Annotated in this window: 58 protein-coding genes (1 of these 58 cut by a window edge); 46 read left to right on the top strand and 12 right to left on the bottom strand. The window is 70.3% G+C overall.

What is annotated here, in order from left to right:
• The 16 genes from rplF to truA form a co-directional block, all read left to right on the top strand.
• Positions 1–497, top strand: the 3' portion of a protein-coding gene (gene rplF / locus AB0D04_RS10065; protein WP_362701423.1) for a 50S ribosomal protein L6. 43 nt of this gene lie to the left of the window's left edge; 497 of the gene's 540 nt are visible here — the last part of the coding sequence; the start codon falls outside the window, past its left edge; it ends in the stop codon at positions 495–497.
• A gap of 3 nt (positions 498–500) precedes the next feature.
• Positions 501–884: a 50S ribosomal protein L18 gene (gene rplR / locus AB0D04_RS10060; RefSeq protein WP_046927450.1), complete on the top strand. Its 384-nt coding sequence runs from the start codon at positions 501–503 to the stop codon at positions 882–884.
• A gap of 46 nt (positions 885–930) precedes the next feature.
• Positions 931–1,533, top strand: coding sequence for a 30S ribosomal protein S5 (rpsE, locus tag AB0D04_RS10055; protein WP_006604888.1), 603 nt, complete (start codon positions 931–933; stop codon positions 1,531–1,533).
• Entirely contained in the window at positions 1,533–1,715 is a 183-nt protein-coding gene (gene rpmD / locus AB0D04_RS10050; protein WP_362701420.1) for a 50S ribosomal protein L30, read from the top strand. The genes rpsE and rpmD overlap by 1 nt, the downstream gene beginning before the upstream one ends.
• A 1-nt stretch (position 1,716) precedes the next feature.
• Positions 1,717–2,172, top strand: a complete 456-nt coding sequence (gene rplO, locus AB0D04_RS10045) for a 50S ribosomal protein L15 (RefSeq protein ID WP_362701418.1) — start codon at positions 1,717–1,719, stop codon at positions 2,170–2,172.
• A 226-nt stretch (positions 2,173–2,398) separates the two neighbouring features.
• On the top strand, positions 2,399–3,712 hold the full coding sequence (gene secY / locus AB0D04_RS10040; RefSeq protein ID WP_362701416.1) for a preprotein translocase subunit SecY: 1,314 nt from the start codon (positions 2,399–2,401) through the stop codon (positions 3,710–3,712).
• Positions 3,712–4,368 (top strand): adenylate kinase, encoded by a 657-nt coding sequence (locus AB0D04_RS10035; protein ID WP_362701414.1) that lies wholly within the window; start codon positions 3,712–3,714, stop codon positions 4,366–4,368. Before secY ends, AB0D04_RS10035 begins: the two co-directional genes overlap by 1 nt.
• A gap of 170 nt (positions 4,369–4,538) precedes the next feature.
• The gene (gene map, locus AB0D04_RS10030) at positions 4,539–5,375 is read left to right on the top strand and encodes a type I methionyl aminopeptidase (protein WP_362701412.1); all 837 of its coding nucleotides are present in this window, start codon (positions 4,539–4,541) and stop codon (positions 5,373–5,375) included.
• 364 nt (positions 5,376–5,739) lie between these two features.
• Positions 5,740–5,961 carry a translation initiation factor IF-1 gene (infA, locus tag AB0D04_RS10025; protein WP_014047798.1) on the top strand — a complete coding sequence of 74 codons (222 nt, stop codon included), beginning with the start codon at positions 5,740–5,742 and terminating at the stop codon, positions 5,959–5,961.
• Positions 5,962–6,021: 60 nt separating this feature from the next.
• Positions 6,022–6,135: a 50S ribosomal protein L36 gene (rpmJ, locus tag AB0D04_RS10020; protein ID WP_003956441.1), complete on the top strand. Its 114-nt coding sequence runs from the start codon at positions 6,022–6,024 to the stop codon at positions 6,133–6,135.
• A gap of 197 nt (positions 6,136–6,332) precedes the next feature.
• Positions 6,333–6,713, top strand: a complete 381-nt coding sequence (rpsM, locus tag AB0D04_RS10015) for a 30S ribosomal protein S13 (protein WP_362701410.1) — start codon at positions 6,333–6,335, stop codon at positions 6,711–6,713.
• A 97-nt stretch (positions 6,714–6,810) separates the two neighbouring features.
• A complete protein-coding gene (gene rpsK, locus AB0D04_RS10010) occupies positions 6,811–7,215 on the top strand; it encodes a 30S ribosomal protein S11 (RefSeq protein WP_004571845.1) in 405 nt (134 codons plus the stop codon).
• A 26-nt stretch (positions 7,216–7,241) separates the two neighbouring features.
• Positions 7,242–7,868 (top strand): 30S ribosomal protein S4, encoded by a 627-nt coding sequence (gene rpsD, locus AB0D04_RS10005; RefSeq protein ID WP_362701409.1) that lies wholly within the window; start codon positions 7,242–7,244, stop codon positions 7,866–7,868.
• A gap of 114 nt (positions 7,869–7,982) precedes the next feature.
• A complete protein-coding gene (locus AB0D04_RS10000; protein ID WP_003956430.1) occupies positions 7,983–9,005 on the top strand; it encodes a DNA-directed RNA polymerase subunit alpha in 1,023 nt (340 codons plus the stop codon).
• A gap of 163 nt (positions 9,006–9,168) precedes the next feature.
• The gene (rplQ, locus tag AB0D04_RS09995) at positions 9,169–9,633 is read left to right on the top strand and encodes a 50S ribosomal protein L17 (RefSeq protein ID WP_362701406.1); all 465 of its coding nucleotides are present in this window, start codon (positions 9,169–9,171) and stop codon (positions 9,631–9,633) included.
• 85 nt (positions 9,634–9,718) lie between these two features.
• Positions 9,719–10,576, top strand: coding sequence for a tRNA pseudouridine(38-40) synthase TruA (truA, locus tag AB0D04_RS09990; protein ID WP_362701404.1), 858 nt, complete (start codon positions 9,719–9,721; stop codon positions 10,574–10,576).
• Between the two features lie 45 nt (positions 10,577–10,621).
• Here the strand turns inward: truA and AB0D04_RS09985 are convergent, their stop codons facing one another.
• Complete coding sequence (locus AB0D04_RS09985) at positions 10,622–11,494, bottom strand: hypothetical protein (RefSeq protein WP_362701402.1); 873 nt, start codon at positions 11,492–11,494, stop codon at positions 10,622–10,624.
• Between the two features lie 127 nt (positions 11,495–11,621).
• Between AB0D04_RS09985 and AB0D04_RS09980 the strand changes: the two genes are divergently transcribed.
• From AB0D04_RS09980 to glmM, 4 genes are all read left to right on the top strand, one after another.
• Positions 11,622–13,256: an ATP-binding cassette domain-containing protein gene (locus AB0D04_RS09980; protein ID WP_362701399.1), complete on the top strand. Its 1,635-nt coding sequence runs from the start codon at positions 11,622–11,624 to the stop codon at positions 13,254–13,256.
• A 256-nt stretch (positions 13,257–13,512) separates the two neighbouring features.
• Positions 13,513–13,956, top strand: coding sequence for a 50S ribosomal protein L13 (rplM, locus tag AB0D04_RS09975; RefSeq protein WP_362701397.1), 444 nt, complete (start codon positions 13,513–13,515; stop codon positions 13,954–13,956).
• 41 nt (positions 13,957–13,997) lie between these two features.
• A complete protein-coding gene (rpsI, locus tag AB0D04_RS09970; RefSeq protein ID WP_362701394.1) occupies positions 13,998–14,513 on the top strand; it encodes a 30S ribosomal protein S9 in 516 nt (171 codons plus the stop codon).
• 214 nt (positions 14,514–14,727) lie between these two features.
• Positions 14,728–16,086, top strand: coding sequence for a phosphoglucosamine mutase (gene glmM, locus AB0D04_RS09965; protein WP_362701392.1), 1,359 nt, complete (start codon positions 14,728–14,730; stop codon positions 16,084–16,086).
• 42 nt (positions 16,087–16,128) lie between these two features.
• Here glmM and AB0D04_RS09960 read toward each other — a convergent pair whose 3' ends face one another.
• Entirely contained in the window at positions 16,129–17,070 is a 942-nt protein-coding gene (locus AB0D04_RS09960) for a DUF389 domain-containing protein (RefSeq protein ID WP_362701390.1), read from the bottom strand.
• Between the two features lie 53 nt (positions 17,071–17,123).
• Positions 17,124–18,113 carry a type I pantothenate kinase gene (gene coaA / locus AB0D04_RS09955; RefSeq protein ID WP_362701387.1) on the bottom strand — a complete coding sequence of 330 codons (990 nt, stop codon included), beginning with the start codon at positions 18,111–18,113 and terminating at the stop codon, positions 17,124–17,126.
• Between the two features lie 185 nt (positions 18,114–18,298).
• On the opposite strand from coaA, the gene AB0D04_RS09950 reads away from it, so the two are divergent.
• The 9 genes from AB0D04_RS09950 (at position 18,299) to AB0D04_RS09910 (ending at position 27,431) form a co-directional block, all read left to right on the top strand.
• On the top strand, positions 18,299–18,568 hold the full coding sequence (locus AB0D04_RS09950; RefSeq protein ID WP_362701385.1) for a hypothetical protein: 270 nt from the start codon (positions 18,299–18,301) through the stop codon (positions 18,566–18,568).
• A gap of 111 nt (positions 18,569–18,679) precedes the next feature.
• The gene (glmS, locus tag AB0D04_RS09945) at positions 18,680–20,527 is read left to right on the top strand and encodes a glutamine--fructose-6-phosphate transaminase (isomerizing) (protein WP_362701382.1); all 1,848 of its coding nucleotides are present in this window, start codon (positions 18,680–18,682) and stop codon (positions 20,525–20,527) included.
• 31 nt (positions 20,528–20,558) lie between these two features.
• On the top strand, positions 20,559–20,927 hold the full coding sequence (locus AB0D04_RS09940; RefSeq protein ID WP_362701379.1) for a holo-ACP synthase: 369 nt from the start codon (positions 20,559–20,561) through the stop codon (positions 20,925–20,927).
• A 77-nt stretch (positions 20,928–21,004) separates the two neighbouring features.
• Complete coding sequence (locus AB0D04_RS09935; protein ID WP_362701378.1) at positions 21,005–22,432, top strand: NAD(P)H-hydrate dehydratase; 1,428 nt, start codon at positions 21,005–21,007, stop codon at positions 22,430–22,432.
• A gap of 171 nt (positions 22,433–22,603) precedes the next feature.
• Complete coding sequence (locus tag AB0D04_RS09930; RefSeq protein ID WP_362701376.1) at positions 22,604–23,680, top strand: L,D-transpeptidase; 1,077 nt, start codon at positions 22,604–22,606, stop codon at positions 23,678–23,680.
• Between the two features lie 70 nt (positions 23,681–23,750).
• Positions 23,751–24,941, top strand: coding sequence for an alanine racemase (gene alr, locus AB0D04_RS09925; protein WP_362701374.1), 1,191 nt, complete (start codon positions 23,751–23,753; stop codon positions 24,939–24,941).
• The gene (locus AB0D04_RS09920; RefSeq protein ID WP_362701371.1) at positions 24,938–26,323 is read left to right on the top strand and encodes an alpha/beta hydrolase; all 1,386 of its coding nucleotides are present in this window, start codon (positions 24,938–24,940) and stop codon (positions 26,321–26,323) included. The genes alr and AB0D04_RS09920 overlap by 4 nt, the downstream gene beginning before the upstream one ends.
• Before the next feature lie 125 nt (positions 26,324–26,448).
• On the top strand, positions 26,449–26,997 hold the full coding sequence (tsaE, locus tag AB0D04_RS09915) for a tRNA (adenosine(37)-N6)-threonylcarbamoyltransferase complex ATPase subunit type 1 TsaE (RefSeq protein ID WP_362701368.1): 549 nt from the start codon (positions 26,449–26,451) through the stop codon (positions 26,995–26,997).
• 197 nt (positions 26,998–27,194) lie between these two features.
• Positions 27,195–27,431, top strand: coding sequence for a hypothetical protein (locus tag AB0D04_RS09910; RefSeq protein WP_362701365.1), 237 nt, complete (start codon positions 27,195–27,197; stop codon positions 27,429–27,431).
• Positions 27,432–27,503: 72 nt separating this feature from the next.
• On the opposite strand, the gene AB0D04_RS09905 is transcribed toward AB0D04_RS09910, so the two are convergent.
• Positions 27,504–28,073 (bottom strand): L,D-transpeptidase, encoded by a 570-nt coding sequence (locus AB0D04_RS09905; protein WP_362701362.1) that lies wholly within the window; start codon positions 28,071–28,073, stop codon positions 27,504–27,506.
• A gap of 111 nt (positions 28,074–28,184) precedes the next feature.
• Between AB0D04_RS09905 and tsaB the strand changes: the two genes are divergently transcribed.
• From tsaB to tsaD, 3 genes are read left to right on the top strand one after another with little or no spacing between them, the layout of a single operon-like run.
• Positions 28,185–28,844, top strand: a complete 660-nt coding sequence (tsaB, locus tag AB0D04_RS09900) for a tRNA (adenosine(37)-N6)-threonylcarbamoyltransferase complex dimerization subunit type 1 TsaB (protein WP_362701360.1) — start codon at positions 28,185–28,187, stop codon at positions 28,842–28,844.
• Between the two features lie 14 nt (positions 28,845–28,858).
• Positions 28,859–29,362, top strand: coding sequence for a ribosomal protein S18-alanine N-acetyltransferase (gene rimI / locus AB0D04_RS09895; protein ID WP_362701453.1), 504 nt, complete (start codon positions 28,859–28,861; stop codon positions 29,360–29,362).
• Entirely contained in the window at positions 29,355–30,464 is a 1,110-nt protein-coding gene (tsaD, locus tag AB0D04_RS09890; protein ID WP_362701358.1) for a tRNA (adenosine(37)-N6)-threonylcarbamoyltransferase complex transferase subunit TsaD, read from the top strand. Before rimI ends, tsaD begins: the two co-directional genes overlap by 8 nt.
• Positions 30,465–30,493: 29 nt before the next feature.
• Here the strand turns inward: tsaD and AB0D04_RS09885 are convergent, their stop codons facing one another.
• Positions 30,494–31,738 carry a class I SAM-dependent methyltransferase gene (locus AB0D04_RS09885; protein ID WP_362701355.1) on the bottom strand — a complete coding sequence of 415 codons (1,245 nt, stop codon included), beginning with the start codon at positions 31,736–31,738 and terminating at the stop codon, positions 30,494–30,496.
• 82 nt (positions 31,739–31,820) lie between these two features.
• Between AB0D04_RS09885 and AB0D04_RS09880 the strand changes: the two genes are divergently transcribed.
• Positions 31,821–32,699, top strand: a complete 879-nt coding sequence (locus AB0D04_RS09880; RefSeq protein WP_362701353.1) for a polysaccharide deacetylase family protein — start codon at positions 31,821–31,823, stop codon at positions 32,697–32,699.
• 59 nt (positions 32,700–32,758) lie between these two features.
• On the opposite strand, the gene AB0D04_RS09875 is transcribed toward AB0D04_RS09880, so the two are convergent.
• Complete coding sequence (locus tag AB0D04_RS09875; RefSeq protein ID WP_362701452.1) at positions 32,759–34,129, bottom strand: FtsW/RodA/SpoVE family cell cycle protein; 1,371 nt, start codon at positions 34,127–34,129, stop codon at positions 32,759–32,761.
• Between the two features lie 421 nt (positions 34,130–34,550).
• Here AB0D04_RS09875 and groES point away from each other — a divergent pair, with 421 nt between their 5' ends.
• The 3 genes from groES (at position 34,551) to AB0D04_RS09860 (ending at position 37,278) form a co-directional block, all read left to right on the top strand.
• Positions 34,551–34,859 carry a co-chaperone GroES gene (gene groES, locus AB0D04_RS09870; RefSeq protein WP_053135717.1) on the top strand — a complete coding sequence of 103 codons (309 nt, stop codon included), beginning with the start codon at positions 34,551–34,553 and terminating at the stop codon, positions 34,857–34,859.
• A 136-nt stretch (positions 34,860–34,995) separates the two neighbouring features.
• On the top strand, positions 34,996–36,618 hold the full coding sequence (gene groL / locus AB0D04_RS09865) for a chaperonin GroEL (protein WP_362701450.1): 1,623 nt from the start codon (positions 34,996–34,998) through the stop codon (positions 36,616–36,618).
• A gap of 174 nt (positions 36,619–36,792) precedes the next feature.
• Positions 36,793–37,278, top strand: coding sequence for a DUF6234 family protein (locus AB0D04_RS09860; RefSeq protein ID WP_362701350.1), 486 nt, complete (start codon positions 36,793–36,795; stop codon positions 37,276–37,278).
• Between the two features lie 67 nt (positions 37,279–37,345).
• On the opposite strand, the gene AB0D04_RS09855 is transcribed toward AB0D04_RS09860, so the two are convergent.
• Entirely contained in the window at positions 37,346–38,332 is a 987-nt protein-coding gene (locus AB0D04_RS09855; protein ID WP_362701448.1) for a hydroxyacid dehydrogenase, read from the bottom strand.
• Positions 38,333–38,651: 319 nt separating this feature from the next.
• On the opposite strand from AB0D04_RS09855, the gene AB0D04_RS09850 reads away from it, so the two are divergent.
• A complete protein-coding gene (locus AB0D04_RS09850) occupies positions 38,652–40,646 on the top strand; it encodes a DUF2264 domain-containing protein (protein WP_362701347.1) in 1,995 nt (664 codons plus the stop codon).
• Here AB0D04_RS09850 and AB0D04_RS09845 read toward each other — a convergent pair.
• A complete protein-coding gene (locus tag AB0D04_RS09845; RefSeq protein WP_362701345.1) occupies positions 40,643–41,416 on the bottom strand; it encodes an SDR family NAD(P)-dependent oxidoreductase in 774 nt (257 codons plus the stop codon). The two genes, AB0D04_RS09850 and AB0D04_RS09845, sit on opposite strands and share 4 nt — an antisense overlap.
• A gap of 49 nt (positions 41,417–41,465) precedes the next feature.
• Positions 41,466–42,125, bottom strand: a complete 660-nt coding sequence (locus AB0D04_RS09840) for an MOSC domain-containing protein (protein ID WP_362701343.1) — start codon at positions 42,123–42,125, stop codon at positions 41,466–41,468.
• A gap of 369 nt (positions 42,126–42,494) precedes the next feature.
• Here AB0D04_RS09840 and AB0D04_RS09835 point away from each other — a divergent pair, with 369 nt between their 5' ends.
• A complete protein-coding gene (locus AB0D04_RS09835; RefSeq protein WP_362701341.1) occupies positions 42,495–43,412 on the top strand; it encodes a LysR family transcriptional regulator in 918 nt (305 codons plus the stop codon).
• Positions 43,413–43,569: 157 nt separating this feature from the next.
• Here the strand turns inward: AB0D04_RS09835 and AB0D04_RS09830 are convergent, their stop codons facing one another.
• Positions 43,570–43,902 (bottom strand): WhiB family transcriptional regulator, encoded by a 333-nt coding sequence (locus AB0D04_RS09830; RefSeq protein ID WP_362701339.1) that lies wholly within the window; start codon positions 43,900–43,902, stop codon positions 43,570–43,572.
• Between the two features lie 379 nt (positions 43,903–44,281).
• Between AB0D04_RS09830 and AB0D04_RS09825 the strand changes: the two genes are divergently transcribed.
• The 5 genes from AB0D04_RS09825 to AB0D04_RS09805 all read left to right on the top strand — a co-directional run bounded on the left by AB0D04_RS09825 (position 44,282) and on the right by AB0D04_RS09805 (position 50,847).
• The gene (locus tag AB0D04_RS09825) at positions 44,282–44,893 is read left to right on the top strand and encodes a response regulator transcription factor (RefSeq protein ID WP_003948568.1); all 612 of its coding nucleotides are present in this window, start codon (positions 44,282–44,284) and stop codon (positions 44,891–44,893) included.
• Positions 44,894–45,252: 359 nt separating this feature from the next.
• Positions 45,253–45,828: a sigma-70 family RNA polymerase sigma factor gene (locus AB0D04_RS09820; protein WP_362701336.1), complete on the top strand. Its 576-nt coding sequence runs from the start codon at positions 45,253–45,255 to the stop codon at positions 45,826–45,828.
• Positions 45,829–45,981: 153 nt separating this feature from the next.
• Positions 45,982–47,484 carry an IMP dehydrogenase gene (gene guaB, locus AB0D04_RS09815; protein ID WP_362701333.1) on the top strand — a complete coding sequence of 501 codons (1,503 nt, stop codon included), beginning with the start codon at positions 45,982–45,984 and terminating at the stop codon, positions 47,482–47,484.
• Positions 47,485–47,585: 101 nt separating this feature from the next.
• Positions 47,586–48,713: a GuaB3 family IMP dehydrogenase-related protein gene (locus AB0D04_RS09810; protein ID WP_362701331.1), complete on the top strand. Its 1,128-nt coding sequence runs from the start codon at positions 47,586–47,588 to the stop codon at positions 48,711–48,713.
• Between the two features lie 139 nt (positions 48,714–48,852).
• A complete protein-coding gene (locus AB0D04_RS09805; RefSeq protein WP_362701328.1) occupies positions 48,853–50,847 on the top strand; it encodes a nitrate- and nitrite sensing domain-containing protein in 1,995 nt (664 codons plus the stop codon).
• A gap of 167 nt (positions 50,848–51,014) precedes the next feature.
• Here the strand turns inward: AB0D04_RS09805 and AB0D04_RS09800 are convergent, their stop codons facing one another.
• On the bottom strand, positions 51,015–51,485 hold the full coding sequence (locus AB0D04_RS09800; RefSeq protein ID WP_362701326.1) for an NUDIX domain-containing protein: 471 nt from the start codon (positions 51,483–51,485) through the stop codon (positions 51,015–51,017).
• A 3-nt stretch (positions 51,486–51,488) separates the two neighbouring features.
• The gene (locus AB0D04_RS09795; protein WP_362701323.1) at positions 51,489–52,232 is read right to left on the bottom strand and encodes a helix-turn-helix transcriptional regulator; all 744 of its coding nucleotides are present in this window, start codon (positions 52,230–52,232) and stop codon (positions 51,489–51,491) included.
• A gap of 686 nt (positions 52,233–52,918) precedes the next feature.
• On the opposite strand from AB0D04_RS09795, the gene AB0D04_RS09790 reads away from it, so the two are divergent.
• The 3 genes from AB0D04_RS09790 (at position 52,919) to AB0D04_RS09780 (ending at position 54,164) form a co-directional block, all read left to right on the top strand.
• On the top strand, positions 52,919–53,122 hold the full coding sequence (locus AB0D04_RS09790) for a hypothetical protein (RefSeq protein ID WP_362701320.1): 204 nt from the start codon (positions 52,919–52,921) through the stop codon (positions 53,120–53,122).
• Positions 53,119–53,367, top strand: coding sequence for a hypothetical protein (locus tag AB0D04_RS09785; protein ID WP_362701317.1), 249 nt, complete (start codon positions 53,119–53,121; stop codon positions 53,365–53,367). Before AB0D04_RS09790 ends, AB0D04_RS09785 begins: the two co-directional genes overlap by 4 nt.
• Positions 53,368–53,681: 314 nt before the next feature.
• A complete protein-coding gene (locus tag AB0D04_RS09780; protein WP_362701314.1) occupies positions 53,682–54,164 on the top strand; it encodes a hypothetical protein in 483 nt (160 codons plus the stop codon).
• The last annotated feature ends 42 nt before the right edge of the window (positions 54,165–54,206 follow it).

The following is a 54,206-nucleotide window of genomic DNA, read 5'->3' as shown; positions in this document are numbered from 1 at the left end:
TGGACGTCACCATCGAGGGCCGCACGGTCAACGTGAAGGGTCCCAAGGGCTCCCTTTCGCACACCGTTGCCGCGCCCATCGAGGTCGCCAAGGGTGAGGACGGCGTCGTCGCCGTCACCCGCCCGAACGACGAGCGTCAGAACAAGGCCCTGCACGGCCTGTCCCGCACGCTGGTGGCGAACATGATCACCGGCGTGACCCAGGGCTACAGCAAGGCGCTCGAGATCAGCGGTGTCGGCTACCGCGTCCAGGCGAAGGGCTCCAACCTGGAGTTCGCGCTTGGCTACAGCCACCCCATCGTCGTCGAGGCTCCTGAGGGCATCTCCTTCAAGGTCGAGTCCCCGACCAAGCTCAGCGTCGAGGGCATCGACAAGCAGAAGGTCGGCGAGGTTGCGGCGAACATCCGCAAGCTGCGCAAGCCTGACCCGTACAAGGCCAAGGGCGTCAAGTACGCCGGCGAGGTCATCCGCCGCAAGGTCGGAAAGGCTGGTAAGTAAGCCATGGCATACGGTGTGAAGATCGCTAAGGGTAACGCCTACAAGCGCGCTGCCGCTAAGCGTCGCCACATCCGCATCCGTAAGCGGATTTCGGGTACGCCGGCGCGTCCGCGTCTGGTGGTGACGCGGTCCAACCGTGGCATCACCGCGCAGGTCATCGACGACATCGCGGGCCACACGCTGGCCTCGGCGTCGACGCTTGACGCGTCCATCCGAGGCGGCGAGGGCGACAAGAGCGCTCAGGCCAAGAAGGTTGGCGCCCTGGTTGCCGAGCGTGCCAAGGCCGCCGGTGTCGAGGCCGTCGTGTTCGACCGTGGTGGCAAGCAGTACGCCGGGCGGATTGCCGCTCTGGCCGACGCCGCCCGCGAAGCCGGGCTGAAGTTCTAAGCCCCGGTTCCGGAGCTAGCGGACGTAACAGAGAGAGGTAAATCCAATGGCTGGACCCCAGCGCCGCGGAAGCGGTGCCGGTGGCGGCGAGCGGCGGGACCGGAAGGGTCGCGACGGTGGCGCTGCCGCCGAGAAGACCGCGTACGTTGAGCGCGTTGTCGCGATCAACCGCGTCGCCAAGGTTGTCAAGGGTGGTCGCCGTTTCAGCTTCACCGCGCTGGTCGTGGTGGGCGACGGTGACGGCACCGTAGGTGTCGGTTACGGCAAGGCCAAGGAAGTTCCGGCTGCCATCGCCAAGGGCGTGGAAGAGGCCAAGAAGAACTTCTTCAAGGTCCCCCGTATCCAGGGCACCATCCCGCACCCCATCCAGGGCGAGAAGGCTGCGGGCGTTGTCCTGCTCAAGCCGGCTTCCCCCGGTACCGGTGTGATCGCCGGTGGTCCCGTGCGCGCCGTCCTGGAGTGCGCGGGCATCCACGACGTCCTGAGCAAGTCGCTCGGCTCGTCGAACCCGATCAACATCGTGCACGCCACGGTGACCGCGCTTCAGGGCCTTCAGCGCCCCGAGGAGATCGCGGCCCGTCGTGGCCTGCCGCTGGAGGACGTTGCTCCCGCCGCTCTGCTGCGGGCGCGTGCTGGGGTGACCGCGTAATGGCGCACCTCAAGATCACGCAGACGAAGTCGTTCATCGGTAGCAAGCAGAACCACCGTGACACCCTGCGTTCGCTCGGGCTCAAGCGCCTGAACGACTCGGTTGTCAAGGAGGACCGCCCCGAGTTCCGCGGCATGGTGCACACCGTCCGCCACCTCGTGACGGTTGAGGAGGTCGACTGACATGGCGGAGAACAACCCGCTGAAGGTCCACAACCTCCGGCCCGCCCCGGGCGCCAAGACCGCCAAGACCCGTGTCGGTCGTGGTGAGGCGTCCAAGGGTAAGACCGCTGGTCGTGGTACCAAGGGCACGAAGGCCCGTTACCAGGTTCCGGAGCGCTTCGAGGGTGGGCAGATGCCCCTCCACATGCGCCTCCCGAAGCTGAAGGGCTTCAAGAACCCCGCGCACAAGCAGTTCCAGGTCGTGAACCTGGACAAGCTGGCCGAGCTCTACCCGCAGGGTGGCGAGGTCACGGTGGCCGATCTGGTCGCCAAGGGCGCGGTGCGCAAGAACGAGCTCGTCAAGGTCCTGGGCCAGGGCGAGGTCTCCGTGGCGCTGCAGGTTTCGGTTGACGCCGTTTCCGGCTCCGCCAAGGAGAAGATTGCCGCTGCCGGCGGCAGCGTCACCGAGCTCATCTGAGTTCGTTGGTTCAACTGACCGGGGATGCCCACTGTTTGGGGCATCCCCGGTTGGTCGTTCCACGGGGGTAAGGTCGCCGGTAAGGTGGCAGGCACTGTTGTTTTCCGGGGCTTTGCCCCGGACCCCCGCCGCGCGGGCTCTGCCTGTGCGGCTTTGGCCGCCAAGTAACCGTCGATCCTCAAGACCGTCACCTCTCGCTTACGAGGCGGGAGGCGCAGGAGGCACCGTGCTCACCGCGTTCGCCCGAGCGTTCAAGACGCCCGACCTGCGCAAGAAGCTGCTGTTCACATTGGGCATCATCGTGCTCTACCGGATCGGCGCACACGTCCCGGTCCCCGGGGTGAACTACAAGAACGTCCAAACCTGCATGGAGGTTGCCGGCGGCAACAGCGGGTTGTTCGCCCTGGTGAACATGTTCAGCGGTGGTGCGCTACTGCAGATCACGATCTTCGCGCTGGGAATCATGCCGTACATCACGGCGAGCATCATTCTCCAGCTGCTGACCGTGGTCATCCCCCGGCTGGAGGCCCTCAAGAAAGAGGGCCAGACCGGCCAGGCGAAGATCACTCAGTACACCCGCTATCTGACCGTGGCGCTCGCCATCATGCAGGGCACCGGCCTGGTGGCCACCGCCCGCACTGGTGCGATCTTCCAGAACTGCCCGGTCGCCAGCGAGATCGTGCCGAGCGACTCCATCTTCACGACCATCACGATGGTCGTCACGATGACCGCCGGCACGGGCCTGATCATGTGGCTCGGCGAGCTGGTCACCGACCGCGGTATCGGCAACGGCATGTCGATCCTGATGTTCATCTCGATCGCGGCCGGCTTCCCGGGCGCCCTGTGGCAGATCAAGCTCACCGGCAAGCTCGCCGACGGCTGGATCGAGTTCTTCTCGGTGATCGTGGTGGGCCTGGCGATGGTCGCGCTGGTGGTCTTCGTCGAGCAGGCGCAGCGGCGCATTCCGGTGCAGTACGCGAAGCGGATGATCGGCCGCCGGTCCTATGGCGGTACGTCCACCTACATCCCGCTCAAGGTGAATCAGGCGGGTGTGATTCCCGTCATCTTCGCGTCGTCGCTGCTCTACATTCCGGCCCTGATTGCACAGTTCAGCGGGTCGAAGGCGGCATGGGCGACCTGGATCGCCACCAACTTCACCAAGCAGAATCACCCGGTTTACATCGTTACGTACTTCTTGCTCATCGTGTTCTTCGCCTTCTTCTACGTGGCCATCAGCTTCAACCCCGAAGAAGTTGCCGACAACATGAAGAAGTATGGTGGCTTCATCCCGGGTATCCGGGCTGGTCGCCCGACGGCCGAGTACCTCAGCTACGTGCTCAACCGGATCACGTGGCCGGGCTCGCTGTATCTGGGGCTGATCGCACTCGTACCAACCGTGGCGTTGGTGCTGTTCAACACGCAACAGAACTTCCCGTTCGGCGGGACGAGCATCCTGATCATCGTGGGTGTGGGTCTGGAGACCGTGAAGCAGATCGAGAGTCAGCTTCAGCAGCGCAATTACGAAGGGTTCCTCCGCTGATGCGAATCGTCCTCGTCGGACCTCCGGGGGCCGGTAAGGGTACGCAGGCCGCGTACCTCGCCAAGAACCTCGCGATCCCGCACATTTCCACGGGGGACCTGTTCCGCGCGAACATCAGTCAGGGCACGCCGCTCGGTCTCGAGGCGAAGTCCTACATGGACGCGGGGAACCTCGTACCGGACTCGGTGACCATCCGTATGGCCGAGGACCGGATGGGGCACGAGGACGCGGCGAACGGCTTCCTGCTCGACGGCTTCCCGCGGAACGTGGGCCAGGCCGAGGCGCTGGACGACTACCTCAAGGACAACGACCTTCAGCTGGACGCCGTCCTGGACCTGGAGGTCCCGGAGGACGAGGTCGTCAAGCGGATCGCCGGCCGGCGGATCTGCCGCAAGGACAGCAGCCACGTCTTCCACGCGGAGTACAACAAGCCGAAGACCGAGGGCGTCTGTGACGCCTGCGGCGGCGAGCTGTACCAGCGCGACGACGACAGCGAGGAGACCGTCCGCAACCGGCTGGACGTCTACCACACACAGACCGAGCCGATCATCGACTACTACAAGGCCCAGGATCTGGTCGTCACGATCCCGGCGCTCGGCAAGGTCGCGGAGGTCACGGAGCGCGCGATGGCCGCGCTGCAGGCCCTGAGCAGGTAAACGGTTCTGTACGGCCGCGGTGTCCCGGGTGGGGCACCGCGGTCTTTGCGTTGCGGCGTCGGCGGACGGCCGCGGTGCCCGGGTGGGCCGCAGCGGCCGTATTGTGTATGGGGCGGTCGCGAGGGCCGCCGGACAAGCGTTGCAGTCGGACCGGAAAGGCATCAGCCGCAATGGTGGAGATCAAGACCCCCGAGCAGATCGCGAAGATGCGCGAGGCGGGGCTGGTGGTCGCCGCCATCCATGCCGCGACCCGGAAGGTTGCGGTGCCGGGGGCCACGACCAAAGACCTGGACGACGCGGCGCGCAAGGTGCTGGCCGAGCACGGTGCAAAGTCGAACTTCCTCGGGTACGGCGGGTTCCCCGCGACGATCTGCACCTCGGTGAACGACGTGGTGGTGCACGGCATCCCCGACACCGAGACGGTCCTGGCGGACGGGGACATCATCTCGATCGACTGCGGCGCGATCATCGACGGCTGGCACGGCGACGCGGCGTACACCGCCTTCGTCGGGTCCGGTCACTCCGCGGAGCTGGTCGAGCTCAGCCGGGTCACCGAGGAGTCCATGTGGGCCGGCATCGCGGCCGTCGCCAAGGGCAACCGTCTGGTCGACATCTCCAAGGCGATCGAGGGCTACATCCGCCGGCAGCCGCGCCCGTCGAGCGGCAAGTACGGCATCGTGGAGGACTACGGCGGCCACGGCATCGGCTCGCAGATGCACATGGACCCGCATCTGCTGAACTACGTCGACCGCAAGCGCGGCCGCGGCCCCAAGCTGGTGCCCGGCTTCTGCATCGCGATCGAGCCGATGGTCAATCTCGGCACCGCCAAGACGCACGTCCTGGACGATGACTGGACGGTCAAGACCAACGACGGCAGCTGGTCCTCGCACTGGGAGCACTCGGTCGCGCTGACCGAGCAGGGCCCGCTGGTGCTGACCGCGGTCGACGGCGGCAAGGCGAAGCTCGCCGAGTACGGCATCGAGGCCGCGCCGGATCCGCTGGCATAGCGGAGCCCGGACGGTCGTGCCGTTTTCGGCATTCCTCCGTTGTAAGGAAAAACGGAGGGGAATTCACCTGCGATTCCGCCGTATTGATATGGCAGCCGCTTCGGTTGCTGCACCGCCGGCTGATGCCGGTGCCGGCTCGGATGACTGACCATCATCCGGGCCGCTGTGCGTTCGGTGACGAGGTGCCGGTGAGGCCGCGTCGCACGGTGCGGGGCATGGGGCCAAGGGGCCCGGGGTCTCAATTTCACCTTTCTGGGGGCGTGACGTAGACTGACGCGTCGGCTCTGGTGCATTCGTGTGCCTGCGTACTCTACGTAACACACCGTACGGAGTCGATCAAGGTAGCCGATTCGAAAGGCGAAGCGTGGCCAAGAAGCAAGGTGCCATCGAGATCGAGGGCACCGTGATCGAGTCTCTGCCGAACGCTATGTTCCGCGTAGAGCTCCAGAACGGTCACAAGGTCCTCGCGCACATCAGCGGCAAGATGCGGATGCACTACATCCGCATTCTCCCGGATGACCGGGTCGTGGTGGAGCTTTCTCCGTACGACCTGACGCGTGGCCGGATCGTCTACCGCTACAAGTAGATCTTGTCGGCGCCCCGCTCCCGTGGGGTGACGGCACTGACCCGGAGAACCTCACATCCCATGAAGGTCAAGCCGAGCGTCAAGAAGATCTGCGACAAGTGCAAGGTGATCCGCCGCCACGGCCGGGTCATGGTCATCTGCGACAACCTGCGCCACAAGCAGCGCCAGGGCTGACGCACGCCGACCACCTGCATTTCGCAGTTTTCGCGCGACGCAAGCACACAACGTACATACGCAGTCACCCGACCCCCCGCACTCGCGTGGGGACGACACCCCCGGCTCGGAGGCCGGGGACCCGGCTCGTAATGCTCAAGAGTCTTACGGGAACGGTGCTGTGGAAGACCTCCGAATAGCCATCAGGAGCCACATCAATGGCACGCCTCGCAGGCGTTGATCTCCCGCGCGAAAAGCGCGTCGAGGTCGCCCTCACCTACGTCTTCGGTATCGGGCGCACGCTGTCGCAGCAGACCCTCGCCGCCACCGGCGTGAACCCGGACACCCGTGTTCGCGACCTGGCCGAGGAAGACCTGGTCAAGATCCGCGAGTACGTGGACAGCAACCTCAAGACCGAGGGTGACCTCCGTCGCGAGATCCAGGCCGACATCCGCCGCAAGGTCGAGATCGGCTGCTACCAGGGTCTGCGCCACCGCCGCGGTCTGCCGGTGCACGGTCAGCGCACCAGCACGAACGCCCGTACCCGCAAGGGTCCGCGTCGCGCGATCGCCGGCAAGAAGAAGCCGGGCAAGAAGTAGTCCTCAGCAGGACGCACTGTGTGTTCTGGGGGGATACCCCTCAGAGCCCCCCAAGCGGTCTTCGCTGTAGGACCGACCACCTCCACGGGAGTAATGAATGCCTCCGAAGGGCCGTACGGCCGGCGCCAAGAAGGTGCGCCGCAAGGAGAAGAAGAACGTTGCCCACGGGCACGCTCACATCAAGAGCACGTTCAACAACACGATCGTTTCGATCACGGACCCCACGGGCAACGTGATCTCTTGGGCCTCTGCCGGCCATGTCGGCTTCAAGGGCTCGCGCAAGTCCACCCCCTTCGCCGCGCAGATGGCCGCTGAGTCGGCCGCCCGTCGCGCGCAGGAGCACGGCATGCGCAAGGTTGACGTCTTCGTCAAGGGTCCCGGCTCCGGCCGTGAGACCGCGATCCGCTCCCTCCAGGCCACCGGCCTCGAGGTCGGCTCGATCCAGGACGTCACCCCCACCCCGCACAACGGATGCCGCCCGCCCAAGCGCCGCCGCGTCTGACCAGCTGAAGTAGGAGACAAGACAATATGGCGCGTTACACCGGGGCCGACTGCAAGCGTTGCCGTCGGGAGAAGCAGAAGCTGTTCCTCAAGGGCAGCAAGTGTGAAAGCGCAAAGTGCCCGATCGAGATTCGTCCTTACCCCCCGGGTGAGCACGGACGCGGGCGCACCAAGGACAGCGAGTACCTGCTCCAGCTTCGTGAGAAGCAGAAGTGCAGCCGTATCTACGGTGTCCTTGAGAAGCAGTTCGTGAACTACTACAAGGAAGCGAACCAGAAGTCCGGCAAGACCGGTGAGAACCTTCTGCGCATCCTTGAGACCCGCCTCGACAACGTGGTGTACCGGGCTGGCTTTGCCAAGTCCCGCGACCACGCCCGTCAGCTGGTCCGTCACGGACACATCAATGTGAACGGCCGCAAGAACGACATTCCGTCGGCTCGTGTGTCCGCGAACGACATCATCGAGGTCCGCGAGGGCTCTCGGAACCTGACCCCCTTCCAGGTGGCGCAGGCCGAGGCCGGCGAGAAGACCGTTCCGGCCTGGCTGGAATCGATCCCCTCGCAGCTGCGCGTCCTCGTGCACAGCATGCCCGAGCGCCAGGTGATCGACACCCAGGTGCAGGAGCAGCTGATCGTTGAGCTCTACTCCAAGTAAGAGCTGAGCGGAATGGTCTGGGCGGTACGGAGCCATTGGCGTCGTACCGCCCGTACCCTTTGAAGTACAGCGGGCGTCAAATAGCGGGCGTCCACGACTGAAGGATCGAACACCATGCTGATTGCTCAGCGTCCCTCTCTGACCGAAGAGGTCGTCGACGAGTACCGCTCCCGGTTCGTGATCGAGCCGCTGGAGCCGGGCTTCGGCTACACCCTCGGCAACTCCCTGCGTCGGACCCTTCTGTCCTCGATCCCCGGTGCGGCGGTCACGTCCATCCGGATCGACGGTGTCCTGCACGAGTTCACCACCGTGCCGGGCGTCAAGGAAGACGTCACCGACCTGATCCTCAACATCAAGCAGCTGGTCGTGTCCAGCGAGCACGACGAGCCCGTCGTGATGTACCTGCGCAAGCAGGGCCCGGGCCTCGTGACCGCCGCCGACATCGCCCCGCCGGCCGGTGTCGAGGTGCACAACCCGGACCTCGTCCTCGCCACGCTCAACGGCAAGGGCAAGCTGGAGATGGAGCTGACCGTCGAGCGCGGTCGCGGCTACGTCTCCGCCGTTCAGAACAAGCAGGTGGGCCAGGAGATCGGCCGTATTCCGGTCGACTCCATCTACTCGCCGGTGCTCAAGGTCACGTACAAGGTCGAGGCGACCCGTGTCGAGCAGCGCACCGACTTCGACAAGCTGATCGTCGACGTCGAGACCAAGCAGGCCATGCGTCCGCGTGACGCCATGGCGTCGGCCGGTAAGACCCTGGTCGAGCTGTTCGGTCTGGCGCGCGAGCTCAACATCGACGCCGAGGGCATCGACATGGGCCCGTCCCCGACGGACGCCGCCCTGGCCGCCGACCTGGCGCTGCCGATCGAGGAGCTCGAGCTCACCGTTCGCTCGTACAACTGCCTCAAGCGCGAGGGCATCCACTCCGTGGGTGAGCTCGTTGCCCGCTCCGAGGCCGACCTGCTCGACATCCGCAACTTCGGTGCGAAGTCGATCGACGAGGTCAAGGCGAAGCTGGCCGGTATGGGCCTGGCGCTGAAGGACTCGCCTCCCGGCTTCGACCCGACCGCCGCCGCCGACGCCTTTGGCGCAGACGATGACGCGGATGCCGGTTTCGTCGAGACCGAGCAGTACTAAGAGCTCGGGCCTGATGGCCTGATTGTGACTGCGGGCCGGCTTCGGTCGGCCGCGCGGTTCCCCGCGCCCCTTACGGGGCGCTGGTTGTTGCCGGTGAGCATCCGCTCACCGGGTCCTGCCCCCGGTACCTGGTACGGCCGGGGCAGATACCAAGGAGAAAGAAATGCCGAAGCCCGCCAAGGGTGCCCGTCTGGGCGGCAGCGCTGCACACGAGCGTCTGATGCTGCGCAACCTGGCCACCGCTCTCTTCGAGCACGGTCGCATCACGACGACCGAGGCCAAGGCCCGTCGTCTGCGTCCGTACGCGGAGCGTCTGGTGACCAAGGCGAAGAAGGGTGACCTTCACAACCGCCGTCAGGTCATGGAGCTGATCTCGGACAAGAGCGTCGTCCACACGCTCTTCACGGAGATCGCCCCGCGGTTCGAGAACCGCCCGGGTGGTTACACCCGTATCACCAAGATCGGTAACCGTCGTGGCGACAACGCGCCCATGGCCGTTATCGAGCTGGTGGAGGCGCTGACCGTGGCCCAGCAGGCCACCGGTGAGGCCGAGGCCGCCACCAAGCGTGCGGTGAAGGAGTCCGAGGCTGCTGCCGAGGCTCCGGCCGAGGAGTCGAAGGACGCCTGAGGCTCTGCCTGACTGTGAGCGGGTCCGTTCCCTTCGGGGGGCGGGCCCGCTTCGCGTTCCCCGTGGGGTTGAGAGGATGGCTGGTGTGAGCGATGAGGTAGAGCCCGGTTACGTCCGGGTGCGGTTGGATCTGTCGTACGACGGCGCGGAGTTCTCCGGGTGGGCCAAGCAGGCCCGGGGGCAGCGGACCGTCCAGGCGGAGATCGAGGATGCGCTGCGGACGGTGACGCGGTCGGGGGAGACGACGTACGAGCTCACCGTCGCGGGCCGGACCGACGCCGGGGTGCATGCGCGGGGGCAGGTGGCGCATGTGGACCTGCCGGCGGAGCTGTGGGCCGAGCACCAGGAGAAGCTGCTGCGGCGGCTGGCCGGGCGGCTGCCGAAGGATGTGCGGGTGTGGCGGCTCACGGAGGCGCCGTACGGGTTCAATGCGCGGTTCTCGGCGATCTGGCGGCGGTACGCGTACCGGGTGACCGATCACCACGGGGGCGTGGATCCGCTGCTGCGCGGCCATGTGCTGTGGCACGACTGGGAGTTGGACGTCGAGGCGATGAACGCCGCCTCGCGGCCGCTGCTGGGCGAGCACGACTTCGCGGCGTACTGCAAGCGGCGCGAAGGCGCTACGACGATCCGTACGCTGCAGGAGCTGAGCTGGGAGCGGGGGGCGGACGGGATCATCACCGCGACCGTGAAGGCCGATGCGTTCTGCCACAACATGGTGCGGTCGCTGGTCGGGGCGATGCTGTTCGTGGGGGACGGGCACCGGCCGGTGGAGTGGCCCGGGAAGGTGCTGGCGGCGGGGGTGCGGGACTCCGCGGTGCATGTGGTGCGGCCGCACGGGCTGACGCTGGAGAAGGTCGGCTATCCGGCGGACGAGCTGCTCATGGCCCGTAACAAGGAGGCGCGGAACAAGCGGTCGCTGCCCGGGGGTGGCTGCTGCTGAGCGAACGGGCGGTGGCGCCGTTGGGGGGCGGCGCCACCGTGGGGGTCAGGACTGCTGCTGGGCCTTGCGGCGGGCTTCCGCGAGCTGTTCCTCGGCGGCCTTTGCGGCCTGGTCCTTGCCGCGCTGGGTGATCCGCGTGAAGGCGTACGAGCCGCCGTCCGTGCCGATCTGCTTGGCCTTGGTCTCGGTGGGGTCGGTCCGCTTGCCGTTGTTGTAGCCGGCGATGGTGAAGTAGGCGTAGCGGCCGGTGGCGTTGGCCGTCGAACGGCACCTGGTGGCCTGGCAGAACGTGGACGGGACGCCGCCGCCGGCGAGCGGGGCGATGTTGCCGCTCTTCCACTGGTTTACCACCTTGGTGGCCTTGGCCGGGGAGGCGAAGACCGCGATGCCGACCGTGGTCGAGACGCCGCCCTTGGAGTAGGTGGCGCGCAGCAGCTTGGTGCAGCCGTTGTGGGCCAGCAGGGAGCCGAGCGGGCCCTGGGTGGCGGCGGTGCAGTCGCCGGTGGTGGCGGTCTTCATCCGCGGGTAGGTGTGCTCGCCGACGACCATGGTCTTGTCGGGGAAGAGCGTGGCGGGGGTGAGTGGCGCCTTGTCCTTCTTGGGGTCGGAGATGTAGTCCCGCGGGTTCGGCGGCGGCGGTACCGACACGTCGGGGAAGGACGGCTTGTCGTCCGGCTCGGCGACCTGGCCGGATGCGGTGGGGTGGGCGGTCGGGTGGCCGCCGCCGCCCTCACTGCCGCTGTTGACGACGGCGGCCGTGACGATGCCGGCCACCGCGAGCGCGGCGAGTGCGCCGCCGCCGATCAGTATCCAGCGTTTACGACGCGATGCCGCCTCGCTCTCGCTGGCGAGTGCGTCCCAGTCCGGAGTACCGGATCCCCCGGGGCCGTCGAACGGCCCTCCTTGCCCAAAGCTCATGCCGCGCATCCTAACGACCCGTGGGACACGGTCAGGCGGCGCTTCGGTGGCCCTTTCGTAAAGCGGTCGCGGGACCGGTCGGTAAACCGATTGGAGTAATTCGCGGCGGGCCGTGACAATCCAGCCCATGGGACATCTGGAAGCCGGGCACCTGGAGTACTACCTGCCGGACGGGAGGGCCCTGCTGGGGGATGTCTCCTTCCGGGTGGGGGAGGGCGCCTCGGTTGCGCTGGTGGGAGCCAACGGCGCCGGCAAGACGACGCTGCTGCGGCTGATCGCGGGGGAGCTGCAGCCGCACGGCGGCTCGGTGACGGTCACCGGCGGGCTCGGCGTGATGCCGCAGTTCGTGGGGTCCGTACGGGACGACCGTACGGTGCGTGACCTGCTGGTTTCCGTTGCGCAGCCGCGGATCCGGGAGGCGGCGGGGGCGGTGGATGCTGCCGAGCTGGCCCTCATGACCGCCGAGGACGACGACGAAGCCGCGCAGATGGCCTATGCGCAGGCGCTCAGCGACTGGGCGGAGGCGCGCGGGTACGAGGCCGAGACCGTGTGGGACATGTGCACGATGGCCGCGCTCGGGATGCCGTACGAGAAGGCCCAGTGGCGGCAGGTGCGCACGCTGTCCGGGGGCGAGCAGAAGAGGCTGGTGCTGGAGTCGCTGCTGCGTGGCAGCGACGAGGTGCTGCTGCTGGACGAGCCGGACAACTATCTGGACGTGCCGGGCAAGCGGTGGCTGGAGGAGCAGCTGCGGGAGACCCGTAAGACGGTGCTGTTCGTCTCGCACGACCGGGAGCTGCTGGCCCGCTCCGCGGAGAAGATCGTCAGCGTCGAGCCGGGGCCGGCGGGCTCCGATGTCTGGGTGCACGGCGGCGGCTTCGGTACGTACCACGCGGCCCGCAAGGAGCGCTTCGCCCGCTTCGAGGAGCTGCGGCGGCGCTGGGACGAGAAGCACGCGCAGCTGAAGAAGCTGGTGGTCTCGCTGCGGCAGGCGGCCTCCGTCAGCCATGAGCTGGCCTCGCGGTACTCCGCGGCGCAGACCCGGCTGCGCAAGTTCGAGGAGGCCGGGCCGCCGCCGGAGCCGCCGCGTGAGCAGGAGATCACGATGCGGCTGCGCGGCGGGCGGACCGGTGTCCGGGCGGTCACCTGCGAGAACCTCGAGCTCACCGGCCTGATGCGGCCCTTCTCCCTGGAGATCTTCTACGGCGAGCGGGTGGCCGTCCTGGGCTCGAACGGCTCCGGCAAGTCCCACTTCCTGCGGCTGCTGGCGGGCGACGCCGACAACCCCGTCGCCCACACCGGCACCTGGAAACTGGGCGCCCGCGTCGTCCCCGGCCACTTCGCCCAGACCCACGCCCACCCTGAGCTGCTGGGCCGCACCCTGCTCGACATCCTGTGGACCGAGCACGCCAAGAACAAGGGCCAGGCGATGTCCGCGCTGCGCCGCTACGAGCTGGAGCAGCAGGCCGAGCAGCGCTTCGAGCGCCTGTCGGGCGGGCAGCAGGCCCGCTTCCAGATCCTGCTGCTGGAGCTGTCCGGCACGACCGCGCTGCTCCTGGACGAGCCGACCGACAACCTGGACCTGGAGTCGGCGGAGGCGCTCCAGGAGGGGCTGGAGGCGTACGAGGGGACGGTGGTGGCGGTGACGCACGACCGGTGGTTCGCGAAGGCCTTCGACCGGTTCCTGGTGTTCGGGTCGGACGGGGTGGTGCGGGAGACCGCGGAGCCGGTGTGGGACGAGCGGAGGGTGGCGCGCGAGCGGTAGTCGGCGCCCCGGGGTGACCTGGGGTCGTACGCCGGTTCGGGGCCTGTTTTGACCCGTCCGGGGTCATCTCGGTATCCTGCTGGTTCGTTATGCGTATTGGCTTGCTCTATCTCACGTGAGGGGCCCTTACGCCGGTCCACCGGACCGACGACCGGCAGCGGACGATCGGGTTGCGTCACCCGTAGTGCCGCCTTGCTGTGTGGTCAGCCCCGGTGACCAGTACAGGACCCAACACTTCAGAAGCGAAGGCTAAGACGTGCGTACGTTCAGCCCCAAGCCCGGCGATGTCCAGCGCCAGTGGCACATCATTGACGCGCAGGACGTTGTCCTGGGCCGTCTGGCCTCTCAGGCCGCGTCCCTCCTGCGGGGCAAGCACAAGCCGGTTTACGCCCCTCACGTTGACACCGGTGACTTCGTCATCATCATCAACGCCGACAAGGTGCACCTCTCCGGCAACAAGCGGACCCAGAAGCTGGCCTACCGCCACTCGGGTTTCCCGGGTGGTCTGCGCTCGGTCCGCTACGACGAGCTGCTCGACAAGAACCCCGAGAAGGCCGTCGAGAAGGCCATCAAGGGCATGCTTCCCAAGAACACCCTGGGCCGTCAGATGCTCTCGAAGCTGAAGGTCTACGCGGGTGCCGAGCACCCGCACGCTGCGCAGCAGCCGGTCCCGTTCGAGATCACCCAGGTCGCGCAGTAAGTCCGGCCACCCCCTAAGACGAACAGAATCTGAGGAGCATCGTGGCCGAGACCACTCCCGAGACCCCCGTCATCGAAGACGAGACGGCCGTCGAGGAATACACCACCGAGACCGAGGTCGTGGAGTCGGAGTACACCTCCGAGTCCCTCGCCTCCCGCTTCGGCGACCCGCAGCCGGCCGCCGGCCTGGGCCGTCGCAAGAACGCCATCGCCCGCGTCCGGATCGTTCCGGGCACCGGCAAGTGGAAGATCAACGGTCGCACCCTCGAGGGCTACTTCCCCAACAAGGTGCACCAGCAGGAAGTCAACGAGCCCTTCAAGGTGCTCGAGCTCGACGACCGCTACGACGTCGTCGCCCGCATCTCCGGCGGCGGCATCTCCGGCCAGGCCGGTGCGCTGCGTCTGGGCGTCGCCCGTGCGCTGAACGAGGCGGACCTGGACAACAACCGCGCCCCGCTGAAGAAGGCCGGGTTCCTCAAGCGTGACGACCGTGCGGTCGAGCGCAAGAAGGCCGGTCTCAAGAAGGCCCGTAAGGCGCCGCAGTACAGCAAGCGCTAATCACGCTCGCTGCACCCTGCAGCTCCTGGCGAACGCCCCGGTGGCACGTTCCGTGCGCCGGGGCGTTCGGCTATCCCGGGACCGCAGGCCCGTACCTGCGGCCAGGGGCGTACACCCCAGGTCCATATGTGCGGCCCGGGGCGTATACCTGGGATCAGGGACGTATACCTGGACTTGAAGCTCTGGTCCAAGCTCAGACACTCGGAGGACACCAGTGGGACGACTCTTCGGCACGGACGGTGTGCGCGGCGTCGCCAATGCGGACCTGACGGCGGAGCTCGCGCTCGGGCTGTCGGTCGCTGCGGCGCATGTGCTCGCGGAAGCCGGCACCTTCGAAGGGCATCGGCCCGTGGCAGTGGTGGGACGCGATCCACGGGCATCCGGGGAGTTCCTGGAGGCGGCGGTCGTCGCCGGGCTGGCCAGTGCCGGTGTGGACGTCCTGCGGGTGGGGGTGCTGCCGACGCCGGCCGTCGCGTACCTGACCGGCGCGCTCGGTGCGGACCTCGGCGTGATGCTCTCCGCCAGCCACAACCCGATGCCCGACAACGGCATCAAATTCTTCGCCCGCGGCGGGCACAAGCTCGCCGACGAGCTGGAGGACCGTATCGAGCAGACCTACCGCGCGCACCGCACCGGCGAGCCGTGGGAGCGGCCGACGGGTGACGGCGTGGGCCGGGTCACCGTCTACGACGAGGGCTTCGACAACTACGTCGCGCACCTGGTCGGCGTCCTGCCCAACCGCCTGGACGGGCTGAAGATCGTCATCGACGGTGCGCACGGCGCGGCGGCGCGGGTCTCGCCCGAGGCGTTCGCACGGGCCGGCGCCGAGGTCATCACCATCGGCACCGAGCCCGACGGCCTGAACATCAACGACGGCTGCGGCTCCACCCACCTGCGGCTGCTGCGCGAGGCGGTCGTCGAGCACGGCGCCGACCTGGGGGTCGCGCACGACGGCGACGCGGACCGCTGCCTGGCCGTGGACGGCGCCGGCAACGAGATCGACGGCGACCAGATCCTGGCCGTCCTCGCGCTCGGCATGCGCGAGGCGGGCACGCTGCGCAAGAACACCGTCGTCGCCACCGTCATGTCCAACCTGGGCTTCAAGCTGGCCATGGAGCGCGAGGGCATCGCCTTCGTCCAGACCGCGGTCGGCGACCGTTACGTCCTGGAGGAGATGAAGGCGAACGGCTTCGCGCTGGGCGGCGAGCAGTCCGGGCACGTCATCGTGCTGGACCACGCGACGACGGGCGACGGCACGCTGACGGGCCTGATGCTGGCGGCCCGGGTCGCCGCCACCGGCCGCTCGCTCGCCGACCTGGCCGGCGTCATGGAGCGCCTGCCGCAGATCCTCATCAACGTCCCCAACGTCGACAGGTCCCGCGTCGCCACCTCGGCCGAGCTGACCGCCGCGGTCACCGAGGCGGAGCGCGACCTGGGGGCCACCGGCCGCGTGCTGCTCCGTCCGTCCGGCACCGAGCCGCTCGTACGGGTGATGGTCGAGGCGGCGGACATCGAGCAGGCGCGGGCGGTTGCCGGGCGGCTCGCGGATGTGGTCAAGTCCGCGCTGGGGTAGTGGCGTCCACCGTCCCCGGCTCCGGCCCCGCACCGCCTGGCGTTACCGGCCCGGTGCGGGGCCGGAGTCGTGCCGGGCCCAGACGAGCTTCTGGACCGCCAGGGTGAGGGTGCCCGCGATCACGATGCCGGCCAGGTTCAGCAGGAGCTGGCCGGTCGACCCCCAGGTCTGGGAGTAGTCGCCGTAACTGAACGCGGCGGCGGCGTTGGCGGCCGCGGGGACGGTCGTCACGGAGATGGCCACGCCCACCAGGGCCCCCGATTTCGCCGAGGTCAGCGAGAGCGTGCCCGCGATACCGGCCAGGAAGGCCACCACGAAGGACATCAGGTCCGGCTGCCAGATGAAGGACGTGTTGGGGCGCTCGCCCTCGACCTTCTGCTCGGTGAACAGCCCCACCGCGTCCATGAAGAAGCTGAAGCCGACGGTCACCACCATCGCGACGGCGAAGCCGACGACCAGCGCGACCATGGAGCGCCAGGCCAGCCGGGGCGCGCGCTGCACCAGGGCCGTACAGATGCCGGCCAACGGGCCGAACTCCGGCCCCACCGCCATCGCCCCCACGATCAGGATGGCGTTGTCCAGCACCACACCGCACGCCGCGATCACCGTCGCGAGGGTCAGAAACGCCAGATAGGTGACCGAGAGCGTGGACTCCTCGTGGGTCGCATCGGTCAGCGACTCCCACAGGACGGCGTCGGCGCCCTCGCCGGGCGCCTCGTCCTCCGCCCGGTTCGCGCGCACCGACAGCGACAGGTCGATGTCCTCGACGGCGATCGACCCGTGCTTGTCCAGATCCAGCGCCCGCAGTCGGGCCAGCAGCCCGTCACCGGCCTCCCGCGCCACGTCGCACAGCACCACATCGCCCTGCGGATCGCGGGCCGCACCGGTCAGCACCGCGAGATGGGTGGCGCCGACGGTCGACTCCAGCAGCCGCAGGACCTCCTCCGTACGGTCCGCAGGAACTATCAGTCTGAGATGCAGCACGGTGTCCGTACTCCCTGGTTCCGGTCGCTGGGGCGTGTCCTGGAGGTAGTGACCTAGAGCTTGCGCAGCGACAGCCGCTGCACCTTGTGGTCCGGGCCCTTGCGCAGCACCAGGTTGGCGCGGCCGCGGGTCGGAGCGACATTCTGCTGGAGATTGGGCTTGTTGATGGTGCGCCACATCATCCGGGCGTAGTCCAGCGCCTCCTCCTCCGAGACCTGGGTGTACTTGCGGAAGTACGAGAACGGGTTCTGAAAGGCCGTCCGGCGCAGTTTGCGGAAGCGGCCCAGGTACCACGTCTCGATGTCCTCCGTCCGCGCGTCCACGTACACGGAGAAGTCGAAGAAGTCGGCGAGACCGAGGCGGGTACGGCCGTCCTTGCCGGGCAGCGCGGGCTGGAGGACGTTGAGGCCCTCGACGATGAGGATGTCGGGCCGGTGCACGGTCAGCCGCTCGCCCGGCACGATGTCGTAGATGAGGTGGGAGTACACCGGGGCGGTGACCTCTGCCTTCCCCGCCTTCACATCCGCCACGAACCGGGTCAGCGCGCGGCGGTCGTACGACTCGGGGAATCCCTTACGGGACATCAGCCCGCGCCGGTGCAGCTCGGCGTTGGGGAAGAGGAACCCGTCGGTGGTGACCAGCTCGACCCGCGGATGCTCGGGCCAGCGGGCCAGCAGCGCCTGCAGCAGGCGCGCGGTGGTGGACTTGCCGACCGCGACGCTGCCCGCGACCCCTATGACGAACGGGGTGCCGGGCTGGGCGCCCTGGCCGCCGCCCGCATCGCCCAGGAAGGTGTTGAGGGCGCCCCGCAGATTGCTCGTCGCACCGACGTAGAGGTTGAGCAGGCGGGAGAGCGGCAGATAGACATCCCGTACCTCATCGAGGTCGATCACATCGCCCAGTCCGCGCAGCCGTTCGACCTCATCGGCTGTCAGGGGCAGCGGGGTCTTCTCCCGCAGGGCACTCCACTGAGCGCGCGTCAGATCGACGTACGGGGAACTGTCGGCGCGGCGTCGCTGCTGCGGATCCGTCGTGAGGGGCACGCGCCCATTGTGCGCAGCCACGTCACCCGGCCCGGCTCCGGGGGCCGGGTGGGGGTGTCGTGACGGGAGTATCGGGGCGGGGTTGGGGACGGTTCGTCCTGAGGTTGCCCTGAGTGCCTGTACCCGGCGGATATTGCCCGGTACGGTCGGCGACGACGACGATATGGGCGAGACAGGGGGTGGGCGTGCGAGCGCGCCTGTTGGGAATGCTGCGACAGCGGTCAGAGGGAAAGAGCCAGGGCCTGACGGCGGACGACCTCGCCACGGCGGAATTCGCCGCCCGGGTACGCGCGGAGCTGGCCGAGGACCTGCCCGAGGACGATCTGGGCGAGGACCTCGCCGACATTCTGGCGACCTATGAACGCGGCAGTCGGCCCGGTACGGACGAGGACGAGGACGAGGAATTCCTGGAGACGGTGCGGGAGGCGCTGGAGAAGATGGAGCGGGGGTATTGAGAGGCGTGCCGGGCGGCGTCCGGCACGACGCCGCCCGGTGACCGCGGCGCGGCCGTGACCGGTGCCGACGGCAACGAGGCTCCGGTGCGCGGGCCGTCGTAGGGTGCCCCCATGTGCGGAATCGTGGGTTACGTAGGCGGGCAGTCCGCCCTTGACGTGGTGCTCGCCGGACTGAAGCGGCTGGAGTACCGCGGATACGACTCGGCCGGGATTGCGGTGCTGGCCGACGGGGGGCTGGCGGCGGCCAAGAAGGCGGGGAAGCTGGCCAACCTGGAGAAGGAGCTGGCGGACCGGCCGCTGCCTACGGGGACGACGGGGATCGGGCATACGCGGTGGGCCACCCACGGCGGCCCGACGGACAAGAATGCGCATCCGCATCTGGACAATGCCGGACGGGTGTCCGTCGTCCACAACGGGATCATCGAAAACTTTGCCGCGCTGCGGGCGGAACTCGCCGATCGCGGGCACGAGTTGGTGTCCGAGACGGACACCGAAGTCGTCGCCCATCTGCTCGCCGAGGCGTATTCGTCGTGCGGTGAACTGCCCGAGTCGATGCGGCAGGTGTGCCGGCGGCTCGAGGGGGCGTTCACGCTGGTTGCGGTGCATGCGGATGCGCCGGATCTGGTGGTCGGTGCGCGCCGTAACTCGCCGCTGGTGGTGGGAATCGGGGAGGACGAGGCATTCCTCGCCTCGGATGTCGCGGCGTTCATCGCGCATACCCGGCAGGCCGTCGAACTGGGCCAGGACCAGGTCGTGGAACTGCGCCGGGACGGGGTCACGGTGACGGACTTCGAGGGGGCGCCGGCGCCGGTCCGGGCGTATCACGTCGACTGGGATGTGTCGGCGGCCGAGAAGGACGGCCACGACTACTTCATGCTGAAGGAGATCGCGGAGCAGCCGAAGGCGGTGGCCGACACCTTGCTGGGGCGGATCGACGGCTCCGGGGTGCTCTCCCTCGACGAGGTGCGGATTCCCGAAGAGGTCCTGCGCGAGGCCGACAAGGTCGTCATTGTGGCGTGCGGTACGGCTTATCACGCGGGAATGATCGCCAAATACGCCATCGAGCACTGGACGCGCATTCCGTGCGAGACGGAACTGGCGAGTGAATTCCGGTACCGCGATCCGATTCTTGACCGGCGGACACTGGTGATCGCCATCAGCCAGTCGGGCGAGACGATGGATACGCTGATGGCGCTGCGGCATGCGCGGGAGCAGGGCGCCAAGGTGCTGGCCATCTGCAATACGAATGGTTCGACTATTCCGCGGGAATCGGATGCCGTGCTGTACACGCATGCCGGTCCCGAGGTCGCTGTGGCGTCGACCAAGGCGTTTTTGACGCAGTTGGTGGCGTGTTATCTCGTGGCTCTCTACCTCGCCCAGGTGCGGGGGAACAAGTGGGGCGACGAGATCCGCGATGTGGTGCGCGAGCTGGCGGCGATGGGGACCCGGGTGCAGCAGGTGCTGGGGACCATGGAGCCGGTACGGGAGCTGGCGCGCGGCCTCGCCGACAAGAACACGGTGCTTTTCCTGGGGCGGCATGTCGGTTATCCGGTGGCGCTGGAGGGTGCGCTGAAGCTCAAGGAGCTCGCGTATATGCATGCGGAGGGTTTTGCGGCGGGTGAGCTCAAGCACGGCCCGATTGCGCTGATCGAGGACGATCTCCCGGTGGTGGTGGTCGTGCCGTCGCCGCGCGGGCGGTCCGTACTGCACGACAAGATTGTGTCGAACATCCAGGAAATCCGGGCCCGGGGTGCGCGCACCATTGTGATTGCGGAGGAAGGGGACGAGGCGGTGGTGCCGTATGCCGATCACCTCGTACGGATTCCGCAGACGCCGGTATTGCTGCAGCCGCTGGTTTCCGCCGTGCCGCTGCAGGTTTTTGCGTGCGAGCTGGCCACCGCGCGCGGCAACGAGGTCGACCAGCCGCGTAACCTCGCCAAATCGGTGACGGTGGAGTGAGCGGGCGCGCGAGTGGTGAGCGGGTGAGCGGGTGATTATCGGGGTCGGGATCGATGTGGCCGAGATCGACCGGTTCGGGGCGGCGCTGGAGCGCACGCCCGAGCTGGCCCACCGGCTGTTCATCGAGACGGAGTTGATGCTGCCCAGCGGGGAGCGGCGGGGGACCGCCTCCCTGGCGGCGCGGTTCGCGGCCAAGGAGGCGGTGGCCAAGGCGCTCGGCGCGCCGGGCGGGCTGCACTGGACGGACGCGGAGGTGTACGTCGAGGACAGCGGGCAGCCACGGCTGCGGGTGCAGGGGACGGTTGCCGCGCGGGCGGCCGAGCTCGGCGTGCGGTCCTGGCATGTGTCGCTCAGTCATGACGCGGGGGTGGCCTCGGCCGTGGTGATCGCGGAGGGGTAGCCGGCAGGTCCCTCGGGTGCGGCGGGGTCTCGCGTGTGGCGGGCCCCCGCCGGCGTTCCGGTGTGAGACTGGGCGCCATGAGGACTGCCTACAGCGTGGAGACCGTACGGGCCGCCGAGCGGGAGTTGATGGCGCGGCTGCCGGAGGGGGCCCTGATGCAGCGGGCGGCGGCCGGACTGGCCGTGGCCTGTGGGGAGTTGCTGGGGCGGCGGGTGTACGGGGCCCGGGTGGCGCTGCTGGTCGGCAGCGGGGACAACGGCGGGGACGCGCTGTATGCCGGCGCCCGGCTGGCGCGGCGGGGCGCCGGGGTCGTCGCCGTACTGCTGTCGCCCGAGCGGGCGCATCCAGGGGGGCTTGCCGCGCTGCGGACGGCCGGCGGGCGGGTCTCGGACGATGCGCGGCGGGATGTGGCGTGGGCCGACCTGGTGGTGGACGGGATCGTGGGCATCGGAGGCAAGGGCGGATTGCGGACCGAGGCGGCTCAACTCCTGGGCGCCGTACGGCGGTCGGCGACCGTGGTGGCGGTCGATCTGCCCAGCGGTGTCGATGCCGACAGCGGCGAGGTGGCCGGGGACGCCGTCACCGCCGATGCGACGGTGACGTTCGGGACGTACAAACCGGGGCTGTTGATCGATCCGGCGCGGGACCGGGCGGGGGCGCTGCGGCTGGTGGACATCGGGCTGGAACTGCCGGAGAACGCCGAGGTGGAGGCGTTGCAGCACGCGGAGGTGGCGGAGCTGCTGCCGCGTCCGGCGGCGGAGAGCGACAAGTACCGGCGGGGCGTGGTGGGGGTCGTCGCCGGGTCGGCGCGGTATCCGGGGGCGGCGGTGCTGGCGGTGGCCGGTGCGTTGCGGGGCGGGGCGGGGGCCGTGCGGTACGTGGGGCCGGCGGCGGATGCGGTGCTGGCGCGGTTCCCGGAGACGCTGGTGCACACGGGGCCGCCGCACCGGGCGGGGCGGGTGCAGTCGTGGGTGATCGGGCCGGGGCTGGGGGATGAGTCGGCGGCGCTGGGGGATGTGCTGGCGGCGGATGTGCCGGTGCTGGTGGATGCGGACGGGCTGCGGTTCCTGACGCCCGAGCGGGTGCGGCGCCGTACGGCCGGGACGCTGCTGACGCCGCACGCGGGGGAGGCCGCGGCGCTGCTCGGACGGGGCCGCGCGGAGATCGAGGCGGCCCGGCTGCGGTCCGTACGGGAACTGGCCGAGCGGTACGGGGCGACGGTGCTGCTCAAGGGGTCGACGACCCTGGTGGCGGACGCGGACGGGCCCGTACGGGTCAACCCCACGGGGACGAGCTGGCTCGCCACGGCGGGCAGCGGGGATGTGCTCTCGGGGGTGACGGGATCGCTGCTGGCCAGCGGGCTGTCGCCGCTCGACGCGGGGTCCGTGGGGGCGTATCTCCACGGCCTCGCGGCCCGCCGCGCGGCCGGGCCGCAGGGGGCGCCGATTCTGGCCACCGAGGTCGCCGACCACCTGGGGGAGGCCTGGCGCGACGTGCTGGACTGAGGGCCCTCGCGCGCCCGGCGTGGTGGGGTACGCCGTGCCCGCAGGCCCCGCCTGACGCCACGCCCCGCAGCCCCCCGCCATTACGCCCCACGGGGGAACGCCACGGGCCACCAGGGCGAACCTGCGGGGCGACGGGCGGTGCGGCCGCCCGGTCACGGCATGGGTGAGTGCATGAATCGCACCCTGCCGGCGCTGCTGATCGGCGCCTCGCTGCTCACCTTCGTCGGAGTGCCCGCGGCCGTCGCCGGGCCGATCCCCGTAGCGCACCCGGCCTCTGCCGGTCTCCAGTCCGTAGTGCCGCCGGGCGGTGCAAGGGCGTCCGTCGCGCGCCTTGCCGCCCCCCGGCTGCAGCCCGTGCCGCAGGCGGCCCGTGCGGCCGCCGCCGCGCAGCCCCTGCCGCAGATGCCCGGCACCAAGCCGAAGCCTCGTATGCACGACGGGGCCGGGCCCGAGCTGGTCCCGGGTATCCCGCTGCACCGGCCCTTCCAGCGGCAGCAGGAGCTGCAGCGGCTGCCCGACCGGGCCCTGCCGCCGAACATCCCGCACGGCACCTCCCCCGGCCACCTCCCCCAGGGACCGGAGCCGAAGCGGCCCACCGGGCCCGTCCGCCACATCGAGCTGGTGCCGCGGTCCGAGGTGCAGCACGACCCCAGCGCGGCGCCGCGGTGCAGCCGGTCGACCGGCCCCGCCCAGCAGGCGGTCGAGGACTATCTGGAGCTGGAGGCGGACGGGCAGCAGTCGGCCGGGGACTGCCGGGCGATCCAGGAGTTCCAGCAGGAGAACAGCATCGAGCCCGCGACCGGCTTCGCGGGTCCGGTGACCGGCGCCCTGGTGCGGCTGCTGCAGGCCCAGAAGGACCCGAACCATGACGAACAGTGCCCGAACCGTAATGAGCGCGTGGTGTGCGTGGATCTGAACCGGCAGATCGTGTGGGTGCAGCAGGACGGCGAGGTGCTCTTCCAGCCGGTGGCGATGCGCTCCGGCCGGCCGGCGATGGAGACCCGTACCGGCACCTACCGCATCTACTGGAAGAACAAGAACCACACCTCGTCGCTCTACCACACCCCGATGCCGTTCGCGCAGTTCTTCGACGGCGGCGAGGCGCTGCACGGCGTCTACGACGACATCTACGCAGGGTCCGGCTCGCACGGCTGCATCAACCTTGCCTGGGCGGACGCGCAGAAGCTGTGGGGCATGCTGCAGAAGAACGACATCGTGCACGTCTGGGGCCGTAAGACCGGCGTGTGAGGGCCGTGTGACGGGCGTTTCCCTGCCGGTGCCCCGGGGTGGCGCGGCCCCGCCTGCGACACTGAGGGGGATGAACGAGACAGCGAAGCGGGCCCGCGCCACGATCGACGTCGCCGCCGTGCGGTCGAACGTGCGCGCGCTGCGAGGCCGCGCACCCCGGGCAGAGCTGATGGCCGTGGTCAAGGCCGACGGGTACGGACACGGCGCGGTGCCCTGTGCCCGCGCCGCCCGTCAGGCCGGCGCGAGCTGGCTGGGCACGGCGCTGCCCGAAGAGGCGTTCGCACTGCGTGCGGCCGGTGACACCGGGCGGCTGCTGTGCTGGCTGTGGACGCCGGGCGGCCCCTGGGGCAAGGCCGTCGAGCAGGACATCGACGTCTCGGTGAGCGCGCTGTGGGCGCTGCACGAGGTGAGCGAGGCGGCGCGGGCGTGCGGCCGTACGGCCCGGGTTCAGCTCAAGATCGACACCGGGCTCGGCCGCAACGGCTCCCAGCCCGCCGACTGGCGGGAGCTGACCGCGGCCGCCCGCAAGGCCGAGGCCGACGGCGTCATCAAGGTCACCGGCCTGTGGTCGCACTTCGCCTGCGCCGACGAGCCCGGACACCCTTCCATCCCGCTCCAGATGGCCGCCTTCGACGAGGCCCTGGCGGTCGCCGGAGCGGCCGGGCTGCGCCCCGAGGTACGGCATATCGCCAACACCCCGGCGCTGCTCACTCTCCCCGAGTCCCACTTCGACCTGGTACGTACCGGTATCGGCATCTACGGCGTCTCGCCCAGCGCCGAACTCGGCACGCCCCATGACTTCGGGCTGCGGCCCGCGATGACCCTCGAGGCGTCGCTGGCCTCGGTCAAGCGGGCCCCGGGCGGGCACGGCATCTCCTACGGCCACCACTACACGACGCCCGGTGACACCACCCTCGCGCTGGTCCCGCTCGGCTACGCCGACGGCATCCCCCGCAATGCCTCCGGCAGCGGCCCGGTGCTGGTGGCCGGAAAGTGGCGGACGGTTGCCGGGCGGATCGCGATGGATCAGTTCGTGGTCGACCTGGGCGGGGACAGCGCGCAGGCGGGCGATACGGCGGTGCTGTTCGGTCCGGGCGACCGCGGCGAGCCGATCGCGGAGGACTGGGCCAGGGCGGCCGGATCCATCGGCTACGAAATCGTCACAAGGATCGGGACGAGGGTGCCGCGCGTCCATGTGGATACCAATGTCGTGGACACGGGTGTCGAAGGGGATCCGACCCGTACGGGGGGTGCGCAATGAGCGACAGCCAGGAGGTGGCCGCGACAGCGGTCGAGACGGCGGCCAACTCGGTCAACAACTGGGCGCGGGCCGGGCGGCACGCCGGTATCGCGAGCGCGGCGATCGGTGTGATCGCGGCGGGTGCGGCGGCCGGCGTCGCGATAGAGCGGATGACGGTCGGCCGCGGGATGCGGCGGCGGGCCCGGCTGGCACTGGACGCAGAGGGGCCGTACGGCACGCTGCGCGGCACACCGGGCGCGGCGATCGGCGAGGACGGCACCGAGCTGTATTACGAGGTGGACGAGCCGGGGGAAGCGCCGGGGGCGGCGGGGAACGGCGGCAAGAGCGCGAACGGCGGCAAGAGCGCGAACGGCGGGAAGGGCACGAACGGCGGGAAGGGCGCCAAGGCCGCCAGGAACGGCAAGGGCGCCAAGGGCGGTGCCCGCGCCGCGGCCGACGGCCAGGCGGGCGCCCAGGCCGGCGCGCAGGTCGGCATCCGTAAACGGCTGCTGGCGGCGCTGGGCCGCCGTGCCGTGGCCCCCACCGTCGTCTTCAGCCACGGCTACTGTCTGAGCCAGGACTCCTGGCACTTCCAACGCGCGGCACTGCGCGGCATCGTGCGGACCGTCCACTGGGACCAGCGCAGCCACGGCCGCTCGGCGCGCGGCCACGGCCAGATCGACGGCACGGATCCGGTCACCATCGACCTGCTGGGCCGGGACCTGAAGGCGGTGCTGGACGCCGCCGTGCCCGAGGGGCCGATCGTGCTGGTCGGGCACTCCATGGGCGGGATGACGGTGATGGCGCTGGCCGACCAGTTCCCCGAGTACGTCGCGGAGCGGGTCGTCGGGGTGGCGCTGATCGGCACCTCGGCGGGCCGGCTGAGCGAGGTCGCGTTCGGGCTGCCGTCGATGGGTGTGAAGGCCTTCCACGCCGTCGCGCCGGGGCTGCTCAAGGCACTGGGCTCGCAGAGCGAGATCGTCGAGCGCGGGCGGCGGGCCACCGCCGATCTGTTCGCGGGGCTGATCAAGCGGTATTCGTTCGGGACTCCGGAGGACGTGGACTCGGGCGTCGCGCGGTTCGCGGAGCGGTTGATCGAGGCGACCCCGATCGATGTGGTCGCCGAGTTCTATCCGGCCTTCGCGGTGCACGACAAGACCGAGGCGCTGGTGGCGTACGACGCAAAGCCGGCGCTGGTGCTTGCCGGGGAGAAGGATCTGATCACCCCCGCCGACCACAGCCGCACCATCGCCGAGCTGCTGCCGCACGCCGACCATCTGGAGGTCCCCGGCGCCGGGCACCTGGTGATGCTGGAGCGGCCCGAGCTGGTCAACGACCAGCTGGTGTCGCTGGTGGAACGGGCCAGCGCGGCGGCCCGCAGCTCGCGCTCCGCCAGGGCCTGAGACGGCGGGCGGGGCCGCGCCCCGCGTCCGGGCCGTACCATTTGCGGCATGAGCGAGCGCAGCGAGCGAGTCGTTGAGAGGTGCGCGCCGTGCGAATGCGAGGCCGAGCGAAGCGAGGTTTCGGCATGAGCACCACCGGCGCGACCGCCCATGTCACCGTCAAGTCCCCGGACCAGATGCAGCAGTTGGGCCGCAGACTGTCGTCTTTGCTGCGCCCCGGCGACCTGGTGCTGCTCACCGGTGAGCTGGGCGCCGGCAAGACGACGCTGACCCGCGGCCTGGGCGAGGGCCTGGGCGTACGCGGCGCCGTGACCTCGCCCACCTTCGTCATTGCCCGGGTGCACCCCTCGCTGTCCGGCGGCCCGGCCCTCGTCCACGTCGACGCCTACCGCCTCCACGGCGGCCTCGACGCGATGGAGGACCTGGACCTGGATGTCTCGCTGCCGGAGTCGGTGGTGGTCGTGGAGTGGGGCGACGGCAAGGTCGAGGACCTGTCCGAGGACCGGCTGCATGTCGTCATCGGCCGGGCCGTGGGGGCCGATGCCCCCGGCGGCGCGGACGCGGTCCTCGAGGGCGTGCTGCACGGCGATACGGACGACGTACGCGAGGTGACGGTCACCGGGCTCGGCCCGCGCTGGGCGGCGGCCGGACTCGACCGCCTGGAGACCCTCTGACGGCCTCGGCCGTTCCCTCCCTTGCGGCCCCGCCACCCTTACGGGCGCAGCCGTACCGTAGTTTCCGACAAGGCGTCGGCAAGATGTTGCGCCCGCGGTACCGCGCATGGTCACATGGGTGAGGAGAGTCCCGGTTAGGTCAGCCTAAGTTGGCGGCCTGGCCTCTGTCGCTTGCCCCAGGAGCCCGGGAGGCGCCCATGTCGGCCCACCAGCCTTCCCCCACACCGGAAGGGCGTGCGGGCGCCGCCATCGCGGCGGCCCGGCGCGCCGCGGACGATGCCCCCGAACAGCTGCCGACGATGAACCAGCTGCTCGCGGCGTGCGCCGCGGCCAGCGCCGTCTCCACGCCGCCGGACGCCACCGCCGAGACGCGGGCGAGCGAGCCGGACAAGGAAGCGGCACCCGCGTCCACCGAGGGGCGCGACGCGGCGTAGCCCGTAGGGGCGAAGCCGTCGATGCCGTAAGAAGCCGTCAGCAGGCGGAGAAGCCGTAAGGGCCCAGGGGCCTCAGGCGACCACGACGATCTTGGTGCCGTACAGCGCAAAGTCCCACAGCGCCTTGCCGTTGGCCCGCGACTCACGGATACCGCCGGTCTTCTTCGTCGCGCCCGGATCCGGCTTCGGCGTGGAGCCGTCGACCGCCGCGCTGAACCCGACCACGACGCCGTTGGTCCTGGCGAACAGCACCACATGCTCGATGGCGATGCCGTCGGAACCCATCAGGCTCACCGAGCGCTGGGTGACCTGGTACGCCCCGGCCGCCGGGCTGACCGTGCTCGGCGCGACCGGGTACGTGCGCAGCGCCTTGTCCTGCGCGTCGACCAGCCAGACCCGCTTGGCGCCGAGGGAGTAGACGACCCGCTTGCCGGTGCCGGACCCCGCGGGGACGGCGGCCGGCCCCGGCGTCTTCGGCTTCTTCGTGGGCGCGTGGGGCGCGGGCTTCTTGGTGTGCTGCTCCTGGCCGCGGGCCGCGAGGTGGTCCGGGGCGGATGCCGAGGCCTGGTAGCCGAGGAAGCCGACCGCGACGAGGGCGGCCGCGGTGAGAGCGGTGACGATCGTGCTGCTCTTAGCGGGCACCGCTGTGCCACCTTTCCGCCGCCGGGCATACGTATGGGCCGACGGTAGCACCGCAGCAGGCACCTCCGGCCGAGGCACCGGCCCCCTCCGGCCGAGCCGTAGGCTTAGGGCGTGCTGCTGCTAGCTCTTGACACCGCCACCCCCGCCGTCACCGTCGCCCTGCACGACGGTTCCCGCGTCCTCGCCGAGTCCCGCCAGGTGGACGCCCGCCGGCACGGTGAGCTGCTGCTGCCCGCCGTCGACCGGGTGCTGGCCGAGGCGGGCCGCAAGCTCGACGCGGTCAGCGGCATCGTGGTCGGCGTGGGGCCCGGCCCGTACACCGGACTGCGCGTCGGGCTGGTCACGGCGGCGACCTTCGGGTCCGTCCTGGGAGTCCCGGTGCACGGCCTGTGCTCGCTGGACGGCCTTGCGTACGCCGCCGGCCTGGACGAGCCCTTCGTGGTGGCGACGGACGCCCGCCGCAAGGAGGTCTACTGGGCGCGGTACGCGAACTCCCGCACTCGGCTGACCGACCCCGCCGTCGACCGCCCCGCCGACATCGCCGACCAGGTGGCCGACGTCCCCACCGTGGGCGCGGGCGCACTGCTCTACGACGAGGTGTTCACCGGCGTACGGCGCGAGGGCCCCGAGCACCAGTCCGCGGCCGCGCTCGCCGCGCTGGCCGCCGAGAAGCTCGCAGCCGGCGAGGAGTTCCTGCCCCCGCAGCCGCTGTATCTGCGCCGCCCCGACGCCCAGGTCCCGGCCAACTACAAGGTGGTCACCCCCAAGTGACCGGGGTGGCCGTCATGCGCGAGATGCGCTGGTGGGACATCGAGCCGGTGCTGGCGCTGGAGCGCGAACTGTTCCCCGAGGACGCCTGGTCGGAAGGGATGTTCTGGTCCGAGCTGGCCCATGCGCGCGGCGCGGCCGCCACCCGCCGCTATCTCGTCGCCGAGCTGGACGGCCGTCTCGTCGGCTACGGCGGCCTGTGCGCCATCGACACCACCGGCGACATCCAGACCATCGCCACCGCCCGCGACCAGTGGGGCACCGGCCTCGGCGCCCGCCTGCTGACCGAACTGCTCTCGGCCGCCACCGCCTTCGAGTGCCGCGAGGTGCTGCTGGAGGTACGGGTCGACAACGTCCGCGCGCAGCGCCTGTACGAGCGCTTCGGCTTCGAACCGATCGGCTTCCGCCGCGGCTACTACCAGCCCGGCAATGTCGACGCCCTGGTCATGCGCCTGACCACCGAGTCCTCTTCACCCGCATCCCCCGTCCAAGGAACGCAAGGAAACCCGACCCATGGCTGACGAACCGCTCGTCCTCGGCATCGAGACCTCCTGCGACGAGACCGGAGTCGGCATCGTCCGCGGCCACACGCTGCTGGCCGACGCGGTCGCCTCCAGCGTCGACGAGCACGCCCGCTTCGGCGGCGTCGTCCCCGAGGTTGCCTCGCGGGCGCACCTGGAGGCGATGGTCCCCACCATCCAGCGCGCCCTGAAGGACGCCGGGGTCGCGGCGAGCGACCTCGACGGCATCGCGGTCACCGCAGGTCCCGGCCTCGCGGGCGCCCTGCTGGTCGGCGTCTCGGCCGCCAAGGCGTACGCCTACGCCCTCGGCAAGCCGCTCTACGGCGTCAACCACCTGGCCTCGCACATCTGCGTCGACCAGCTGGAACACGGCGCGCTGCCGGAACCCACGATGGCGCTGCTGGTCTCCGGCGGCCATTCCTCCCTCCTTCTCGCCCCCGACATCACCTCGGACGTCCGCCCCCTGGGCTCGACCATCGACGACGCGGCGGGCGAGGCGTTCGACAAGATCGCGCGGGTGCTGCACCTCGGCTTCCCGGGCGGCCCGGTCATCGACCGCTACGCCCGCGAGGGCAACCCGGACGCGATCCGCTTCCCGCGCGGCCTGACCGGCCCCCGCGACCCCGTCTACGACTTCTCCTTCTCCGGCCTGAAGACCGCCGTCGCACGCTGGATCGAGGCCAAGCGGGCGGCCGGCGAGGACGTCCCGGTGGCGGATGTCTCGGCGTCCTTCCAGGAGGCCGTGGTGGATGTGCTCACCCGTAAGGCCGTACGGGCCTGCAAGGACAACGGCGTCGACCACCTGATGATCGGCGGCGGCGTCGCGGCCAACTCCCGGCTGCGGGCGCTGGCCGAACAGCGCTGCGAGAAGGCGGGGATCACGCTGCGGGTACCGCGTCCCAAGCTGTGCACGGACAACGGGGCGATGGTGGCGGCGCTGGGCGCGGAGATGGTGGCCCGTAACCGGCCCGCTTCGGACTGGGGGCTGTCGGCGGATTCGTCGCTGCCGGTGACGGAGCCGCATGTGCCGGGGGAGGACCATGGGCACGGCCACAGCCACGATCACGTTCATGAGCTGAGCAAGAACAACCTCTACTCCTGAGTTCGGTCTCCGGGCAGGAGGCGGTCCCGCTACGCCCTGACCGGGCGCCCCAGCAGCATGCTCGGCCTCCCCGCCACCCGCGTGAGGATGATCGTGCAGGAGTTCTTCCCTTCGAGCTTGAGCTTCTTGCGCAGCTCCTCCGGGGAGACCGCCGAGCCGCGCTTCTTGATCTCCGCGATGCCGATCCCGCGTGCGCGCAGCAGCGCCCGCAGCTTCTTGACGTTGAAGGGGAGGACGTCGGTGATCTCGTAGGCGGCGGCGTACGGGGTCTGGGTCAGCTCGTCCGCCGTGATGTAGGCGATCGTCGGGTCGATCAGGCGGCCGCCGACCTGCTGGGCGACATCGGCCACCAGGTGCGCCCGGATGACGGCGCCGTCCGGCTCGTACAGCCAGCGGCCGACCGGGCCCGGCTCGGGGTCGGGCAGGCCGGCGCCGAGCAGGGTGGCGCCGCCGGGGAGGAGGGTCGCCCGGCGGCCGCCCGGCGTGACGGAGGCGCCGAACCACACCACCGCCTCCTTCACATCGCCCCCGTCGGAGATCCACTCCGTCTCGGCGTCCTCGGGCAGCGCCTCGTGCGGCACGCCGGGGGCGATCTTCAGCGCCGCGTGGGGAGCCGTGCGGGCGGCCTCGACGGCCCATGACAGGGGTGGCGAGTAGGCCTCGGGGTCGAAGATCCGCCCACCCGTCGCCCGACCACCGCCCCTGGCGGAGGCGCTGTGCGCCGCCCCTCTTGTTGGCGCCTTCGTCCGCCGCGCCGGGTCGACGAACACCGCGTCGAACCCGGCCGTGTCCACCTCCGTCACATCCGCGCAGCGCACCTCGATCAGCTCGGCCAGCCCCAGCGCCTCGGCGTTGGCGCGGGCGGCGGCGCAGGCGAGGGGGTCGCGGTCGACGGCGAGGACGGAGATGCCGGCGCGGGCGAGCGCGAGGGCGTCGCCGCCGATGCCGGAGCAGAGGTCGGCCAGCGTACGGACGCCGAGCGCGGCGAGGCGGGCGGCGCGGTGGGTGGCCACGGTGACGCGGGTGGACTGCTCGACACCGTTCGGCGTGAAGTACATCCGCCGGGCGTCGTCCCCGAACTTGGCCGCCGCGCGCTGCCGCAGCCGGGCCTGGCTGAGGGCGGCGGACACCAGCGGCGCGGCGTGGGTGCGGCGCAGCCGGGTCGCGGCGGCCAGGTCGTCGGCCGGATCGTGGTCCCGCAGTGCGGCCAGCAGCTCCTGTCCCTCGGGGGTGAGCAGCGCGGAGAAGGTGTCGAGGTCGGTCACCTGCCCCATTGTGGGCCAGTCGGCTGACCTCTTCGGCGTGGTGGGTTGTGTCGCCGTGGCGAGGGGGTGGGTCGCTGCCAGGATCCGGATTATGCAGATTGTCAGATTTATTCGATTCGGCCGGGTACGGGATGAGGGGACGGGGGCGGGCCCGGGGGCCGCCGCCAGGGCTCGGGGCCTGGCGGCCCTCTCCGTACTCGGGCTGCTGGCCGCCGGCTGCGGTGTGGTGCGCGGCGAGGATCTGCTGGACAACGAGCCGGCCGGCCCGCCCGTCGCCGCCCCCGACGCCGGCGCGCTGCTCTCGCAGGCCCGGATGCTGGAGCGGCAGCATGCGCGCCAGGTGGCGGCGGCCAAGCGGTACGGGCTGGCCGGGGTGCCGCTCAACCGGCCGCGGCCGCCGGCCTTCAAGCCGTTCCTGACCACCGAGCCGCGGCTCTCCCGTGGTCGCGGCGTGGGCCTGCCGGCGGTGATCTCCCGGGTGCCGACCCGCGCCAAGGTCGTGTTCCTGACGGTCGACGACACCCAGGCGAAGGACCCGGAGTTCGTCCGGATGATGCGCGAACTCGACGTGCCCTACAGCGCGTTCCCCCTGTTGCGGCGCCCCGCGCTGCCCCGGCTGACGCCCGCGGCGCAGCGCGCGGCGATCTGCGGCCGGCAGGACATGCGCAAGCCTGCGGCCGGGCAGGACCCGCGGCTCTTCCGCCCGCCGTTCGGCGCGTACTCCCTGGTCACGCTGCGGATGGCGGCCGTCTGCGGCGTCAAGGCCGTACCGCTGTGGAGCGAGGTGGCCTTCCCCGACCGGATCGCCTACCGCGACCGGGACCACCGGCTGCACCCCGGCGACATCATCCTCACCCGCCCGGAGGCCGGCCGGGACCGGCACCCATCGCTGCCGGAGGCGGCCCTCAGGGTGCTGCGTACGGCCCGCGAACATGGCTTCGCCGTCGGGTGGCTGGGGGACTACGTATGACCCGGCGCCCCGTACCGAAGGGGGCAGGGCCTTTCCGGCCCTGACCCATCGGACAGGCCTTACGGCCGCGGCGGGGGACCCACCGGCTCGCGGCGGCGCTGGGCGGTGTCGCTGATCCGCAGCAGCAGGCCGACCATCACCCAGTTCGCGACGAGTGACGAGCCGCCCTTGGCGAGGAACGGCAGCGCCTTGCCGGTCAGCGGGATCAGGCCGGTGACCCCGCCGGAGACGACGAAGACCTGGAGCACCAGCGCGCTGGAGAGCCCGACCGCCAGCAGCTTGCCGAACGGGTCGCGGGAGGTCAGGCCCACCCGCAGGCCGCGCTGGGCGAGCAGCGCGTACAGCATGACCACGGCCATCACCCCGGCCAGGCCCAGCTCCTCGCCGACGGTGGTGAGGATGAAGTCGCTGTTGCCGGCGAAGCCGACTATTTCGGGACGGCCCTGGCCCAGGCCCGTGCCGGTGATGCCCCCGCTGCCGAAGCTGAAGAGCGCGTCTCCCAGTTGCTTCGACAGCCCGGCCCTGTCGCCCTCCGGGGTGAATGCGGCCATGGGGTCCAGCCAGGCGGTGACCCGGCCGTGGACATGCGGCTCCAGGGAGCCCACGGCCACCGCGCCCACCACGGCCAGCAGCAGCCCGCAGAGCACCCAGCTGGTGCGCTCGGTCGCGACGTACAGCATGATCACGAACACGCCGAAGAAGATCAGCGAAGTGCCCAGGTCCCGCTCGAAGACGAGCACCAGAAGGCTGACGGCCCAGATGGTGAAGATCGGCCCGAGCTGGCGCCCCGGCGGCAGCTGGACGCCCAGGACGCGCCGGCCGGTCAGCGCCAGGGCGTTGCGGTTGACCGTCAGATAGCCGGCGAAGAACACCGCGATCGCGATCTTGACGAATTCGCCGGGCTGGAGCGACAGCGGCCCGAGGTAGATCCAGCGTTTGGCGCCGAAGGTGTCACCGGGGAAGAACGCCGGCGCCATCAGCATCACCAGCGCGACCGCCATCGTCAGATAGAGGTAGCGCTGGAGCCACCGGTGGTCGCGCAGCAGGATCAGCACCGCCATGCAGGCCGCGACCCCGATCCCGGTCCACACCAGCTGACCGGGCGCCGCCTGCGGCATGTTGAGACGCGGGGCGGCGGCGTAGGTGATGTCCAGCCGGCTGAGCAGGATGAGCCCGAGCCCGGTCAGCAGCGTCGTCACCGGCAGGATCAGCGGATCGGCCCGGTCCGCGAAACGCCGCAGCACCAGGTGCGGCAGCCACGCCACGGAAAACATGATCGCGGTGAACCCGGCCAGGTTGGCCGGCAGCCGTCCGGTCATCGACAGGCCGGTGCAGGCGTAGCCGAGGACGGCGATCACGAGGGCGAGGGCGAGCAGCCCGGCCTCGGTCCGGCGGCGGTCCGGCGCCTGGGCGAGGGCGGCGAACGTCATCGTGCGCTCGACGTCGCTCTCCCGCTCCCGCCTGCGCACAGCCCGGAAGGAGCTGGTCGGTCCACGCACGAGAGTCCTCCGCCATCGGTTCGTCCGGAGCCGCCGGCCCCGCTGCAGGGGTCCCGACGCCGCCCCGGCAGTCGGGGAAGGAGACGGGGAAGCGGGGAGTACGGTTGCCGCCGATGCGAGAGGTGTGTCCGGATTCGCACGCCCCCGGCGCTCCGGCCGCGACAGGCCGCGCCCCCGATTGGCACTCCGCTTGACCGAGTGCTAACCGCGTCATAGTCTCGGCGTTGGCACTCTCCAACGGGGAGTGCCAACTACGCGCGACGGGCAGGTCCGGCACCCGCGACGACGGATCCACCTGGTCGCCACCTCAGACAGTTAACCCCGTGAGATCTCCGAAGGGGGAGGTCGGATCGTGACGACCACCAGCTCCAAGGTTGCCATCAAGCCGCTTGAGGACCGCATTGTGGTCCAGCCGCTCGACGCCGAGCAGACCACGGCCTCTGGCCTGGTCATCCCGGACACCGCGAAGGAGAAGCCCCAGGAGGGCGTCGTCCTGGCCGTGGGCCCGGGCCGCTTCGAGGACGGCAACCGTCTTCCGCTCGACGTCTCCGTCGGCGACGTCGTGCTCTACAGCAAGTACGGCGGCACCGAGGTGAAGTACAACGGCGAGGAGTACCTCGTCCTCTCGGCTCGCGACGTTCTCGCGATCATCGAGAAGTAAGTCACCCGGATTTGCCGTGATCTGCGCCCCTGGTTCCCGCGTTCTTACCGACCCGGGGCAGGGGCGCAGTCCGTATGAGCGATAGCGGTCACGGCGGCGAGGCCGACGATCGCAATGAGAGGACTTGAAGCAACCCATGGCGAAGATCCTGAAGTTCGACGAGGACGCCCGTCGCGCCCTCGAGCGCGGCGTCAACAAGCTTGCCGACACGGTCAAGGTGACGATCGGCCCCAAGGGCCGCAACGTCGTCATCGACAAGAAGTTCGGCGCCCCGACCATCACCAACGACGGTGTCACCATCGCGCGCGAGGTCGAGGTCGAGGACCCGTACGAGAACCTGGGCGCCCAGCTCGTCAAGGAGGTGGCGACCAAGACCAACGACATCGCGGGTGACGGCACCACCACCGCCACCGTGCTGGCGCAGGCGCTGGTCCGCGAGGGCCTGCGCAACGTCGCCGCGGGTGCCTCCCCGGCCGCCCTGAAGAAGGGTATCGACGCCGCGGTCAAGGCCGTGTCCGAGGACCTCCTCGCGACCGCCCGTCCGATCGACGACAAGACCGACATCGCCGCCGTGGCCGGCCTGTCCGCCCAGGACAAGCAGGTCGGCGAGCTCATCGCCGAGGCGATGGACAAGGTCGGCAAGGACGGTGTGATCACCGTCGAGGAGTCCAACACCTTCGGCCTGGAGCTGGACTTCACCGAGGGCATGGCCTTCGACAAGGGCTACCTCTCGCCGTACATGGTCACCGACCAGGAGCGTATGGAGGCCGTCCTCGACGACCCGTACATCCTCATCCACCAGGGCAAGATCGGCTCGATCCAGGACCTGCTGCCGCTGCTGGAGAAGGTCATCCAGGCGGGTGGCTCCAAGCCGCTGCTGATCATCGCCGAGGACGTCGAGGGCGAGGCGCTCTCCACCCTCGTCGTCAACAAGATCCGTGGCACCTTCAACGCCGTGGCCGTCAAGGCCCCCGGCTTCGGTGACCGCCGCAAGGCGATGCTCGGCGACATGGCCACCCTCACCGGTGCCACCGTCATCGCCGAGGAGGTCGGCCTCAAGCTCGACCAGGCCGGTCTGGACGTGCTGGGCACCGCCCGCCGCGTGACCGTCACCAAGGACGACACCACCATCGTCGACGGCGGCGGCAAGGCCGGCGACGTCGAGGGCCGCGTCGCCCAGATCAAGGGCGAGATCGAGACCACCGACTCGGACTGGGACCGCGAGAAGCTCCAGGAGCGCCTCGCCAAGCTCGCCGGCGGCGTCTGCGTCATCCGTGTGGGTGCGGCCACCGAGGTCGAGCTCAAGGAGAAGAAGCACCGTCTGGAGGACGCCATCTCCGCGACCCGCGCCGCGGTCGAGGAGGGCATCGTCTCCGGTGGTGGCTCCGCGCTGGTCCACGCCGCCAAGGTGCTGGAGGGCTCCCTCGGCAAGGAGGGCGACGAGGCCACCGGTGTCGCCGTCGTCCGCCGCGCCGTCGTCGAGCCGCTGCGCTGGATCGCCGAGAACGCGGGCCTCGAGGGCTACGTGATCACCTCCAAGGTCGCCGAGCTGGACAAGGGCCAGGGCTTCAACGCCGCCACCGGTGAGTACGGTGACCTGGTCAAGGCCGGCGTCATCGACCCGGTCAAGGTCACCCGCTCCGCCCTGGAGAACGCCGCCTCCATCGCCTCCCTGCTCCTGACGACCGAGACCCTGGTCGTCGAGAAGCCGGCGGAGGAAGAGGCCGAGGCCGGTCACGGTCACGGCCACGCGCACTGAGACGCGTCGCTCCGTAGAGCACAGGCCCGGCTCCCGCACCTCGCGGGGGCCGGGCCTCGGCCATGTCAGGCCCCGCCGGGCCGCGGTGACCGGGCCCGGAGGCCGGTCGCGGTTCGGTCTCGATCCGGGCGAAACGCCCCACTGTGCGCGGCGCACCCGCGCACAGTACGGACCATGCGTCCCGAATTCGCCCCCCACGCGTCCGCGCCACCGCCCGAGGCCCGCGGCGCCCGCCGCCGCGGTTCGCCGGCCGGCGACATCGCCCTGGCGGTGCTCGTCCTCGTGAGCGACGTCGTGGCCGTGGCGGCCCTCACCTTCTTCTCCGCGCTGTCCGCCTGGGAGGAAGCGGGGATGTTCGGCGACTCGTCGCCCCGGGAGGAATCCCCCTCCTTCCCCGACGAGGGGCTGCTGATCGCCTACGGCGTCGTGGTGGCGCTGCTCCTGCTCACCGCGTACGGCTTCGTGCGCACCGGCCGGCCGGTCACGGCGTCCGCGCAGATCCTCGCCGCGGTCGCGGTCTGCGCCGTGGTGGCCTACGGGGCGGCGGCCGCGCAGCGTGATGCACCCCCGGCTCCCGTACCCGCGTCCTCCGGCGGGGCCAACGGCCATCAGTGCCACAGCGGCGGCGACAACCACGAATGCCGGGACAGCGGGGGCTGAACGGCCGCTCGCGCCAGGCGGGTTGAGGCCGTCGCGGCATCCGGACGGGAGCCGCCCCGCCCGGCGGTCAGGCCGAGCGGTCCAGCTCCTGCGGGCGTACCGGGTCGGCGAAGGGGAGCCCGCGCGCATACCGCTCGACCTCGTCCAGCGCCAGGTCGGCCATCCGGTGGAGCTCGTCGCCGAGGGAGCCGGCGATGTGCGGCGTGAGCAGGACGTTCGGGAGGTCGTACAACGGGGAGTCGGGGGGCGGGAGTTCGGGGTCGGTGACATCGAGGACGGCGTTCAGGCGGCCGGTCAGCAGCTCGGGGAGCAGGGCCTGTTCGTCGACGAGGGAGCCGCGGGCGGTGTTGATGAGGGTGGCGCCGTCGGGCATCAGGGCGAGTTCGTGGGCGCCGAGCATGTGGTGGGTGGCGGGGAGTTGGGGGGCGTGGACGGTGACGATGTCGCTGGTGGTGCAGAGGGTGTCGAGGGGGACGGGGGTGACGCCGAGGCGGGCGGCCTCGGGGGCCTCGACGTACGGGTCGTGGAGGAGGACCTGCAGGGCGAAGGGGCGCAGGAGTTCGATCACGCGGCGGCCGATGCGGGAGGCGCCGATGATGCCGACGGTGCGGCCGTAGTTGCCGGCGCCGGCCAGCTCGTGCTGCCAGTCGTGCGGGGCGCGCAGGGTGCGGTAGCGGTGGGCGGTGTGCAGGACGCGCTTGCCCGCGAAGAGGACCGCCGCGAGGGTGTATTCGGCGACGGGCAGGGCGTTGGCGGCCGCGGCCGAGGTGACGGCGATGCCGCGCTGCCAGCAGGCGTCGGTGATGTGGTGCCTGACGGAGCCCGCGGCGTGGACGACGGCGCGCAGGCGGGGGGCCGCCTCCAGGACCCGGTCGGTCAGGGGAGGGGCGCCCCAGCAGGTGAGGAGCACCTCGGCACGGGCGAGGGCGGCGGCGATCTCGGGAGTGGGGGCGGTCAGGTCGTGCGCGACGAGACGGGAGTCGGTACGGGCGAGGGCCGTGAGACGGGCGCGGTGGGGGGCGGTGAGCAGTCGGCCGGCGACGCCGGGGGCCATCGAGAGCAGCAGTTCGGGCCGGTTCGCTGCGCTTGGCTTGGGCCCCACGTTGTCGGCTGCGGCGCCGTGGGGGTGTCTCGCCGTTGCGCCTGCGGCGGGCCCGTCCGCTGTGCTTTGCTTCAGCCGACGTTCGGCCGTCCCGCCGTGGGGGTGTCTCGCCGTTGCGCCTGCGGCGGGCGTGGGCTTGTCGGGTGCGGTGACAGCCCTCCGGACTTCGTCCTGCGGGCCGTCCCCTCCCGTGGGTGGGTCGGTGGGGCCGGTGGGGGCTGATGTGGTCATGTGAGCTTCTCCTGGTGGTTGGTGGGGAAGTCATTCCCGAGTGTTGTCCTTCCCCCTCCCGCCCGAGGACCGCCGCCGCAGCCCGTACACCGGCTGGACCCGTGCCCACTGGGAGGCCACGGCCGACGCCCTCCTGCACGCCACCACCCCGTACGCCTCCCCGTGCCACGCGCTGATCGCCCTCCCCGGCGCCCGCCCCAGCTCCTCCGGCCCCCGATCGGACGGCCTCGAAGGCTTCGCCCGCACCTTCCTGCTGGCCGCCCTCCGCACCGCCGGCAGCAACGGCACCGCCCGGGCTCATCTGTCCCGCTACGCTCAGGGGCTGGCTGCAGGCACCCAAAGCCCCACCGCCAAGAGGGAGGTGACACCCACCGGTCCTGATCGCGACTCCTGGCCCCACATCACCTCCATCCGCCAGGCCCGCGTCGAAGCCGCCTCCATCGCCCTGGGCCTCCGCCTGACCCGCCCCTGGCTCTGGGACACCCTCGACGACCGGGTCCGTACCCGCCTCGCCGACTGGCTGCTGCCCGCGCTCACCGCGTCCCCCGTCGACAACAACTGGTGGCTCTTCGGCCTCACCGTCGCCGGCTTCCTCCAGGACGTGGGCATCGAGCCCGTACGCGCCCAGGCCGCCATCGACCGCGCGCTGACCCGTATCGAGGACTGGTACCTGGGCGAGGGCTGGTACTCCGACGGCGACAACCGGGCCTTCGACCACTACAACGGCTGGGCCCTGCACTTCTATCCCGTCCTGCACGCCCACCTCACCGCCGACCGCGACCTCCTGGCCACCTACGGCACCCGGCTGCACGCCCAACTGGCCGACCACACCCGCCTGTTCGACACCAACGGCGCGCCGATCCCCTTCGGCCGCTCCCTCACCTACCGCTTCGCCGCCACCGCCGCCCCCTGGCTGGGCGCGCTCACCGGCCACACCCCGCTCACCCCCGGCGCCACCCGCCGCCTGGCCTCCGGCGCACTGCGACACTTCCTCGACCACGGCGCCGTGACCGAGGACGGCCTGCTGTCCCTCGGCTGGTACGGCCCCTACGCGCCCATGCTCCAGAGCTACTCGGGCCCGGCCTCCCCCTACTGGGCCGCCAAGGGATTCCTCGGCCTGCTGATGCCCCCCGACCACCCGGTCTGGACGGCCCCCGAAGGCCCCCTCCCGGCCGAGACCGAAGACACCGTCAAGCCCCTGGGCCCCACCGGCCTCCTGCTGCAGTCCACCGCCTCCGACGGCCTAATCCGCCTCCACAACCACGGCAGCAATTCCACCCGCACCGCCCCCGACCCGTACTACGCCCGCTACGCCTACTCCACCCGCACCGGCCCCACGGCCGAAGAGCCGGCCGACAACCACTTCGCCCTGCTCATCGACGGCCGGCCCACCACCCGCGGCCCCGCCACACCCCACAGCACAGGCCCCAACTGGACCGCTTCCATCCACACCCCACGCCACCCCGACGGCGCCGAACTGCCGGAAATCCGGATCCTGTCCGCCACCGCCGCCCACGACCGCACCGAACTCCGCGCCCACCTGGTAACCGGCGCCCCGCCCGGCACCCCCGTACGCCAGACCGGCTGGGCCACCACCCCCGACGGCCCCACCGCCCAGCTCCACCCCGTACGGGGCTACGCCCACCCACCCCGCAAAGCCCCGACGGGCAGCACCCTCTGTGCTCCCACCACTTCCACGGCCGTCCTGGAGGGCACCACCACCTCAGACCCGCACGGCACCCTCTTTGTGGCCCTGGCGTCCCTGACGGACGACCCAACCCCCGCACCCGTGAGCGAACTGGCCACAACCACCCTCACCGGCACCACGATCCACATCACCTGGCAGGACGGCACCAGCACCCACCTCCCCCTCACCCCCCACCCACGGGAGGCCCCGGGCCGTGGCGGCGAAGCCGTGGAGGACCGGGGCCGCGGCCGAAAACCCACGCCCGCCGAAGGCGCAACGGCGAGAAACCCCCAAGGCGGGAAAGCCGACCACGTACGGAGAAGGCCGCGCCCCGCGCGCCCCGCCTAGCGCGGCCCGTACTTGCGGCCGGTCCGAGAGGAAAGGCCGCCCAGAACCCCCCTCGGCGCCAGCTTCACGGCCCCCATCAGCGCCTTGTACCGCGGATCAGGAATGGACAGCGACTTCCCCCGCGTCAGATCCTTCATCGCCGCATCCACCAGCTTGTCCGCATCCAGCCACATCCACGAGGGGATGTTGTCCGTCCCCATCCCGGCCCGCTGGTGGAACTCGGTCCGTACGAACCCCGGGCACAGCGCCATCAGCCGTACCCCGCTGCCCGCCAGATCCCGCGCCGCGCCCTGCGTGAACTGCACGACCCACGCCTTGCTCGCCCCGTACGTGCCACGCGGCACAAAGGCCGCCACCGACGCCACATTGACCACCGCGCCCCGGCGCCGGTCCCGCATCCCGCGCACCGCCGTCGACGTCAGCCGCAGCACCGCCTCGCAGTGCACCTTCAGCATCTTCAGCTCGTCGGCCATGGGCACTTCGAGGTACTCGCCCTTGTTGCCGAAGCCCGCGTTGTTCACCAGTACGTCCACTGGGTGCTTCGACTCCCTGAGCCGCGCCTCGACGGCCTCGATGCCGTCCTCGGTCGCCAGGTCGGCGGCCAGCACCTCCGCCTCGATGCCGTGCCGGTCGTGCAGTTCGGTGGCCTGCTCGCGCAGCCGCTTCTCGTCGCGCGCCACCAGCACCACGTTGTGGCCGTCGCTCGCCAGCCGCCGGGCGAACGCCGCCCCGATGCCCGCCGTCGCTCCCGTGATCAATGCAGTCGTCATACGGGCACGCTATCCGCCCGGAGTACGCCGCCCCACCCCGAACGGGTGCTCAGTTCTCTTCCCGCCCGGCCCGCTTCAGTGCCCTGGCCCGGCCCTCCGGATGCAGCGCCTCGCCCGCCTCCAGCAGCCGGGGCAGCAGTTCCGGCCGAGTGGTCTGGGCCCGGAACATCAGCGCGACGGTCACCTCGTGATCCGGCCGGTGCACCACCTGGACGGCATCCCCGGCGCGGATCTCGCCCGCCGCGAGCACCCGCAGATACGCGCCGGGCACCGCGGCCGCGGTGAACCGCTTGATCCAGCCGTGTTCGCCGAGCCACTCCTGGAACGTCCGGCAGGGGATACGCGGCGAGGTCACCTCCAGCAGCAGCCGCGGCCCGATCCGCCAGCGTTCGCCGATCAGGGCGCCGGTGATCTCGACGCCGGAGGTGGTGAGGTTCTCGCCGAAGGCCCCGTTGGCCAGCTCGCGGCCCAGCGACCGCTCCCAGTCGTCCAGGTCTTCGCGGGCGTAGGCGTACACGGCCTGGTCGTTCCCGCCGTGATGACGGACATTGACCACCGCGTCCCCCGCGAGGCCGCTCGCGCCGATGCCCTTGGGCCCCGGCGCGGCGACCGCCACCGGACCGTCCACCGGCCGCTTGTCGATACCCGTGCCGGCGCGCGCGGCCCCGGACGGCCTGGCCTGTCCCACATTCACGGTCAGCAGCTGCACACCGCGCTCCCTACACCGCCCCACGTCCGTGCTCAATATCGTCACGCTAAGCCCTCGCGCCGCCCCCTGCGCGGCCTGGTATGCCGCCCCCTGCCCCGCCGTGTGCGCCGCCCGATGCGCCGCCTGATCTGCCGCCCGACGTACCGCCCCATCCGTCGCCCGAAGCGCCGGCTCAGCCACCATCCCAAGCGCCACGCACGCCGCCACCCCAAGCGCCGGCCAAGGCGCCACCCGAAGCGCCACCCGAACCGCCGCCCCAGCCGCCACCCCAGGGACAGCCCGGCACCAAGCCCCCTGCCACCCCAAGATCCGCCCAAAGCCCACAGCCGATATCTCATGATCTACCCAAGATTCGCTTATGCTTGAACCATGATCGAGGCCCGTCATCTCCGCGTCCTGCGCGCCGTAGCCAGGACCGGCTCCTTCTCCGCCGCCGCGCGCGAGCTGGGCTGCACCCAGCCCGCCGTCAGCCAGCAGATGAAGGCCCTGGAGCAGGCCACCGGCACCCCCCTCCTGGTCCGTACGGGCCGTGAGACCCGGTTGACCCAGGCGGGTGAGGCACTCGTCCGGCACGCCGTCGGCATCCTGGCGGGGCTCACCGCCGCCGAGGAGGAGGTCGCGGCCATTGCGGGCCTGCGCGCGGGCCGGGTGCGGCTGGTGTCGTTCCCGTCCGGCAGCTCGACGCTGGTGCCGACCGCGCTGGCCAGGATGCGCGCCGCGCACCCCGGCACCCGGGTCTCGCTGGTCGAGGCCGAGCCGCCGCGCTCGATCGAGATGCTGCGCAACGGCGACTGCGAGATCGCGCTGGCCTTTCGCTATCCGGAGGTGCGCGGCGCGGACCCGGCGGCCGGTGCGGAGTGGGACGACCTGGTGGTCCGGCCGATCCTCAAGGACCGGCTGACCGGACTGGTCCCGGACGGCCACCGGCTGGCGAAGGCCGGGTCGGCGTGCTTCGCGGAGCTGGCCGACGAGCCGTGGATCGCGGGCTGCCCGCGCTGCCGGCGGCATCTGGTCGAGGTCTGTGAGAGCGCGGGGTTCACCCCTCGGATCGACTTCGCGACGGATGACTATCCCGCGGTGATCGGCCTGGTCGGCGCGGGGCTGGGCGTCGCCGCGCTGCCCGAGCTGACGCTGGAGTCGGTACGTCCCAAGGGGGCCACGAGGGTACGGATGGAGCCGGCCGTGCACCGGGAGATCGTCGCGCTCACGCTGCCGGATCTGGCGCGGGTCCCGGCCGTCGAGGCGATGCTCGACCAGCTGGTGGACGCCGCGGGCCACGGGCGCTGACGGGCACGGGCCCGGCGGGCCCGGACGTGCGCAGCGCAAAGGGGGCCGACGGGGCGCGCAGGGCCCGCCGGTTCGGCCGTGGGATCCCGGGGCGTGAGGGCCCTGGTTCCCGGATCTCTGCAGAAACGTTTCGTCAGGACGGGTCCGTTCCGGACGGTCAGGCGCCGCCCATGCCTGGCCGGCCGGTCAGTGAGGTCGCGGGAATCAGCCGGTGCCGGGCCCGGCCCATGAGTTCCTCGCGTTCGTCCTCGGTCAGTCCGCCCCAGACCCCGTAGGGCTCGCGGACCGCCAGGGCATGCGCCGCGCACTCGGCCCGCACCGGGCAGCGCATGCACACCTCCTTCGCCGATGTCTCACGCGCGCTGCGGGCCGCTCCGCGCTCACCTTCGGGGTGGAAGAAGAGCGAACTGTCCACGCCGCGGCAGGCGGCGAGGAGCTGCCAGTCCCAGAGGTCTGCGTTCGGGCCCGGGAGGCGGGAGAAATCTGCCATTGCTTGTCCCCTCGAAGCGATGCTGATTCGGGCTCGGTGCTCAGAACGTACATCTACCGTCTAAGTAGATGTAAATATGACTCATTGCGAATCTAGTCGCAGACTCCTCAAAAATGGAAGCAAGAGAGCCAAATAGGGCATAGGGTGCACGCGCGGATGCCGGTCGCCTGAGATGCCGTCTGCGTATCCGGCTCCTTACGGAGCGTGCTGAAGACGGTCATCGAACCCGTAACTCTTTCGAGTGACCGTCGTTGAGTGTGCGGAGGCGGTTGACAGAGGTAGTCCTCGGGCAAGTGTCCGAGGGCCGTCAATCGCACAGGTGACGATACGTACCAGCCTGGAGGCTCAAGGTGACGCGCATCAGCTGCGGAGGGCGGTCATGACATCCGTCCTCGTCTGCGACGACTCCCCGCTTGCCCGAGAGGCGCTCCGTCGGGCGGTTGCGACCGTGCCCGGCGTCGAGCGTGTGACGACCGCGGCCAACGGCGAGGAAGTCCTCCGCCGCTGGGGCGCCGATCGCTCGGACCTGATTCTGATGGACGTACGGATGCCCGGTCTCGGCGGTGTCGAGACCGTGCGCCGGCTGCTGTCCGCCGACCCGGGCGCCCGGATCATCATGCTCACGGTGGCCGAGGATCTCGACGGTGTCGCGCTCGCGGTCGCCGCCGGTGCCCGCGGCTATCTGCACAAGGACGCCTCGCGCGCCGAGCTGCGGGCGACGGTGACCCAGGCGCTGGCCGACCCGACGTGGCGGCTCGCCCCGCGTCGGCTGCGGTCAGCCGAGATGGGTGCCGCGCCGACGCTCACCGCGCGCGAGATCCAGGTGCTGGAGGGCATGAGTCACGGCCGCTCGAACGCCGAGATCGGCCGTGAGCTGTTCCTGTCCGAGGACACGGTCAAGACCCATGCCCGGCGCCTGTTCAAGAAGCTCGGCGCCTCGGACCGCGCGCATGCGGTGGCGCTCGGTTTCCGCTGGGGACTGGTTCGCTGAATCTGCTGTGCATACGGGGTTACGGCACCCGCCCGCTGACCGGGTGGTGACCGTCGTAACCCCGCCGCGTCGACGCTCGGCGCCGAAACCTCGCGGGATGCCGCATCCTTGAGGTGTGACTCCTCCCCGGCGGAGGCCGGGGCTCTCACTCGGCCAGAAGAGACCTCATGACGGACAAGCACTGCCCGACGCCGTACGGCACGCAGACAAGCTACCGGCGGGGGCTCGCGGTCGGTATGGGTACAACCCGAACGGGGGAGGCGTGGAACGTGAGTGCTAGTGCGACGGCGCGTAACGGTTCGGGGCACAACGACGGGGGTGGTGCCACGGATCGTCGGGCACCAAGGCACCATGGACCGATGCGCGATGACGGGAATCAGGAGATCGGCGATCTCGTCGCACGCGCCGTCGAGGGAGACCAGCGGGCCACTCACGACCTGCTGGCCCACGTCCACCCGCTCGCCCTGCGCTACTGCCGCACCAGGCTGTCGAGGCTGCCGGGCGATGCCCGCCACTTCGTCGAGGACCTGGCGCAGGAAGTCTGTGTCGCGGTGCTCTGCGCGCTGCCCCGCTACCGCGACACCGGAAAGCCCTTCGAGGCGTTCGTCTTCGCCATCGCCGGCCACAAGGTCGCCGACCTGCAGCGGGCCGCGATGCGGCATCCGGGCAGTACGGCCGTGCCCTCCGACGAGATGCCCGAGCAGCCGGACGACTCCCTCGGCCCCGAGGAGCGGGCGCTGCTGAGCAGCGATGCCGAGTGGGCCAAGAAGCTGCTGGCGAATCTGCCGGAGAACCAGCGGGAGCTGGTCCTGCTGCGGGTCGCCGTCGGGCTGACCGCCGAGGAGACCGGGCAGATGCTGGGGATGTCACCGGGCGCGGTACGGGTCGCCCAGCACCGTGCGCTGAGCCGGCTGCGGGCGCTGGCCGAGCAGTAGGGACTCCCCGCCCGTCCACGGTGCTCCTTGGCAGCGCGATCCTGTCGTAGGAACGCACAAGTGATGAGCCCCTCATCCGCCGTGGAATCGGACACCCCTCCAGGCCGTTAGCATGGGAGTCCGCGCTGAGGCAAGAGCATTGGGGAAGGTGTCATGAGTGACAACGTCGACGGTATGCCCGCCAAATTCGCCATGCTCGGGCTGACATACGACGATGTCCTGCTGCTGCCCGGTGCGTCGGAGGTGCTCCCGAACACGGTGAACACCGCCTCCCGGGTCTCGCGGAACGTCTCGGTCAATATCCCGCTGCTGTCCGCCGCCATGGACAAGGTCACCGAGGCACGCATGGCCATCGCCATGGCACGTCAGGGCGGCGCGGGCGTCCTGCACCGCAACCTTTCCATCGAGGACCAGGCCAACCAGGTCGATCTGGTCAAGCGCTCCGAGTCCGGCATGGTGACCGACCCGATCACGGTCCGCCCGGACGCCACGCTCGCCGAGGCCGATGCGCTGTGTGCCAAGTTCCGCATCAGCGGCGTCCCGGTGACGGATGCGGCCGGCAAGCTGCTGGGCATCGTCACCAACCGCGACATGGCCTTCGAGATGGACCGCGCCCGTCAGGTCCGCGAGGTCATGACGCCGATGCCGCTGGTTACTGGCAAGGTCGGGATCTCCGGCGACGACGCCATCGAGCTGCTGCGCCGCCACAAGATCGAGAAGCTGCCGCTGGTCGACGACGCGGGCGTGCTCAAGGGCCTGATCACCGTCAAGGACTTCGTCAAGGCGGAGAAGTACCCCAACGCCGCCAAGGACGCCGAGGGCCGGCTGGTCGTCGGCGCGGCGGTGGGCGTCGGCGACGCCGCGTACGACCGGGCGCAGGCGCTGGTCGAGGCCGGCGCGGACTTCCTCGTCATCGACAGCGCGCACGGCCACAGCCGCGGCATCCTCGACATGATCGCCAAGGTCAAGTCCAACATCACGGTGGATGTCGTGGGCGGCAATGTCGCCACCCGCGACGGCGCGCAGGCGCTGATCGACGCGGGCGTGGACGGCATCAAGGTCGGCGTCGGCCCCGGCTCCATCTGCACCACCCGCGTCGTCGCCGGCGTCGGCGTCCCGCAGGTCACCGCGATCTACGAGGCCGCGCAGGCCGCGCACGCCGCGGGCGTACCGCTGATCGGCGACGGCGGGCTCCAGTTCTCCGGAGACATCGCCAAGGCCATCGCGGCCGGCGCGGACACCGTCATGCTGGGCTCGCTGCTGGCCGGCTGCGAGGAGTCGCCCGGCGAGATGGTCTTCATCAACGGCAAGCAGTTCAAGTCGTACCGCGGCATGGGCTCGCTGGGCGCGATGCAGTCCCGCGGCCAGGCGCGCTCCTTCTCCAAGGACCGCTACTTCCAGGACAACGTCCTGTCCGAGGACAAGCTCGTCCCCGAGGGCATCGAGGGCCAGGTCCCCTACCGCGGCCCGCTGGCCTCGGTCGCCCACCAGCTCGTCGGCGGCCTGCGCGCCTCCATGGGCTATGTCGGCTCCGCGACCATCCCCGAGCTGAAGGAAAAGGGCCGCTTCGTCCGCATCACCTCCGCGGGCCTCAAGGAGAGCCACCCGCACGACGTCCAGATGATCACCGAGGCTCCCAACTACGCGCGCGGCTAAGAGCCGTATCCGACGGATTCCAGGGACCCGCGACCGGGAGGTCGCGGGTCCCGTCGCGTCGGGGATACTGGGGGCGTAATCCGTATGGAAGGGCCTAGACAGTGACTGAGATCGAGATCGGACGCGGCAAGCGCGGCCGCCGGGCGTATGCCTTCGACGACATTGCCGTCGTACCGAGTCGCCGCACCCGCGACCCGAAGGAGGTCTCGATCGCCTGGCAGATCGACGCCTACCGCTTCGAGCTGCCGTTCCTGGCGGCTCCCATGGACTCGGTGGTCTCCCCGCAGACCGCGATCCGCATCGGCGAGCTGGGCGGCCTGGGCGTCCTCAACCTCGAGGGTCTGTGGACCCGGTACGAGGACCCGGAGCCGCTGCTCGCGGAGATCGCGGAGCTGGACGGCGACGCGGCCACCAAGCGGCTGCAGGAGATCTACGCCGCGCCGATCAAGGAAGAGCTGATCGGGCAGCGGATCAAGGAGGTGCGCGACTCGGGTGTCGTCACCGCCGCCGCGCTCTCCCCGCAGCGCACCGCCCAGTTCTCCAAGGCGGTCGTGGACGCGGGTGTGGACATCTTCGTCATCCGCGGCACGACGGTGTCGGCCGAGCACGTCTCGTCGGCCGCCGAGCCGCTGAACCTCAAGCAGTTCATCTACGAGCTGGACGTCCCGGTCATCGTCGGCGGCTGCGCCACCTACACCGCGGCGCTGCACCTGATGCGTACCGGCGCGGCCGGTGTGCTGGTCGGCTTCGGCGGCGGCGCCGCGCACACCACCCGTAACGTCCTCGGCATCCAGGTGCCGATGGCGACCGCGGTGGCCGATGTCTCGGCCGCGCGCCGGGACTACATGGACGAGTCCGGCGGCCGCTACGTCCACGTCATCGCCGACGGCGGCGTGGGCTGGTCGGGTGACCTGCCCAAGGCGATCGCCTGCGGCGCGGACGCGGTGATGATGGGCTCCCCGCTCGCCCGCGCGACGGACGCGCCGGGCCGCGGCCACCACTGGGGCATGGAGGCCGTCCACGAGGACGTGCCGCGCGGCAAGCGGATGGACCTGGGCGCGGTCGGCACCACCGAGGAGATCCTCTGCGGTCCCTCGACCACGCCGGACGGCTCGATGAACTTCTTCGGCGCGCTGCGCCGGGCCATGGCCACCACCGGGTACTCCGAGCTGAAGGAGTTCCAGCGGGTGGAGGTCACGGTCGCGCCGTCGCAGCACGACCAGCGCTGAGCCTGTTTTTACGGTTGAGGGGCCCGGATCGCATTCGCGGTCCGGGCCCCTTGCCGTAGGACGTCTGTGAGTTCTGGGCAACCAGCCCCTTACCGTTGAGAAACCCTGCCGGACATGTCCGCTCGTAACGTCATCGGATGTGAAGGGCAACCAACGACGCCTGGTGCGTCAACCGCTCGCACTGCCCGGCTGGGGCACCATCCGCGGCCGGGTGGCCGTCGTGCTCGCCGTCCCCACCTGTCTTCTGCTGGCGCTGACCGGCCTCGGCGTGGCCGACCGTGCTTCCGACTGGTCCGTGGCGCGAGAGACCGCCGACCGGGTCGAGCTCGTCCTCAAGACCCAGGACCTGGTGCGCGACCTGCAGCGCGAACGCGGCCTGACCAGCGGACTGCTCGGCGGTGCCGCCCACTACCGGGACGACGTCGACTTCCAGCGTGACCGCACCGACCGCACCCGCACTGCCTTCGACGCCCTGCTCGGGACGGACGGCGCGGGAGCGCACACCGTCGACGCCTTGAAGGACGCGCTCGCCCCGGTCACGGCACTGGCCGCCGAACGCCGCAAAGTCGACGACGGCACCGCCCAGCGCGTACCGACCCTGGCCGCGTACACCAAGACGATCGGCGGACTGATCGACGCCGCGGCGGCGGAACCGGCCGGCGGCGACCGCACCCTCTCCGACGCGATGGGCGCCCTGCACGCCCTCGCCCGCGCCACCGAGGCGGTCGCCCTGGAACGCGGCTCCCTCAACGGGGTCTTCGCCGCGGGCCGCTTCAAGAACGACGAATTCCTCGACTTCACCGAGGTGCGCGCGGACCGGCTGGCCTCCCTGCGCCAGTACAACGGACTCGCCACCCCCGAGCGGCAATCCGCACTCGACGCCGCCTTCGCCACCCGCGACGCCCGACGCGCCAGGGCCTACGAGAAGCAGGCCGAACGCGGAGCCGACGGCCGCCCGCTCGCGGTGGACCCGGGCCGCTGGTGGGCGACGATGACCGCACTGGTCGACGGTCTCCACGACGTCCAGCGGAAGATCGGCACCGACGTACGGATGCGCGCCGACCGGCTCGGGGACGATGCCACCGGCCAGCTGGGCGGCTTCATCGGCCTGGGAGTGCTGATCCTCGCGGTGGCCACCGGACTCGCGGTGCTCTCCTCCCGCTCCATCACCCGGCCGTTCGTCGCCCTCGCGGACGAGGCCGACTCGGTGGCCCGGACCGGTCTGCCCGCCGCAGTCGCCCGGATCCAGGAGGCCAAGGCGGGCGACGCGCTCATCAACCGGCCCCACCGTCATGTTCCGCACGGCGTCCGCGAGTTCTCCCGGCTTGCCTCCGCCCTGCACAACGTCGAGGACACCGCGATCGGGCTGGCGACCGAACAAGCGGTGCTCCGCCGCAACAGCACCGATTCACTCGCCGGGCTCGGCCGCCGCAACCAGGCCCTGCTCTCCCGCCAGCTCGGCCTGATCACCACCCTGGAGAACCAGGAAATCGACCCGGAGGCACTCGGCGAACTCTTCCAACTCGACCACCTGGCCACGCGGATGCGACGCAACGCCGAATCGCTGCTCGTGCTCGCGGGGGAGGAACTGCCGCCGCGTACCCGCTCCGGTCGGGTGACCGTGACCGAGGTGGTGCAGTCGGCGATCGCCGAGGTCGAGCAGTACCGGCGGGTCGCCGTGATGGACGTCCAGGACGGCCGGATCCGCGGCCAGGCCGTCGCCGAACTCTCCCATCTCCTTGCCGAACTCCTCGAGAACGCGCTGGTGTTCTCGCCCCCCTCGCGCCCGGTCGAGGTCTACGGCTGGCGCGACGGCGGCGAGTACTGCCTCGCGGTCGTCGACCGCGGATCCGGCATGACTGCCGAGAAGCTGGCCCGCTCCAACGCCCGGCTGGCGGGCCGCGAGCCGTTCCTGGTCGCCCCCACCCACCCCCAAGTGCCCGGCACCGCTCGAACAGGGGGGACCCCCACCCTCGGCCACTACGTCGTCGGGACGCTCGCCACCCGGCTGGGCGCCCAGGTCGAACTGTGCCCCACCCAGGGCAAGGACGGGGCCTGCGGAGTCACTGCGTACGTTGCGCTGCCGTCCACTCTCGTAGAGGCACCGGAGACGCAGCCGGTGAGCGTCGGCTGAACCGGGCGCGCGAGGAGCGCCGGGGGAGCGGGCGCAGCGCCACCCCCATCACCCACCCCCACCAACGCAGGCTCGGACCGTGCGGCGGCCGGACCGTCCAAGGACTCAACGGTGATCGTCTCCAGCACTGTCATGCGCGGCCCCTCGGGTAGCTCTTCGTTGTTTGGCTAGCCCAAATACGGAGTTGGACGGTGTTCCAGAAAGTGCTGAATCCGTAGCCGCTGGGTGCGATGCATAGGCAGTGCGTCAATCTCGCCGGGAGCTACGAATCGAAGTTCAAGGGACTCCTCAGAGATCGCGAGCGAACCGCCGACGATACGCGCGGTAAAGCACACGTTGAACTGTCGCCTTACCTCTCCGTTGCTGTACGCGATGATGTGGCGTGGATCCGTATATGTGCCGACCAGCCCCGTGATCTCTACGCCGAGCCCCGTCTCCTCCTCGACTTCCCGTACGGCCGCTCCCGGAAGGGAATCTGCTATGTCCATTCCACCGCCGGGGAGCGCCCACAGGCCGCTATCGGTCCGCCGTTGCAGCAGAATGCGTCCGTTGTCGTCCGTGACGACCGCCGACGCGGCGACTACCAGACTGTTCGGCTTGGGCGCGCTGGGGTCGTTGTAGTACTCGGTCCGGGTCACTGCTCAGCCTCCCTGTACGGGCGTTGCTGTAGCCCATACGGCATCGAAACTTCCGGCGTAGCCGTCGAACATCCCCCCGTCGTTGTTGCGACGGAGGTGCCATACCGGCGCCCCATATGCATTCACACCCCACACGTGGGCATTCACCAACATCTGGTCATCGGCACGGTAGATGCTGTTGTAAAGGGTCGTTGCGTGTGTCCTTAGCTCGATCCCCGGCGTACCGACAAGCGATCGGTAATGCATCATTGCCAGTTGGCAGCGCGATTCGACTCCAAGGCCGAACTTCTCTTCCTGGCCGCGCTGTTGAACATTAGCGCTGCCTGCGTCGCCCACCGCAATCCGTACGGTGCAGCCTTCGGCGGCTCGTTCGCGCAATAGGTCATTGAGGCGAGGGTATGCTTCATGCAGGAATACGGCCGCGTACACAAGTACATCTATGCGTTTCCGTGCCTGAGTGAAAAGATCGATGAAGACGGAAACGGGAAGGTCTGCCCGCTGGCTGTACAGCGCTACCAATTCGGGACTGACTGCCCTCGCCGCGCGTGCCTGCCTCAGTTTTGGCCAGAGTGCAAACACGTCTTCCCCTATTGTCTCTGCGGCTCGCATGGCGGTTTCCCTGCGCGGCGTGCGCCCCAGGTTGACCCACCGTTCCACTGACTTGGGATCAACATCAACCTTTGCTGCCAGGCTCGCATGGGTCCAGCCGCCTTCCGCCATGGCGGCCCGCAGTCGCTCGTTCTGCACTCTGCCTGCCCCTCTTCCTGGACGCCGAGAGGGACGTTCTACCCACTCTAGGACGTCCCTAAGTGTCCCTCGTCAGTGGTTTCGCCGTCCCCCAATAGCCAACGATGCTCACGGCAAGAACCCCCGCGACGCGCTGCGTGCGTCCGGGGGCGTGGCCATCAACTACAAGGGAGTTGACGACATGACCAACGCTACAGCGTGGCTCTTAATCCCGTTGCTACGGCTGCTGTTTCCTACGCGGGGTCGCCACCGATCGGCCCGCGCGCTGCCTGCTGCGCGGTGCGAGGGGGCGCCGACGCTCACGCCTCCCCGCGTGCCCGTCCGGCAGCCAGAGCTGCTGCGTGGCGAAGACTCGCCCCTGATTCGCCCGTACGTCCTTACGCCTGGGGAGTGGCGGGAGCGTCGCTCGCAGCGTGGTCGTCGGCGGGCGTTGTGGCTGGCCGTGCACGGCGCCGACGCAGGGCCGCGCTGGATTCACGGTGTGGAGGTGGTGGGGTGATGGCCCGGATGTGTCGCCCCGTTCAGCTGATGGAACCGGCGGCGGATCCGGTGCCGGTTGCCGGGTGTGATGTGTGTGGAGCGCTGGCGGTGCAGCGTGCGGAAGCCTATGCCGTGGGCGACAGGTCGAAGGCGACCGACCACAATGTCGAGATCCGCCGGCACCCTCACCCGGAGGCAATGCGGTGATGGGGACCGAGGCGCGCACAGCCATCCAGGCGGCATCGGACGCCTATCGCGATCTTCAACTCGCCTTGGCCGACGCGAAGATAATCTTCCCGGAGATGACCTTCAGTGATACCGCCGAGGGGGACATCCGGATCAGCCTGGGTCGGGTAGGCATCCGTACGGCCGCGAAGCTCGCCCGCGTTCTGAAGGCGGCGCGCGCATGAGGGCGCGCTATAGGTTCGCCGAGTGGACGCTGTCGGTCATGCCGGACACGGCCGTGCGCCACGTCGGCAGGTGTCTGACGTGCCGTGAACGGTCGTCGGACGCGGCCGATGCGGACGAGGTGCAGGTGTGGTGTCTGCGGCACGCGGGGCTGACGCATCACAGCGGCTATGAGCTGGCGGCGTTCCAGTGTTTCGACGCCACGATGACCGACCCGGCAGCGGGCGGTACGGCGTCGATGACGTAAGCCAGGAGACCAGGCGGGGCCCGCCGCGCCCTCCGTACGCGCCGGCCGCCTCGCCCGCACAACTTCCCCCGACCGGAGCAGCCCTGAGCAGGGACAGCACGTGTCCCGTGTGAGTCGACGGGCTCAGCTCTCGCACCGGTCCGTCCTGCGGGGAGCGTTCCGGGCGCTTCCTTCACGGATGCCGTGCCTTGGCGGCGCGGTGAGGGAACAGGTCCCGCCCGGTGGGCACGACCACCGGGCGGGACCGCCAACCACAACGGCGAACAACCTGTTCCGAAGGCTCCACGCAACCCATCCACCTGGAGGTATGCACGATGAGCACAGTCATTCAGACCCGTACCCGCGACCCACGGCTCCTCCTCAACGCACTGGCGCACCGTGTGCCCCAACTGATCACCAACAGTGAATCGACGTTGTGGGAGCGGGAAGTCGCTCTCCTGCTGCGCGACAACAGTGTCATGACCCGTGACACCGCCGAGCGGCTTCTGGGCCAGGCCATCGCCTACACGATCACCGCCATGGAACGGCAGGGCGTGGACATGGGCGTCGGGTACACGGTGGACGTGGCCGTGCACGCGCTCATCCTGGACACTCCGTTGTACTTCGCTCTGTGCGCCGAGTACAACGGCGGGCAATACAAGCATCACGCGCCGCTGATCGAACGGCGCTGCGACGGCATCGTGATGCGTACGGCAGGGATCCTTCGGGACAACGGCTTCGCCGTGGACGACGAACTGTGGGCCATGGACGCGGCCGAGTGCTCGCCGTGTGACGACAAGGTGCCCGACAGCCACTGAGTGCCACCCTGGACGGATCCCCCCGGCCCATACCGGGAGCGG

The organism is Streptomyces sp. NPDC048483 (genome assembly GCF_040651455.1).
In the GTDB taxonomy this organism is placed as follows: Bacteria; Actinomycetota; Actinomycetes; order Streptomycetales; family Streptomycetaceae; genus Streptomyces.
This window is presented reverse-complemented; position numbering and strand designations above follow the sequence as displayed.

What these genes read in the sequence shown, in the direction of transcription:
- AB0D04_RS09885 (WP_362701355.1), bottom strand. Translation starts at nt 31,738, where the DNA reads ATGGGGCAGGTGACCGACCTCGACACCTTCTCCGCGCTGCTCACCCCC.
- rplR (WP_046927450.1), top strand. Translation starts at nt 501, where the DNA reads ATGGCATACGGTGTGAAGATCGCTAAGGGTAACGCCTACAAGCGCGCT.
- groL (WP_362701450.1), top strand. Translation starts at nt 34,996, where the DNA reads ATGGCGAAGATCCTGAAGTTCGACGAGGACGCCCGTCGCGCCCTCGAG.
- glmS (WP_362701382.1), top strand. Translation starts at nt 18,680, where the DNA reads ATGTGCGGAATCGTGGGTTACGTAGGCGGGCAGTCCGCCCTTGACGTG.
- map (WP_362701412.1), top strand. Translation starts at nt 4,539, where the DNA reads ATGGTGGAGATCAAGACCCCCGAGCAGATCGCGAAGATGCGCGAGGCG.
- AB0D04_RS09855 (WP_362701448.1), bottom strand. Translation starts at nt 38,332, where the DNA reads ATGGCCCCCGGCGTCGCCGGCCGACTGCTCACCGCCCCCCACCGCGCC.
- rpsE (WP_006604888.1), top strand. Translation starts at nt 931, where the DNA reads ATGGCTGGACCCCAGCGCCGCGGAAGCGGTGCCGGTGGCGGCGAGCGG.
- AB0D04_RS09860 (WP_362701350.1), top strand. Translation starts at nt 36,793, where the DNA reads ATGCGTCCCGAATTCGCCCCCCACGCGTCCGCGCCACCGCCCGAGGCC.
- AB0D04_RS09930 (WP_362701376.1), top strand. Translation starts at nt 22,604, where the DNA reads ATGAATCGCACCCTGCCGGCGCTGCTGATCGGCGCCTCGCTGCTCACC.
- AB0D04_RS10035 (WP_362701414.1), top strand. Translation starts at nt 3,712, where the DNA reads ATGCGAATCGTCCTCGTCGGACCTCCGGGGGCCGGTAAGGGTACGCAG.
- rimI (WP_362701453.1), top strand. Translation starts at nt 28,859, where the DNA reads ATGCGCGAGATGCGCTGGTGGGACATCGAGCCGGTGCTGGCGCTGGAG.
- AB0D04_RS09980 (WP_362701399.1), top strand. Translation starts at nt 11,622, where the DNA reads ATGGGACATCTGGAAGCCGGGCACCTGGAGTACTACCTGCCGGACGGG.
- AB0D04_RS09910 (WP_362701365.1), top strand. Translation starts at nt 27,195, where the DNA reads ATGTCGGCCCACCAGCCTTCCCCCACACCGGAAGGGCGTGCGGGCGCC.
- rpmJ (WP_003956441.1), top strand. Translation starts at nt 6,022, where the DNA reads ATGAAGGTCAAGCCGAGCGTCAAGAAGATCTGCGACAAGTGCAAGGTG.
- AB0D04_RS09780 (WP_362701314.1), top strand. Translation starts at nt 53,682, where the DNA reads ATGAGCACAGTCATTCAGACCCGTACCCGCGACCCACGGCTCCTCCTC.
- AB0D04_RS09935 (WP_362701378.1), top strand. Translation starts at nt 21,005, where the DNA reads ATGAGGACTGCCTACAGCGTGGAGACCGTACGGGCCGCCGAGCGGGAG.
- tsaD (WP_362701358.1), top strand. Translation starts at nt 29,355, where the DNA reads ATGGCTGACGAACCGCTCGTCCTCGGCATCGAGACCTCCTGCGACGAG.
- rplQ (WP_362701406.1), top strand. Translation starts at nt 9,169, where the DNA reads ATGCCGAAGCCCGCCAAGGGTGCCCGTCTGGGCGGCAGCGCTGCACAC.
- AB0D04_RS09880 (WP_362701353.1), top strand. Translation starts at nt 31,821, where the DNA reads ATGCAGATTGTCAGATTTATTCGATTCGGCCGGGTACGGGATGAGGGG.
- AB0D04_RS09790 (WP_362701320.1), top strand. Translation starts at nt 52,919, where the DNA reads ATGGGGACCGAGGCGCGCACAGCCATCCAGGCGGCATCGGACGCCTAT.
- rpsM (WP_362701410.1), top strand. Translation starts at nt 6,333, where the DNA reads ATGGCACGCCTCGCAGGCGTTGATCTCCCGCGCGAAAAGCGCGTCGAG.
- rpsD (WP_362701409.1), top strand. Translation starts at nt 7,242, where the DNA reads ATGGCGCGTTACACCGGGGCCGACTGCAAGCGTTGCCGTCGGGAGAAG.
- alr (WP_362701374.1), top strand. Translation starts at nt 23,751, where the DNA reads ATGAACGAGACAGCGAAGCGGGCCCGCGCCACGATCGACGTCGCCGCC.
- AB0D04_RS09875 (WP_362701452.1), bottom strand. Translation starts at nt 34,129, where the DNA reads ATGACGTTCGCCGCCCTCGCCCAGGCGCCGGACCGCCGCCGGACCGAG.
- rpmD (WP_362701420.1), top strand. Translation starts at nt 1,533, where the DNA reads ATGGCGCACCTCAAGATCACGCAGACGAAGTCGTTCATCGGTAGCAAG.
- AB0D04_RS09845 (WP_362701345.1), bottom strand. Translation starts at nt 41,416, where the DNA reads ATGACGACTGCATTGATCACGGGAGCGACGGCGGGCATCGGGGCGGCG.
- AB0D04_RS10000 (WP_003956430.1), top strand. Translation starts at nt 7,983, where the DNA reads ATGCTGATTGCTCAGCGTCCCTCTCTGACCGAAGAGGTCGTCGACGAG.
- rplO (WP_362701418.1), top strand. Translation starts at nt 1,717, where the DNA reads ATGGCGGAGAACAACCCGCTGAAGGTCCACAACCTCCGGCCCGCCCCG.
- AB0D04_RS09985 (WP_362701402.1), bottom strand. Translation starts at nt 11,494, where the DNA reads ATGAGCTTTGGGCAAGGAGGGCCGTTCGACGGCCCCGGGGGATCCGGT.
- AB0D04_RS09825 (WP_003948568.1), top strand. Translation starts at nt 44,282, where the DNA reads ATGACATCCGTCCTCGTCTGCGACGACTCCCCGCTTGCCCGAGAGGCG.
- AB0D04_RS09785 (WP_362701317.1), top strand. Translation starts at nt 53,119, where the DNA reads ATGAGGGCGCGCTATAGGTTCGCCGAGTGGACGCTGTCGGTCATGCCG.
- guaB (WP_362701333.1), top strand. Translation starts at nt 45,982, where the DNA reads ATGAGTGACAACGTCGACGGTATGCCCGCCAAATTCGCCATGCTCGGG.
- AB0D04_RS09830 (WP_362701339.1), bottom strand. Translation starts at nt 43,902, where the DNA reads ATGGCAGATTTCTCCCGCCTCCCGGGCCCGAACGCAGACCTCTGGGAC.
- AB0D04_RS09820 (WP_362701336.1), top strand. Translation starts at nt 45,253, where the DNA reads ATGCGCGATGACGGGAATCAGGAGATCGGCGATCTCGTCGCACGCGCC.
- rpsK (WP_004571845.1), top strand. Translation starts at nt 6,811, where the DNA reads ATGCCTCCGAAGGGCCGTACGGCCGGCGCCAAGAAGGTGCGCCGCAAG.
- tsaE (WP_362701368.1), top strand. Translation starts at nt 26,449, where the DNA reads ATGAGCACCACCGGCGCGACCGCCCATGTCACCGTCAAGTCCCCGGAC.
- AB0D04_RS09835 (WP_362701341.1), top strand. Translation starts at nt 42,495, where the DNA reads ATGATCGAGGCCCGTCATCTCCGCGTCCTGCGCGCCGTAGCCAGGACC.
- AB0D04_RS09920 (WP_362701371.1), top strand. Translation starts at nt 24,938, where the DNA reads ATGAGCGACAGCCAGGAGGTGGCCGCGACAGCGGTCGAGACGGCGGCC.